The sequence below is a fragment of the Phytobacter massiliensis JC163 genome, assembly GCF_000321045.1.
GTDB classification, from domain to species: Bacteria; Pseudomonadota; Gammaproteobacteria; order Enterobacterales; family Enterobacteriaceae; genus Phytobacter_A; species Phytobacter_A massiliensis.
The window spans coordinates 264412-310550 of record NZ_HE578945.1 but is presented as its reverse complement, the minus strand read 5'-3'; the positions used below and the strand labels follow the sequence as shown (position 1 = coordinate 310550).

The window sequence follows — 46139 nt, the reverse complement described above, 5'->3', positions numbered from 1 at the left end:
CCTCTGATTATCTCTGCTGTCGATAGCCCGGATGCGCGTACGCTTATCCGGGCTACCTGAGATTCCCTTAAAAGGGAAAGAGCATGGGGATTAGCAGCACGCACACCACCATGACCAGCACGGTAAACGGCACGCCAACCTTCACGAAATCGCTAAAGGTATAGTTCCCCGGCCCTAATACCAGGGTGTTTACCGGCGAAGAGACCGGTGTCATAAAGGCTGCGGAAGCCGCCATTGCTACGACCATGGCAAAGGGGTATGGCGACACGCCCATTGTTTTCGCCGTCGCCAGCGCAATAGGCGCCATCAGTACCGCCGTCGCGGTATTGGAAATAAACAGGCCGATGGTCGCGCAGAGGACAAACAGGCAGACCAGCATCATGTAAGGCCCGTAGCCGCCGCCAAGCTCCATCAGCCCTTTCACCACCAGATCGACGCCGCCGGTTTTTTGCAGCGCCAGCGCAAAGGGCATCATCCCGACAATCAGAATGATGCTTGGCCAGTGAATGGCTTTGTAGGCGCTTTCGGCGTCCACGCAGCGAAACTTCGCCATTAGCAGACAGGCGATGATGGCGGCGACGGGGTTTGGGATCTCATCGGTAAGCATCAGCGCGACCATCAACACCAGGCAGAAGACCGCATGGGGCGCCTGGCTATGGGCGGGCGATGCCGCGCTCTCTTCAATGGGCATATTGAGCACCAGAAACTCCCGCCCCTTCTGGCCAAGCTGGCTTATCAGCTTCCAGTTCCCTACCACCAGCAGAATATCGCCAAGCTGGAGCGGCTCGTCGACCACCACCCCCGACATGGCTTCGCCGTCGCGTTTTAAGCCCACGACATTCAGCCCGTAACGGCTGCGAAAACCAATTTCACGCACGGTTTTGCCCAGCAGTTCCGTTTCCGGGATCGGCGACACCTCGGCCATGCCGACATCCAGCGCCTGGTCGGAAAAGTACTCGCCGCGCAGAATCATCGGCTCCAGCAGCTGTTCCGCGCAGAACTCGCGCAGATCGACATCCGCCGCGGACATATCAATCAGCAGCACATCCCGGGCGCGGAACTCAGAAACCCCGTTAACATTCACGATCACGCGGCGAAAGCGACGCCAGCGCTCCACGCCGATAACATTCGCGCCGTAGCGTTCACGCAGCTTGAGATCGTCAAGCCGCTGGCCTATCAGCGGCGAGCCGGGGCGAATAGCCAGCCGACGGGCGCGGCCGGTGAGGCGATACTCTTTAATCAGATCGCGAAAGGTGCGCCGCTTCCAGCCGTCGCGCGGGTCGAGCGCTTTCTCGCCCCTGAACATAAAGCGCATCAGCAGCATATAGACAATGCCCATCAGCAGGATCACCACCCCGAGCGGCGTGACGCTAAAAAAGCCGAACCCGGCAAGCCCTTCGCGCAGCAGCTCACTGTTGACCACCATGTTGGGAGGCGTGGCCACCAGCGTCATCATGCCGCTGATCAGACCGGCGAAACTGAGGGGCATCATCAGGCGAGAGGGAGAGATCTGCATGCGCATGGAGACGCTAAGCACGACGGGAATAAAGATAGCAACGACGCCGGTGGAGCTCATAAACGCCCCCAGGCTTGCCACGGTGAGCATCAGCAGGACCAGCATTTTTATTTCGCTGCTGCCCGCCATTTTTACCAGCCACGCGCCCATGCTGGTCGCCACGCCGGTACGCACCAGCCCGTCGCCGATAATAAACAGGGCGGCAATCAGCACCACGTTAGGATCGCTAAAGCCCGCCAGCGCCTCCGACAGGCTTAGCGTGCCGCTGAGCACAAAAGCGACGATGACGAGCAACGCCACGGCGTCCATACGGACTTTACCCGTCGCAAACAGAACCACGGCTATCGCCAGCAGGCATAACACCCAGATAAGCTCACCGTTCACAACTTTTCCTTGTTTGATAAATGATGGCCGATCTTGCCATAAAAAAACCCCGCCGGAGCGGGGCTAAATCATGTGTTCACGCTTTTCTGTGGATCACAGCATCGCCGTTGGGGCTTTTTTCAACGCTTATCTCATCAAGGCGTGAGAGGACAAAATCCACTTCATCGAGCCGGGGCGCGTCAGCGGGCACATTAACCGCGATGACATGGCAACCGGCGGCCAGCCCGGAGAGCACCCCCGCCGCGGCATCTTCAACCACCACGCACGCCTCAGGCGCCAGACCCAGCAGCTTCGCCCCCAGCAGGTAGGCGTCGGGCTCGGGTTTGCCGCGCTGCACCTGCTCAGCGGTGACAAACACTTCCGGAGAAGGCAGCCCCGCCGCGCGATGGCGGGCATGCGCCACCGGAATTGAGCCCGAGGTGACAATGGCCCAGGGGATGTTGAGCGCGTTGAGGTGGTTCAGCAGTTCGACAGCGCCCGGGAGCGCCTCAACGCCGTCGGTGTCCGTTGCTTCGATCTGTTCCAGGCGGGTAAACTCCGCCGCAATTTCCGCCTCAGAGCTGCCGGCCATAAAGTGGCGCAGCGAGGTGATAGCCTGTTTACCGTGGATAAAATTCAGCACGTCATCATGGGAGATGCCGAAGCGATCGGCCCAGCTACACCAGGAGCGCTCAACCACCGGCAGAGAGTTCACCAGGGTACCGTCAAGATCAAATAAGAAACCTTTGCACTGCACGCGAGGCTCCTTACGCATTGATGATCTGGTTGATTTCGTTGGCGCTGAGATGGTACTGGCGCGGGCATGAATGCCAGACGTTCAGCATACGCTGATACTTGTCCCACATCGGGGTCTGGGCATTAAAACCATGGGTGCCCGCGTCGAAATGGGTATAACGCCCTTCGGTGTTGACCATAAAGCGTACATAGCCCAGATAGCGCGCTTCAGTCGCGGCGTCAAAACCGAGGAAGGTCACCCGGCGCTCATCAATAGCCTGTGCATCTTTGAGGTTGGCCCAGGAGACATGAAGCGCATGGTACATCTCCATAATGTCGATGACGGTGCGGCAGGTTTCCTCTTTCAGCTCGCCGAATTCGCGGTCCAGTTCGCGCATTTGCAGACCATAGCCGCGCTCCACAATCGTCTGCAGCCGACGATAACGCTCCGCATTTTCCGGGTCCATCATGGTCATCATCTTGTACTGATTCGACAAAATCAGTCGTTGGGCATTGGTCATATCCATCATTCAGCTCCTGTGGCACGTCGGTGCAATAAAAAGAGGCACATAATTTATGTGCCTTCTTTTATATGCGTATTCGAGGGGCAATTACAAATCATCAAGGAAAGTTTTATCGAGTTGTTTGAAGGCGCGCTTAAGCGTGTCAGCCAGCGCCTGGTAATCCGGCTTGCCCTCTACGGGTGCCAGCGCCTGCCCTGCCTCCTGAAGTTTGCCGCGAACTTCATAAAACCAGTGAAGTATCGACGGCGGCAGCGGCGTGACCGAGCGTTTCCCCAGCCACCACAAGCCTTGCAGCGGCAGGCTCAGGGCAAACAGGGCGGTGGCGACCGCCGGGCCAAGCTGCCCGCCTAACGCCACCTGCCAGCAGAGGGTGAAGGCGGCCACGGGCGGCATAAAACGGATCGCATAGCGCGTGGCGCGAATAGTGCGGTTTTCAATAAACAGCGGAGCGAGGCGTTTTTCCATGGGCCAGGTGTTGGCGTAATGTTGCCCCCGGCGAAATAATCCAAAGAAACCTACGGGGCTTTTTTCGGGAGTGGACATGGGCTTACCTCAACTTCACATATAAAAATTAAAATAATTGTGCAAAACAACAACTGGACCTGGCAACGTTAAAATTTTTTGTCAAACCCACACGGTATCGGGTATCCTGTGCCTGCCTTAACAGGCCGTAGACGAAATCTGAACGCTCGTCAACTTTACAGCCCATTATGCCACTGACGGAAATTTGAGCAAAATGGCGTAAAATCTTATGTATTCTTTTCATGATGCCAGAAAATTGCGCTGGCATGATGTTAATCATAAATGTCAGCGTCATCATGCGTTACGCTCAACGACTCACTGACGTTTTTTTAGCCACGTATCAATAATAGGTACTTCCATGTCGAGTAAGTTAGTACTGGTTCTGAACTGCGGTAGCTCCTCACTGAAATTTGCCATCATCGATGCCGTAAACGGTGAAGAGTACCTCTCTGGTTTAGCCGAATGTTTCCATCTTCCCGAAGCACGCATCAAATGGAAAATGGACGGTGGTAAACAAGAAGCGGCTTTAGGTGCAGGCGCCGCTCACAGTGAAGCACTGAACTTTATCGTTAACACTATTCTGGCACAAAAACCAGAACTCTCCGCACAACTCACGGCGATCGGTCACCGTATCGTCCACGGCGGCGAAAAATACACCAGCTCCGTTGTTATCGACGAGTCCGTTATTCAGGGCATTAAAGATGCAGCCCCGTTTGCGCCGCTGCACAACCCTGCTCACCTGATCGGTATCGCAGAAGCGCTGAAATCCTTCCCGAATCTGAAAGACAAGAACGTCGCCGTGTTCGACACCGCGTTCCATCAGACCATGCCGGAAGAATCTTACCTCTATGCCCTGCCGTATAAACTGTACAAAGAACATGGCGTACGTCGCTACGGCGCGCACGGCACCAGCCACTTCTATGTCACTCAGGAAGCGGCGAAAGTTCTGAACAAACCGGTTGAAGAGCTGAACATCATTACCTGCCATCTGGGTAACGGCGGTTCTGTTTCCGCTATCCGCAACGGTAAATGCGTTGACACCTCTATGGGTCTGACCCCGCTGGAAGGTCTGGTCATGGGCACCCGTTCTGGCGATATCGACCCGGCCATCATTTTCCATCTGCACGACACGCTGGGCATGAGCGTTGAGTCTATCAACAAATTGCTGACCAAAGAGTCTGGTCTGCTGGGCCTGACCGAAGTCACCAGCGACTGCCGTTATGTAGAAGATAACTACAAAGACAAAGAAGACGCCAAACGCGCGATGGACGTTTACTGCCACCGTCTGGCGAAATACATCGGCTCTTACACTGCGCTGATGGAAGGCCGTCTGGATGCGGTTATCTTCACCGGCGGTATCGGCGAAAACGCCGCGATGGTGCGCGAGCTCTCCCTGGGCAAACTGGGCGTGCTGGGCTTCGAAGTTGATCACGAACGTAACCTGGCCGCCCGTTTCGGCAATTCAGGTTTCATCAACAAAGAAGGCACCCGTCCGGCTATCGTTATCCCAACTAACGAAGAGCTGGTCATCGCACAAGACGCGAGCCGTCTGACCGCCTGATAACACACCGCCAGCCTAGCTGGCGGTGCTGTTTTGTCACTCGCCAAACAAAGAGGATAAACCGTGTCCCGTATTATTATGCTGATCCCTACCGGAACCAGCGTCGGCCTGACCAGCGTCAGCCTCGGCGTGATCCGCGCTATGGAACGCAAAGGCGTTCGTCTGAGCGTCTTTAAACCTATCGCCCAGCCGCGCGCTGGCGGCGATGCGCCTGACCAGACCACCACCATCGTGCGCGCCAATTCCGGCCTGCCTGCGGCAGAACCGTTGAAGATGAGCCACGTTGAGTCGCTGCTCTCCAGCAACCAGAAAGACGTGCTGATGGAAGAGATCATCGCGCGCTATCACGAAAACAGCAAAGATGCTGAGGTCGTGCTGGTTGAAGGTCTGGTGCCGACCCGTAAACATCAGTTTGCACAGTCCCTGAACTTCGAAATCGCGAAAACGCTGAATGCGGAAATCGTGTTTGTGATGTCTCAGGGCACCGATACGCCGGAACAGCTGAAAGAGCGTATCGAACTGACCCGCAGCAGCTTCGGCGGCGCGAAAAACAGCAACGTCACCGGTGTTATCGTCAACAAGCTGAACGCCCCGGTAGATGAGCAGGGTCGTACTCGCCCTGACCTGTCTGAAATTTTCGATGACTCCACCAAAGCGAAAGTTATCCATGTCGATCCGGCGCAGCTGCAAGCCACCAGCCCGCTGCCTGTTCTGGGCGCGGTGCCGTGGAGCTTCGACCTGATCGCCACCCGCGCGATCGATATGGCGCGCCACCTGAACGCCACCGTTATCAACGAAGGCGATATCAACACCCGCCGCGTGAAATCAGTGACCTTCTGCGCGCGCAGCATTCCGCATATGCTGGAGCACTTCCGTGCCGGTTCTCTGCTGGTGACCTCCGCTGACCGTCCTGACGTACTGGTAGCCGCCTGCCTGGCCGCCATGAACGGTGTAGAGATCGGCGCTATCCTGCTGACCGGCGGCTATGAAATGGACGCCCGCGTCAGCAAGCTGTGCGAACGCGCGTTCGCCACCGGCCTGCCGGTGTTCATGGTCAACACCAACACCTGGCAGACCTCGCTGAGCCTGCAGAGCTTCAACCTGGAAGTGCCGGTTGACGACCACGAGCGTATCGAGAAAGTTCAGGAATATGTCGCAAGCTACATCAATGCTGACTGGATTGAGTCGCTGACCGCGACCTCCGAGCGCAGCCGTCGTCTCTCTCCGCCAGCGTTCCGTTACCAGCTGACCGAGCTGGCGCGCAAAGCGGGCAAACGCGTTGTGCTGCCGGAAGGCGACGAACCGCGTACCGTGAAAGCGGCCGCTATCTGTGCTCAACGTGGCATCGCCACCTGTGTGCTGCTGGGTAACCCGGATGAGATCAACCGCGTTGCCGCGGCGCAAGGCGTTGAGCTGGGCGCGGGTATCGAAATCGTTGACCCGGAAGTAGTACGCGAAAGCTATGTTGCGCGTCTGGTTGAACTGCGTAAAAACAAAGGCATGACCGAAGCCGTTGCCCGTGAGCAGCTGGAAGACAACGTCGTGCTGGGTACGCTGATGCTGGAGCAGGACGAAGTTGACGGTCTGGTTTCCGGTGCGGTTCACACCACCGCGAACACCATCCGTCCGCCGCTGCAGCTGATCAAAACTGCGCCGGGCAGCTCGCTGGTCTCCTCGGTGTTCTTCATGCTGCTGCCTGAACAGGTTTACGTTTACGGCGACTGCGCGATCAACCCGGATCCGACCGCTGAACAGCTGGCTGAAATCGCTATCCAGTCTGCGGATTCCGCTATCGCCTTCGGTATCGAACCGCGCGTAGCAATGCTCTCCTACTCCACCGGGACTTCCGGCGCGGGTAGCGACGTTGAGAAAGTGCGTGAAGCAACCCAGCTGGCACAGCAGAAACGCCCGGATCTGGTCATCGATGGCCCGCTGCAGTATGACGCCGCCGTTATGGCTGACGTGGCGAAATCCAAAGCGCCGAACTCGCCGGTTGCTGGCCGCGCCACCGTGTTCATCTTCCCGGATCTGAACACCGGTAACACCACGTACAAAGCGGTGCAGCGTTCTGCCGACCTGATCTCCATCGGGCCGATGCTGCAGGGCATGCGCAAGCCGGTTAACGACCTGTCCCGCGGCGCGCTGGTTGACGATATCGTCTACACCATCGCACTGACTGCGATTCAGGCCACCCAGCAGTAATTGCTGGCTGCCGTTTTTTCCCGGATGCGGCTTTGCCTTATCCGGGCTACCGAACCGCAGCACCCGGTTTTGACCTGACCGCTTAAAAGCCCCTGACGGGGCTTTTTTATTCGCTGAGTGAAAACACCTTTCCACGCGGCACAAAAGGCAGCCGGTGCCCCTGCGGCAACAGCCACGCGTGTTCCATAGCCACAGTGACATGCTCCTCACAGAAACCGTCGGTAATCACCAGCACCGGCCCACCACGCGGAAAATCGCCGCGCAGCGCCAGCGCATTCAGCAGCTCAACGCCAGGTTGTAACACCGTTCCGCCCCGGCCTTGTAATGTAAAATGGTGAACCAGATCTTCAGGCCGCACCCATCCGCGATCGTAGGCGCGAGCATCGCAGCAGATAAAACGTACAGCAAAAACATCGCGCGAAAGCGCGTAGCTGGCAATCGCGCCCAGCGCTTTCCCCAGCAGTTTCGGGTCCATGGAGCCAGACGTATCCAGCACGACGCCAAAGACCCGTGAACATAGCTCCTCATCGCTCGGCTTTTTTTATCGCCGCCCGGGGAATATCGGGCGTCGCACTCTGTCGCCGCGACGGGCGGGCATAAGATCGATGCCGTTCCGGCGGCGGAAAATGTTCATCAAACCACTCCGCAAGAGCCACATCCCAGGGAACAGGAGGCTGCGCCAGACTTCGGATCTCCTCAATCAGCCCTGCGGGCAGCGTGCCGCGCGTGGTACCGTAAAGGCAGCGATCCATCCCCTGCCACAGCGCCCGTCGGCAGTATGCCTCCGCATCGGTAAAACGGCGGTCGTGATCTTCACCGATGATATCGCCACCGGCGCGTCCGCGCAGGGTGATAAGCTTACGCGCCTTACGCATATCCTGTGCCAGATCGTCGTAAATCTCTTCGGCGGACATACCTGAAAACCGGGCGTCATAAAGCAGGCCAATAGCAGGCGGCGCGCCAATCTGCATCTCAATAAGCCAGTCGTTAATAATAAAATCACAGGCGACGTTCCATAGCTCAGCATCACGTCCCCGGCGGCGGGAAGCATGGTTAAGACCGGCATGCAGCAGCTCATGGGCAAAAACGAAAAGCATTTCCGCAGGCTTAAGATGCGCGGCGGGGTTAATCCAGATTTTCCCCACCCCGACATCAATAGCCGCGACGGCAATGTCATACTGGCTACACAGCTGCGCGTCCTCTTCAATATCAAAGCTGGCAGCGAGCGCCCCGAGCAGCGGGTAGAGCGTCATAATCTGTCGGCGCGTTTTTTGCGCCAGGGTCAGCCGCCGAGGGCTGTTGTCCGTTTTAAGACTGTACCCGCCCACCTTTTCCAGCGCATCGCTTACGCTGTTACTGAGCCCTTCTGCCAGTAATTCCTGCCATGTGACACCGTAAGGATGAGAGGGTTTGTCATAGATAAAGTAATTCCCGCCGCCGCCATAAAGTGCACGCCACTGTAACAGTTCGCGCGGCACGCCCTCCTCGGTTAACTGGCGAAACAGGACTTCGGGATCGGTGTTACTGCCCTCCGGGAAGGGAAAGGATTGCAGCTCGTCGGGCAGCGGGCCAATTTTTAACGCTTCGCAAAAACGCATGCAGGCAATTAATACCGCAAGCTCCCACTGCTCGCCCGGCTCACGTGGGGTTATATAACCAAACCCCAGCGCAACCAGCGACTGGGCTATCATCCTCGCCCACTGTTCCGGACGCGCGTGCCGTTTCGCATTCAGCCACAGGTGGCCCTGATTATTAACCGCCAGCCAGCCGCGCGATGAAACGTAGCTGTGGTCATTATCATGGCGGTAATAAATATGGTTAAACAGCGGCGAAAAAAGCGCATGCTTTTTGATTATCTCAAGCCCTGCCTGGCACGCCTCCAGGGCCGGGTTGCGTCCCGCTTTTCGCGTCATCGTTTACCCCCTGGTCGCCAGACGCGGAAGATCGCGTGCGACCTCCAGCAAAAACCAGGCCGGTAATTTTTTACCGTTTTCATCTTCGCTCATGACTGACTGGGCAATTTCAACGCTGATTCGCGCCAGCGATTTCAGCGCATCTTTGGCGCGTATCGCCAGCTGCTTATGCTCGCCGCGCAGCGATTTTTCGTTGTCCGGCAGCTCTTTATAGAGATGGGCACGGAAGGACTGAGCGAGAAAGTAAAGCACGTCGCGGTCAGCAGGATCTTCCGGCCAGCTGGCATCGCCTTTTAAGATGGCCGTAACGGTATGTTTCTGCCGTATCTGTTTGATAAAACCTTTGAAACTGCCCGCATGGGAAGGCGTCAACAGGCCGTAGATCAGTGCTTCAAGCATCTCGTCGCGGATCTCTTCACCAAAGGAGTGCAGCGCATCGGAAAGCATATGCCAGCTGCGTGGGGTTGAGAAAGGCTCCTCGTGTTTCGGCGGCTCGTTCCAGAGCTGATCGGGACGCAACTGGATATACTGTACGACCCAGGGGTGAATGCCTGCGGCGTTGATCGCCCAGTTCAGCCACTGGCGGTGATCCGCCCGCAGATGCACATGAACCATGCGGTTGATAAGCGCAGAGGGCATGGGTTTAACAATGGCGGCGTCTTTCGCGCGGTTCCCCGCGCCAATCACAATAGTCCCTTCCGGCAGGCGATACTCACCAATTCTTTGTTCAAGAATTAAGGAGTAGAAGGCTTTCTGGATTTCATGAGATGAGGCGTTGAGTTCATCAAGAAACAGCACGAAGGGCTGGTCGCGCACAATATTTGCGGGTGGGAAAAAACGAGAACAGGCGCCGTCAATTTGGGGTATCCCCAACAAATCCTCTGGCGCAAGCTGGCTTCCGAGCAATGAAACGCACTCCATTCCTACTTCATCAGCAAACCGTTTCACCAGCGCACTTTTACCGATACCCGGCGCACCCCATAAAAAACGGGGCGGGTAATGGCCACGTTAAGCAGAAAATCGAAGGTGTCGTCCGGCGTAAGCTGAATAGCTGAAAGCATAAAAATTCCTTTTTTACTGAATTTAGAGAAACCTTCCAAATTACTCGATAAAAAAATTCCTGCCAGAAATTTTTTTACAGACATAAAAAACCAGCCCCCTTGCGGCAGGCTGGTTTTTTGACGGCGGCGAACAGCGTTACTCGGTCTCTTCGGCCTTTTCCAGGTGGTTACTGGCGTTGCGGCTCATCCACAGCGCCAGCGCTTTTAACGAATCCGGGGTAAATTCATCGCAGCGGGCGGTTATCTCAACCGGGGTCATCCAGAACACCTCGCTCACCTCGTCTTCCTGCAGGGCAAACGGGCCGTGGGAAACGCAGCTGAACAGCCCGCCCCAGACGCGGCAGTGCTCATCTTCGAAATAGAACACGCCATGCTCGGCAAACGGCACGCCGGCAATGCCCAGCTCCTCTTCCGCTTCGCGGCGGGCGGAATCAAGCAGCACTTCGTCTGCCTGCACCACGCCCCCTGCGGTGGCATCCAGCATGCCCGGCATGAAGTCTTTATTTTCCGTGCGGCGCTGCACCAGAATTTTACCCATGCCGTCATGAACAACGATATAAGTCGCGCGATGACGCAGACACTGCGCGCGCATTTGCTGGCGGGTCGCCTGTGCTATGACCTCATTGTCTTCGCTGACAATATCCACCCACTCCGTGCCCGTTAATTGATTCTGTTCCACCATCAAAAATGTCTCGTCATGGCGCTCTTATGGCGCGTTTTTGGTGAAGGGTAAATTACGGATTAATCGCCACCTGCGCAATAACCCGATGATCATTCAGTGCCATTACGCGAAGCATGCCCTCTTCCAGCATGCCATAGCTTGCAGCGAAGCCCCCTTTCGGGATACTCACCGAGCCGGGATTGAAATGGAAAATATCGCCCTGCCGCTGCGCCACGGGCAGATGAGTATGACCATAGACCAGCACATCGTTCTGCGCCAGCGGCGGCAGATTATCCGGGCTGAACAGGTGACCGTGGGTCAAAAAGAGCCGCTGCCCCGGCAGCAGCACCTGCTGCCAGGGGGCGGAAAGAGGAAAAGTCAGCAGCATCTGATCCACTTCGCTGTCGCAGTTGCCGCGTACCGCGATGATACGCGCCGCCTGTTCATTTAGCCGCTGCGCCACCTCCGCCGGGGCGTAGCCTTCCGGCAGGGCATTGCGCGGCCCGTGGTTGAGAATATCGCCTAACAAAACCAGCCACTGCGCGCCGCTGCGGGCAAAATGCGCCAGCACCTGCTCCGTCGCAGGCAGCGAGCCGTGTATATCCGAGGCAAACATCAGTTTCATCACCGCACCTCACGTTAAACCAAACGGCGCATGATACCGCAAGCGGCGACGTAACTCAGCCCTCGCGCTTTGCCGAGAGTGCGACATAACGCTGTATTGAAGAGCGCTGCCACTGAAACGCGGCATATTCCGCCAGCTGCTCCGGCACCGGATCGCCATTCATTACCAACCTGTTGAGCATTAACGCCAGGTCGGCGTCGGCGATAGACCATTCGCCAAACAGGTTCTGATGGCCGTGGGCGAGCAGATGGCTGGCCTGGGCGAAGAGCTTTTCCGCGCTCTGCCTGGCTTTCTCTGACAACGGCGCGCCCTTCGCCGCCCCGAAGATAATATCGGTGGGGCGCTCTTCGCGGATGGGCATCAGGTCGCTGCGGATCCACGCCTGAATCTGCCTGGCGCGGGCGCGCTTCTGCCTGTCATGAGGGTAAATACGCTCATATTCCGGCGGCGCAAAACACTCTTCCAGATATTCGGTAATCGCGGATGATTCGCTCAGTTCGAAGCCGTCAATCTCCAGCACCGGTACACGGCGCGTCAGATGATACCCCTGCCAGCCCGCCTGTTGATGTTCACCCCGATCAAGGTCGATGGTTTTCAGGGTAAAGGGCAGCCCTTTCTCCTGGAGCGCCACGTAAACGGACATCACATAGGGGGAAAAATAGTTCGCGTCAGACCATAACGTTATTGCTGTTTCGCTCATAACACCCTCACATCGGTTTTTTTAACAAAATATAACGTCCCGCTTTTCCTGTCACTTGATGAAAACTCACGGCGTCGGGAGCACCTATACTATCAGGGACGTCATCGCGATGCGGGAGAGCCCATGATCGATCTCTTTTACGCCCCAACCCCTAACGGTCAAAAAATTATTCTGTTTCTGGAGGAAGCCGAGCTGGCCTGGCGGCTTATTCGGGTGGATATCAGTAAAGGCGAGCAGTTCCGCCCCGATTTTCTTGCCATTTCCCCTAATAATAAAATCCCGGCGATTATCGATCGCGCGCCGGTAGACGGCGGCGCGCCGATTAATCTGTTTGAATCAGGCGCCATTTTGCTCTACCTGGCGGAAAAAACGGGCAAGCTTCTGAGCGGCGAACTGCGCGAGCGCCACACAACGCTGCAGTGGCTGTTCTGGCAGGTGGGCGGCCTGGGCCCAATGCTTGGCCAGAATCACCATTTTAACCACTTTGCGCCGCAGCCTGTGCCCTATGCCATCGAGCGTTATCAGGTGGAGACGCAGCGTCTGTACAGCGTGCTCAATAAACGGCTTGAAACGTCGCCCTGGCTTGCCGGCGAACACTACAGTATTGCCGATATTGCCGCCTGGCCGTGGATTAACGCCCACCAGCGGCAACGCGTTACCCTGGAAAACTACCCGGCGGTAAACAACTGGTACGAGCGTATCCGCAACCGTCCGGCGACCGTGAGCGCCTTCGCTAAGACCCAGCAAATCTGAATTTCTCGCGGTGCTTCCTCGTGTATCATGAGGCGATTTTTACAGGGAGGAAGCCCGCGATGTCACAACCCGACGCCATAATTCGTATTAAAAATCTGCGCCTGCGCACGTTTATCGGCATAAAAGAAGAGGAGATAGCCAACCGCCAGGATATTGTCATTAATGTCGTGGTCCACTACCCGGCAGAAAAAGCCAGAGCCAGTGAAGATATTAACGACGCGCTAAACTACCGCACCCTGACTAAAAATATTATTCGTCATGTGGAAAGCAATCGCTTTTCATTACTGGAAAAATTGACGCAGGATGTGCTGGATATCGCGTGCGGCCATCACTGGGTGACCCGGGCCGAAGTGGAAATAGATAAACTTTATGCATTACGCTATGCCGACTCGGTATCGATGACCATGAGCTGGCAGCGTTAGCGCAACCCTGGAGAGTGCATGAATATTCTGATGACCGGTGGCACAGGCCTGATTGGCAGCTATCTTATTCCCCGTTTGCAGAAGCTGGGCCACGACGTCACCGTGGTAGCCCGCGATCTGGATAAGGCGCGCAAAAAGCTGAACGGTCACGTGGCGTTATTGGGCGGGCTGGACGGTATGCAAAACCTCAACGCTTGCGACGCGGTGATTAACCTTGCGGGTGAACCGATTGCAGACAAGCGCTGGAGCGATGAACAGAAGAAGCGGTTGTGCCATAGCCGCTGGGACATCACCCAGCGGCTGGTGGACCTTATCAAGTCCAGCGATAACCCGCCTGCCGTGCTTATTTCCGGTTCCGCCATCGGCTACTATGGCGATACCGGGGACGCGGTAGTAACCGAAGAGGAGACGCCGCACCGGGAGTTCACCCACGAAATCTGCGCCCGCTGGGAGCAGATCGCCTGCGAGGCGCAGAGCGACCGTACGCGGGTATGCCTGCTGCGCACCGGCATTGTGCTGGCGCCCACAGGCGGCGCGCTGGGCAAAATGCTGCCGCTGTTTCGCGTCGGCCTTGGCGGGCCGGTAGGCAGCGGGCATCAGTATCTTTCATGGATCCACATTGATGACATGGCGAACGCGGTCATCTGGCTGTTAAATAACGACCTGCGCGGGCCGTTTAATATGGTGTCGCCCTACCCGGCGCAAAACGAGCAGTTTGCGCACGCCCTTGGCCATGCCCTGCATCGCCCGGCGGTGATGCATGTCCCCGCCGCTACCGTGCGGCTGATGATGGGCGAATCCGCCACGCTGGTGCTCGGCGGGCAGCGGGCGCTGCCGAAACGGCTGGAGGCCTCCGGCTTTGCCTTTCGCTGGTTCGATTTAGAAGAGGCGTTAAAAGATGTGGTGGGGTAACCCACCCTTTTTAAGGTGTGTTCTCTCTGCGCTGCGCTGTTAAGCTATAACGCTGTTTTGCCTTTAGCGACATGATTGATGCTGACAACCGCACGCCTTACGCTTCGCCCGTTTATCGAATCTGACTGGCCGTTTTTTCTCTCGCTGCGTCAGAATCCGCAAATTATGCGATTTATGGCCGATATCGCCAGTGAAGCGCAGATCCGCGCGCTGTTTTCCGCGCGTCTGAATGACGCTAACGCGCTGGTGATCTGTGACAAACAGGGCACGCTACTGGGTGATATTGGGCTGCACATCAGCGCGCAACACCCGCAGGAGGCCGACGTGGGTTACGCTATCGCCCCTTTCGCGCAAGGCAAAGGGGTTGCCAGCGAAGCGCTGCGGGCGCTGTGCGAATACGCTTTTTCCTGCACGGCGGTCACGGCGCTCAACGCCTGGGTAGTGACGGAAAATAGCGGTTCAGCACGATTACTGGAGAAGCTCGGCTTTACCCTTACCCAAACGCTGGAAAAAGCCCTGCAGATAAAGGGCGTCGACTACGATGACCAGGCCTGGCGGCTGGAAAAAATGCGATAAGGCGCAGCGAGGCTGCGCCTTACGCAAGGTCTACACGCTCTGCTCCGCCTCTTTCGACGCTTGATTCTGGCGCACCCGCTTAGGCTGAGGCACTTTAATGATAAAGGTCAGCACACCGGCAAAGATATAAAGGCCGGTATAAGCCCACACCACCCCGACAATATCAAAGAACGGCAGCAGCGCCGAGGCGATCGCCGGGGCGACAAAATTACTCATCCCGGCTGACAGGTTATAGATAGAGACTGCGGCACCTTTATGATGCGGCTCCAGCGTCGGAAAGACCGCCGTCATCGGCACAAAGGCCGCGACAAAAATCCCCAGCATCACCGCAGGAATCAGCGCCATGGCAAAATTATGCCCGGCATACACCGGCAGGTAGTAAAACGTCAGGCTGGAGACGGCCATTCCCAGGCAGCCAAACCAGCGTACCTGGCGGATCCAGCCGATGTACTCGCCGGTGATGCCCCAGAAAATATTGGTGAAGATGGTAACAAAGAAGAATACCGCCCAGATTTGCAACCATTCAGAGATGGTAAAGCCCAGCCGGTCTACGAACAGCAGCGGCATAACGATGGCAAAACCAAACAGCGACAGCGTGTTGATGATACGAATCAGACAGGCGTAGAAAATGTCGCGGTTAGTAAACAGAATGGTTCCCGCTCTGGACAGCTCCGTCATTTTCTCCCGCAGCGGCAGGTTAACCCGGGAGCGATCCACCGGCACATGGCGCAGGCTGAAAAAGGCCAGCACGCCGCCGCAGCCTACCCAGACAATAGCGAACCACAGCGTGCCCGTCTCGCCGAATACCGGAATAGTCAGGCTCGGCAGGTAGCTACCCACCACGCCGATACCAACTGAATACATGGCCCAGAACCAGCCTGTTGCCGCCGCCAGGTTCGGCCTCGGCAGTACCTGTACCAGCATCAGCATAAAAGAGTAGATAAACATCGGGTAAGCCAGGCCGCGAATGCCATAGAACAGCAGCATCAGCGGATAATTACGCATCCCCAGGCCCATCGACATAAACAGGGCATGCATAATGATCCACATGATAAAACCGATGGTCATCGCCCGCTGGGGGGTAATCAGTTCCGCCACCACGCCTGAGGCCCACGCCGCCAGCGCCGCGGCCAGTCCGTAGAGGGTAAAGACCATAGCCGACTGCGCCGGCGAGAAGCCCATATCGGTTATGTGTTTCGATAAGAAAGCCATTTCAAAGCCATCGCCAGCCATAAAAATCGCGATGGCCACAAATCCCCAGAGCAGTTTTTTTGGTAAGCCAAACCAGTATTCATTAGATTGCATAACAATCTTCCTTATAAGCCGGAGACAGGCCCCGGCGAGGGTACAGAAGCCGGGGCAGAAGGATTAAGGGAGTAACGTGCGCGCTACCTGTTGCTGTTGATAAAGCAGACGGAACAGCGCCAGCCGCTTCGTCAGCCATTCACTGCGCCCGGGCTGCGGCGTAAAGCGCGTGACCACCGGCGGTTTCAGGCACACTTTCGCTTCGTCGCCGCCGTCTGCCAGCCAGGCCAGCCGCGCGGCGCCGAGCGCGCCGGAGGAGCTTGCGGGATGGGTGACCATCGGGATATGCAATACATCGGCAATCAGCTGCGCCCACAGCGGGCTTCTGGCCCCGCCGCCTGTCAGGCTGCACTGGGAAATTGCGGCTTTGCCCAGCACATCAAGACCATCCGCCAGACCAAAAGTGACGCCCTCAATCACCGCATAGCCCAGCAGCGCGCGGCTGGTTTCATGGCGCAGATTAAAGAAGCTTCCTGCCGCCAGCGGGTCGTTATGCGGCGTTCGCTCGCCCGACAGATAAGGCAGGAACACCGGCGCGCGCTTGAGTTCGTCATCCGTCAGCCGGGCAATTTCATCCATCAGTTGGCTTTCGGTTACCGAGAGCAAATTACAGATCCAGCGCAGGCAGCTGGCGGCGCTCAGCATCACGCTCATCTGGTGCCAGCGGCCGGGAAGCGCATGGCAGAAAGCGTGCACGCCGGAGTCAGGGTCTGCCTGCAGGGCATCGTTAACCACGAAAATGACCCCGGAGGTGCCAAGGGAAATAAACGCATCCCCCGGGGCTATCGCGCCAACGCCTACCGCCGACGTGGCGTTATCTCCCCCGCCCCCTGCGACCACCACAGAGGAGCTCAGGCCCCACTCGGTGGCCAGCGCGCTACATAGCGTGCCGCTGGATTCGCTGCCCTCGACCAGCGACGGCATATGGCTGCGGTTGAGATCGGTCATGGCGAGCAGTTCGTCAGACCAGTCGCGCTTCGCCACGTCCAGCCACAGCGTACCCGCAGCGTCGGAAGGATCGCTGACAAACTGGCCGGTTAAGCGCCAGCGCAGATAGTCCTTCGGCAGCAATACCTTCGCTATCCGGCTGAAAACTTCCGGTTCATGTCGCGCCACCCACACCAGCTTCGGCGCAGTGAAGCCGGGCATGATCATATTGCCGCTAATCGCCATCATTTCCGGATGCTGTTCACGCAGCATGGCGCACTCGGCCGCACTGCGGGTGTCATTCCACAGAATGCAGGGCCGCAGCACCTTACCTTCGCCGTCCAGCAGCACCGCGCCGTGCATCTGACCGGACAGGCCAATGGCGCGAATAGCCGCCCACTGCTGCGGATGCTGCTGTCGCAGTTCGGTGACCACCCGGCCGCAGGCCTGCCACCAGTCCTGCGGGTCCTGCTCCGCCCAGTGCGGATGCGGGCGCTGCACCGTCAACGCGGCGTGCGCCGAGGCGACAATTTCCCCCTCGCCGTCGATAAGCAGCGCTTTGAGTTCTGAGGTGCCAATATCAATGCCCAGATACATAACGCCTCCTTATACGGCCGCCAGCTGCGATTCAGGCTGCGTGATCCACTGCTCCAGTTCCGCAACCGTGCGGCGCAGCAGGGCGAGAAATTCCGGGGACTTCGCCAGCCCGGCGAACAGCGCCTCGTCTGCCGCCCATACTGACAGCGGGTCCGGCGTATTAAAGACCGCGCGCAGGGCATCTGGCTGCATTACGCCATCCTGATAGGTATAGGGCAGCGAGCCGTCGGCCCAGCGCTTGAGGAAAAGGAAAAACAGCGCTGGCAGCACGGCGGTGGCGGACGGGGTTTCGCCACGCGTGTAGCAGGCTGTCAGCGTCGGTGTGACCATCCCCGGTATTTTAGAAAGCCCATCGGCGGCGACGCGCTGGTTGGTGTCTTTGATGTAGGGGTTACTAAAGCGCGCCAGCACCACATCACGGTAGTTCGCAAGGTCGAGAGGGCTGGGCGTCAAAGAGGGGATCACATCGCGGGAGACATACTCCCAGGCCATCTGGCGAATCGCGCTCTGGCGGGTGCTCTCGTCAATATAGTTCAGGCCAATCAACGTTCCTGCCCACGCAATGCAGCTGTGGGTGGCGTTAAGGATGCGAATTTTTGCCTCCTCCCACGGCAGCACGGACTCCACCAGCTCTACCCCGACATTTTCCAGCGCCGGGCGGCCATTGATGAAATCATCTTCAATAACCCACTGAATAAAGGATTCGCCCATTACCGGCACCGCGTCTTTTTTGCCGGTCGCCGCCAGTACGCGCTCTGCCACATCCGCCGTCGGGCGCGGGGTAATACGGTCCACCATGGTGTTCGGCGACGTGGTATTTTTCTCGACCCACTGGCGCAGCTCGCTCTCGCCTTTCGCCTGCAGGAAAGAGAGGAAGCCATGGCGGAAGCGTTCGCCGTTGTGGCGAAGGTTATCGCAGTTGAGCAAGGTTACCGGTTCGCCATGCTGCGCAATACGCTGTTTCAGAATGCGGGTCAGCGCGCCATAGAGCGTACGAATTTCCCCGTTCAGGTCGGCCTGAATGTCTGCCTGCTGCGGGTCCAGTTCGTGCTCCGGCGTCAGGTAGTAGCCCCCTTCGGTCACCGTGAAGGCGATAACCCGCGTTTCGGCAGCGGCCCCCTGCTCCACCAGCGCGCTGATGTCGCGGTCCCACGGAAGCACTTTACGAATTGAGGTGATGGTTTCGTACTGGCGCTCCCCTTCCGGCGAGACGGTTTCCAGCACATATTCGCCCTGCTGAGCGGCGAGGTTATTCAGCAACGCGCTGGCATCATCCCGAATATTCCCCAGCGCGATGCTCCAGCGGTCATCGCCCTGCTCTCTCAGTTTGTGCAGATACCACGCCTGATGAGCACGATGAAACGACCCGGCACCAATATGCATCCATACCGCTTTTTTCTCAGACATCATCATCACCTCAATTTGAGCATTTGACATATCAATGGGCTTATGCCCGTTTGTTGTATGTATGTTAGTTGGGAGACGTCCGCGCTTTCTGCGAGGAAACTCACGAAAACAGCATTTGCCCATAAAAATGTCTTTTGCCCATTTTTACCGCCGTGCCGTTTGTGCGTACAATGACGGCAGAAAACGTTGGGGTGATGGAATGACTAAAGAACAGAAAAAACAGGAGCTCGCCGCCCGGGCTGCTTGGATGTATTACGTGGCGGGCCTTACGCAGCAGGACATTGCCTCGGCGCTGGGGCTGTCGCGTCAGGTCGCGCAGCGTCTGATATCAGGCGCGCGTGAAACCGGGATGGTCACCGTCAATATCCGTCATCCGGTTGCCCGCTGTCTGAAACTGGCGCAGGAGCTGGAGAAGAAATATTCCCTGACCCTGACGCGCGTGGTGCCCTCCGCCGGACTTGAGGATGAAGCGGTCCAGCAGATGCTGGCGGTAGAAGGGGCGCAGGTGATGACGCAGTTTATCAGCGAAGAGAAGCCCCAGGTCTTCGGCGTTGGGTCAGGGAAAACGCTGCGCGCGATTATCGACGCGCTGCCCTCGCTGGAGCGCCCCCAGCACCAGTGCGTCTCGATGATTGGCGCTATTGCACGGGATGATTCCGGTACGCGTTACGATGTGCCGCTGAAAATGGCGGAAAAGATGCAGGGCAAATATTTTTTCATTCCGGCCCCGCTGTATGCCGACAGTCCGGCAGATAAAAACAGCTGGTGCCAGCACCAGATTTACCAGCGCGTGGCCGCCAGGGCGTTAAACGCGGACGTGACCTTTCTTGGCATCGGCGAAGTGGGACTCGGCTGCCCGCTCAACGCCGAAGGCTTTATCACCGATGCGCAGGTAAAAGATCTGGAGGCGCAGCAGGTGGCGGGGGAGATGCTCGGCCATTTCTTTAACCACCAGGGGGTGCGGCTGAATTCCGAGCTTGACGCCATGCTGACCAGCGTGCCGCTCACCAGCCATACCGAACGTAACGTCGTAGGCTTCGCCGGCGGGCAGCATAAAATTGCGGCTATTCGCGCGGCGCTGGTTGGCGGATGGATAAACGGGCTGGTAACCGATGAAGATACCGCCCTGACATTACTGACGGACGAAACGGCTACCGGTGAAGACCGGTAGCCTGAGGGCTATTTCAGCGACCCTTTAAGGAACTGCTGCAAACGCGGGCTTTTGGGGTTGCCGAACAGTTCTTCCGGCGCGCCCTCTTCTTCAATTTTGCCCTGGTGAAGGAAAATAACATGGGAAGAGACATGGCGGGCAAAGCCCATCTCGTGGGTCACCACGACCATTGTTTTACCCTCTTCCGCCAGCTGCTGCATGATGCGCAGCACCTCCCCCACCAGTTCCGGGTCGAGCGCGGAGGTTGGCTCGTCAAACAGTAATACTTCCGGTTCCATGGCCAGCGCGCGGGCAATGGAGACACGCTGCTGCTGACCGCCGGAAAGATGCACCGGGTATTTGCCCTGCTGGCGCTCGTCGATACCCACTTTCGCCAGGTATCTTATCGCCCGTTCCCGCGCCTCTTGTTTGCTTAACCCCAGCACCTGAATGGGCGCTTCCATGACGTTTTCCAGCACCGTCATATGGCTCCACAGATTGAAATGCTGAAACACCATGGTCAGGCGGGTACGCAGCAGGCGCAGCTGGTTTTTATCGGCCACCTTAAGCTGGCCGTCCTTGTCCCGCACCAGGCCAATATTCTGTCCGCTCACCACGATCGTCCCTTCACTCGGCTTTTCAAGAAAGTTAATGCAGCGCAGGAAGGTACTCTTACCGGAGCCGGACGAGCCAATAATACTGATCACATCACCGGCGTTAGCCTGTAAAGATACCCCTTTCAGCACTTCGTGTTCGCCGTAGCGCTTATGCAAATCGATGACGTTAAGTTTGTTTTCAGACATTTTTTTCTCAGTGCGTCGAAGGCTTCACATGCTGTAGCCAGCGTTTCTCCGCTTTGCGGAACAGGCTTATCAGGACATAAGAAATTATTAAATAGAGCACCGCCGCAATGCCGAACGCGGTAAACGGCTGGTAAGTGGCGGAGTTAATATCACGGGCGATTTTAAGCAGATCCGGCACCGTGGCGGTAAAGGCCAGCGCGGTAGAGTGGAGCATTAAAATCACTTCGTTGCTGTAGGCTGGCAGCGCGATACGCAACGCCGACGGCAAAATAATGCAGCGGTACAGCTTCACGGACGAGAAGCCATAGGCGCGGGCGGCTTCTATTTCACCGTGGGGGACCGAACGAATAGCACCGGCAAAAATCTCGGTAGTGTAGGCGCAGGTATTCAGCGTCAGCGCCAGCACCGTACAGTTCAGGCCGCTACGGAAAAAGGCGTTGAGCAGTTCGGTGCCTTTGACTATCTCCAGGGTGTACATCCCGGAGTAAAAGACCAGCAGCTGCACATAGAGCGGCGTACCGCGGAAAATATAGGTAAACAGCCAGATGGGAAAGCGAATGAATCTGTTGCTGGAGACGCGGCCAATGGCGAGGAACAGCGCCAGAATCCCCCCCATGACCACCGAGGAGATCAACAGCCACAGCGTGATCGCCACGCCGGTAAAACGATAACCGTCGGTCCACAGCAGGGATTGCCAGTACTGCTGAATAATCTCAATCACAGGTCAGCCCTCTTCACACCCACGGAGTAGCGGCGTTCAAGAAGCAGCAGTACACCATTGGAGACAGTGGTAAATACCAGGTAAATCAGGCCGCAGACCACGGCGAAATAAAACGGCTCCCAGGTGCTTTTTCCGGCAAGCTGGGTGGCCTTGACCACATCTTCCAGCCCCAGCAGCGACACCAGCGCGGTTGCTTTCAGGATCACCTGCCAGTTATTGCCGATGCCCGGTAGCGCATAGCGCATCATAGCCGGAAAGAGAATGCGGCGAAAAGTTTGCGATGCGGTGAAACCAAAGGCGGTTGCGGCCTCAATATGCCCTTTTGGCACCGCCATGTATGCGCCGCGAAAGGTTTCGGTAAAGTAGGCGCCGTAAATAAAGCCGAGCGTGATAATGCCCGCTACCATCGGATCGATATCAAGCTGATCCATACCGATCATGTCGGTCAGGCCGTTCAGGGCAATTTGCAGTCCGTAAAAGATAAGCAGCATCAGCACCAGATCGGGCACGCCGCGGATCAGTGTGGTGTAGCCTTCAAAAATTAATGCCAGCGGGCGATTTCTGGAGAGCTTCGCCCCCGCACCGGCCAGGCCAATCAGCACCGCCAGTATCACCGAGCTGATAGCCAGCTCCAGCGTAACCAGCGCGCCCTGGAATATTACTTGAGAAAACCCGTACAGCATGCAGCCTGTCCTGTCTTAGAGTGCGTCTGCCGCGTCTCTTCCCCTCCCGCAGCGGGAGGGGTCGCGCGTTAAACACGTGGGGTGTTAACCACCATACACATCAAAATCAAAATACTTTTTCGCCAGCTTCTCGTAAGTTCCGTCAGCGCGCATGTCGGCGAAGGCTTTATTCAGCGCCTCGCGCAGCTCAACGTCATCTTTCCGCAGGCCCATACCGGTGCCGACGCCAAACAGCTTCTCGTCTTTGATGGACGGTCCGCCAAATTTGTAGTCTTTACCCATCGCCGTTTTCAGGAAGCCTTCGCTGGCGGCCACTTCATCCTGGAAGGCGGCATCGATGCGGCCAGCCGTCAGGTCAGAATAGATATTATCCTGCCCCTGATAGGAGACAATTTCGATACCCTGCGGCGCCCAGTGCTCGTTACCGTAGGTCTCCTGGGTGGTGCCCTGCAGCACGCCGATACGCTTGCCTTTCAGCTTCGCCAGGTCAGGGACGACATCAGAATCTTTTGCCACCACCAGGCGGGAATCCGCGGCGTAGAGCTTGTCGGTAAAGGCGATCTCCTGCTGACGTTTTTCAGTAATTGACAGGGATGACATGATGGCATCGATTTTTTTCGCTTTCAGCGAAGGGATCAGCGCATCCAGCGGGTTTTCAACGAATACGCACTGGGTTTTAATACGCTGGCACAGCTCTTTCGCCAGATCGATATCAAAACCCACCAGCTCACCCTGGGCATTTTTCGATTCAAAGGGAGCATAAGTGGGATCGGTGCCGATACGAAGTTTTTGCGGAATTGCTGCGAATGCGCTGGAAACGCTGGAGAAAGCGAGTACCAGAGAAAGTGATAAAACCAGTTTTTTCATCATTATCCTCAACAGTCTGTCTTTTCTAAGGGATTTATTAAGAATACGGTGTCGCTATCGTGCCATTAGATGCCCCGGCAAGGCAAAGCATTCTGCCCTGTCGACGCCTTTTTTTGCATATATTCTGCTTAATTATGCACCGTTGCGCCAGAATGGTGCATCGACCGCACCATTCTGGCACATCACCCCTGCCGCTGCACCATGATGAAAATCCCACGCTGGCGCACCGGTTACCCTTACAGACAGGCTGTCTTAATCACCGTAGACGTTAAAGTCGAAATATTTCTTCGCCATTTTGTCGTAGGTGCCATCTTTACGCAGTTCGTCAAAGGCCTTATCAAATGCCGCTTTCAGCTCGGTATCGTCCTTACGCAGGCCAATACCGGTACCGTCGCCAAAGTATTTTTTGTCTTTTACCGACGGGCCGGCAAAAGCAAACTCTTTCCCGGCAGGCTGTTTGAGGAAGCCTTCGCTGGCGGCAACTTCATCCTGGAAAGCCGCGTCCAGACGACCTGCCGCCAGATCAGAGTAGATCAGATCCTGGTTCTGATAGGCCACCACGTCCACGCCTTTGCTGCGCCAGTTATCGTTGGCATAGCCTTCCTGAGTGGAGCCCTGCAGAACGCCGACGTGTTTGCCTTTCAGGGAATCAATAGTCGGCTGAATCGGCGAGCCTTTCGTCGCAATCAGGCGTGAATCCGCAGCGTAGAGCTTCTCTGAGAAGGCGATCTCCTGCTGGCGTTTTTCGGTAATAGAGAGAGAAGAGATGATCGCGTCGATTTTCTTCGCTTTCAAAGAGGGGATCAGGGCGTCGAAATCGCTGCCTACCCAGGTGCATTTCACCTGCATGCGCTTGCACATTTCATTACCCAGATCGATATCAAAACCGACAAACTCCCCTTTCGCATCTTTAGAAGAGAAAGGCGCGTAGGTTGCGTCCGTGCCGATGCGCACAGTCTGCGGAAGCGCTGCGTAAACGCTGGATGCCGCAGACAGCCCCAACAGTAAAGACAGAGCAATAACCGTCTTCTTCATACAATACCCTCAAGTGTTCTGTTTTTTATGGTGTGCGTTGTGTGTTGCTACTTACTCTCTTGCATGTCTTACTTGCATGTCTTATGCCAGGTTGAAAATCCTGAGGCTTGCTCAATTTTGTTAACAAAACGTTGCAAGTTATTCCATTGAGTGAAAGATAGCACCCCGGCAGAACGAACCAGAGCGTTAAGGGGTGAAAAGGAAGATTAAATGTTGAGGATATGATCGCGGTTACAAAAATGCCCTAAAAAAGGGCATCAGACCAAATCGCGCACTATTTTGCGCCCTGCCAGCGGGTAAACAGATCGGTCGGCAGGTCGATAGCGAACTGATCGAGCACCCGGTTTACCGTCTGGTTGATAACATCATCAAGCGTTGACGGCTGGTGATAAAAGGCTGGCACCGGCGGCATAATGACCGCACCCAGCTCCGCCGCCTGGGCCATCAACCGCAGGTGACCGAGATGCAGGGGGGTTTCCCGCACGCAGAGCACCAGCGGGCGACGCTCTTTTAGCACCACGTCCGCCGCCCGCGTCAGCAGGCTATCGGTGTAGCTATTCACAATGCCTGACAGCGTTTTGATCGAGCAGGGCAGAATAACCATGCCGGCGGTTTTAAAGGAGCCGGAGGAGATGGTGGCGGCAATATCGCGCGAGTCGTGGGTGACATCGGCGAGCGCCTGCACTTCGCGCAGCGAAAAGGAGGTTTCAAGGGTCAGCGTCTGACGGGCGGCGGCGCTCATCACCAGATGCGTCTCAACCTCTGCCACGTCGCGCAATATCTGCAATAAACGCACGCCATAGATGGCGCCGCTGGCACCGCTAATCCCCACGATAAGTCGTTTCATTTCCGTCGCCTTTGTACAAACAGAGCCAGACTTTGCCGGAATATGGCGGGAGTTGCAACTGACATGCGCCCCCTCCATCCAGAGGGGGCGATAACGAATTACCCTTCGTTGTGCATCTCTAAGTTTTCCACTTCGTTCTGGCGCATTACCGCTTTCGCATCGTCATTACGCAGGGAATCGAGATAATCGAGGTACTGTTGGTTGACGTCTTTGGTGACGTAAACACCGTTGAACACCGAACATTCGAACTGCTGAATATCCGGGTTTTCGGCGCGCACGGCGTCAATGAGATCGTTGAGATCCTGGAAAATCAGCCCGTCGGCGCCAATAAGCTGGCGAATCTCGTCCACTTCACGACCGTGGGCGATAAGCTCATTGGCGGTCGGCATGTCGATACCGTAGACGTTCGGGAAACGAATTTCCGGCGCTGCGGAAGCCAGATAGACCTTCTTCGCGCCGGCTTCGCGCGCCATCTCAATGATCTGCTCAGAGGTAGTGCCGCGCACAATGGAGTCATCCACCAGCAGCACGTTTTTATCGCGGAACTCGGCGCGGTTAGCGTTCAGCTTGCGGCGCACCGACTTCCGGCGCAGCTGCTGGCCCGGCATGATAAAGGTGCGGCCAACATAGCGGTTTTTCACAAACCCCTGACGGTACGGCTTACCCAGAATGCGGGCGATTTCCAGCGCGATATCGCAGGAGGTTTCCGGGATCGGGATTACCACGTCGATATCCAAATCTTCCCACTCGCGGGCAATCTTCTCGCCGAGTTTGGTTCCCATATTCACCCGGGCGCTGTAGACGGAAATCTTGTCGATAAACGAGTCCGGACGAGCAAAGTAGACGTACTCAAACAAGCACGGATTGCTGACCGGGTTATCGGCGCACTGGCGGGTGAACAGCTGGCCTTTTTCCGTGATATAGACCGCTTCGCCAGGCGCGACATCCCGCAGGAACTCAAAGCCCAGCGTATCCAGCGCCACGCTTTCCGAAGCGACCATATACTCGGTGCGGCCATCGCCGATATCGCGCTTGCCGAGCACCAGAGGACGAATGCCGTTAGGGTCGCGGAACGCCACCATGCCGTGGCCGATAATCATCGCTACGCAGGCATACGCGCCGCGAATCAGACGATTGGTCGCCGCTACCGCCGCGAAAATGTTATCGGCTTCCAGCGGATAGTGACGGAAGTTATCCAGCTCGCTGGCGAAGATATTGAGCAGGATTTCAGAATCTGAGGTGGTATTGATATGGCGGCGCTTCTCTTCAAACAGCTTTTTGCGCAGCTCATGGGCGTTGGTCAGGTTGCCGTTATGGGCAAGGGTAATGCCGTAAGGCGAGTTGACATAAAAAGGCTGCGCCTCGGAGGCGCTGGAGCTGCCTGCGGTCGGGTAACGAACGTGGCCAATTCCCATGTTGCCCTGCAAACGCTGCATATGGCGGGCTTCGAAAACATCGTTCACCAGACCATTCGCTTTACGCAGACGGAAACAATTATTCGCATCAATCGTGATGATGCCTGCGGCATCCTGGCCACGGTGCTGGAGCACCGATAACGCGTCATAAATCGACTGGTTGACCGGCATAACACCGGCGATACCGACAATACCGCACATACGTCTTTCCTCGTTAAGAGCTAAACCCTGGGCAAGAAACTAGACGAACTTTGCAGATAGTCAAAAAACCATCTGATGATGAAGCTGAATTGCGGGATAAGCTGCGACTTTTGCCAGTCTTCGCTTTTTGACAGGCCAGTAAAGGTATCGAGAAAGAACAGAATGGCGGCGACGATCAGCACTCCGCGAAGGGCGCCAAAACAGATCCCCAACACCCTGTCAGTACCCGACAGGCCGGTTTTTTCCACAAGCTGGCCTACCACGAAATTCACGATAGCGCCAACGATCAGCGTCGCGATGAACAGTACGGCGATGGCTATCCCATTGCGCACCAGTTCGTCTTCAAAGCCCGTGAACCAGACTGACAGGTAAGTGTAGTAATGGCTGGCGACAAAGAAAGCACAACCCCATGTCACCAACGATAACGCTTCACGAACAAAGCCGCGGATAAGGCTAACCAGACAGGAAAAACCAATTACCGCGATAATAGCGTAATCAATCCAGACCATATGTGTCCCACGATTTACGCCCTGTCATCCAGTTCGGGGCGCATTCTAACAGAAAAAGAAAACGTTTGCGTAGGGATTTCCTTCCCGCGCGTAAATAAAAAATGGCGCTGAAAAAATATCCAACGCCACCGGTTCGTTAGCCTCTACGGGCGTTTTTTAGTCCTGACGCTGCGCTTTCCCCGCCCCGACTTCTCGCCTTAAGAGGGAAGTCAGGGTGAGGAGCGTAATCAGTTCGCGCTGTAGCCCATTACCACGCCGCTCAGCCCGGAAATCTGCTTGAGCTCGCCAAGAGAGCCTTTCAGCTTATCTTTCGAGGCGTCCGGCCCCACCAGGATGCGGGTGATTTTACCCTGTACCGGCGTGGTCGGCGATGTATAAACGCGGTAACCCGCGCCGCGGAGCTTGCCGACGATCTCGTTGACCTTATCGGCATTTTTAAGCGCGCCAAGCTGCACGACATAGGCTTTGCCTGTCGGCGCGGCCTTTTCAGCCGGCGACTCGGCAGGCGGCGTTGCCGCCTGGGCTACGGGTTTATCCCGCTGCGGCTGCGCTTTAGCTTTTTCGACCTGTTTTGGCGGTTCCGCCTGCGCGGACAGCGTAACGTCCGGCGTGGTCGCGCCGTTAACCGCCCGGCGGGATGCATCCAGCGATGGTGCGGCGGCGTCGCCGGCCCGCACCTCTTCCGCCGCCCCTTCCGGCGGCTGGGCAGGCAGCGCCTGGGTTGCCGCTGGCATCATATCCGGCTCATCGCGATCCCCCGGCTTCGGCACCAGCGGAATAGCGGCGAACTCATCCTGATAATGTTTTTTCTGCCCGTCCAGCAGCCCGGGAAGAATAATCACCCCGAGCGCAACCAGCACAATCGTGCCCATCAAACGGTTCTGAAACTTACTCGCCACCTGCTCTCCCCGCTTCCATCGCTTCCATGACATGCGCCACCGTATGGAACGATCCACACACCAGCACGGTATCTTCGGCTGCGGCCTGCGCCATCGCCGCCTGCCAGGCCTGCGCGACGTGCGGATACGCCGTCCCGTTGGACAGATGCGCCATCAGCGCTTCAGCGGTCGCGCCGCGCGGCCCTTCCAGACGGGGCACAATACCAGCTATCGACAACAGGCTCCAGACAGGCGAGCGTACCGGCGATATCTTTATCATGCAGCATGCCGACAACCGCCAGCACGCGCCCGCGTTTCGGCTCTGCCGCCAGCCGCCCGGCAAGGTAGGCCGCCGCATGGGGATTATGCGCCACATCCAGAATCAGGCGCGGATTAACGCTCACCGTCTGAAAACGCCCCGGCAGAATCGCCGACGCGATGCCGTCGCGTATCGCCTGCTCGCTGACCGGCAGCCTGCTTGCGCGCAGCGCGGCAAGCGCGGTGGCGGCATTGGGCTGCGGCACCTGCGGCAATGGCAGGCCGGTAAGCTCACCCTGCCCGTCACGAAAGCGCCACTGCCCCGGCTCCACATCATAACGCCAGTCAACGCCGCGACGCAGCAGATGCGCCCCTTTCTCTGCGGCGACATCGGCGATGGTCTGCGGCATATCGGCCTCGCCGACGACGGCTGGCTTGCCCGCGCGGAACACGCCGGCTTTTTCACGCCCGATGCTCTCCCGGTCCGGCCCCAGCCAGTCGGTATGATCGAGAGCGAAACTGGTGATGACCGCGACATCGGCATCGACAATATTGGTGGCGTCCAGTCGTCCGCCAAGGCCCACTTCCAGGATGACCACATCCAGCTGCGCCTGCTTAAATAGCCACAGCGCGGAGAGCGTGCCGTATTCAAAATAGGTTAACGAGGTGTCGCCGCGCGCCGCCTCAATTTCGGCGAAGGATTGGGTGTGAGCGCCCTCGCTAAGCTCAGCGCCCTGCACGCGCACGCGTTCGGTATAGCGCACCAGATGCGGCGAGCTGTAGACCCCCACGCGCAACCCGGCGGCCAGCAGAATGGACTCCAGCGTGCGGCAGGTCGTCCCCTTGCCGTTGGTGCCCGCCACGGTGAACACAAAAGGCGCCGGACGCAGCACGTCCAGACGCGCGGCGACCAGGCTTACGCGGTCAAGGCCGAGATCGATGGTTTTACTGTGCAGGTTTTCCAGATAAGAAAGCCACGCGGCCAGGGGCGACGTGGCTTGCAAAGCGCGTTTAGTTTCCATGATGCCCGTAGGTTTTGACGATGTGAAAAACAAAAGGGCAGCGCCGTGCTGGCCTGCCCTTCGTATTATCAGGCTTCGGTTTCCTGATCGGGCACCGGCGGCACCACCACGCTTTCACGCGGGGCATCCGGGTTCGGCGCGGGCTGATTGGTCAGCTTCGCCAGGATGCTCGCCAGTTTAAGGCGCATTTCCGGGCGGCGAACGATCATATCAATCGCCCCTTTCTCGATCAGAAACTCACTGCGCTGGAAGCCCGGCGGCAGCTTTTCACGGACGGTCTGCTCAATAACGCGCGGGCCGGCAAAGCCGATCAGCGCTTTCGGTTCTGCAATGTTCAGGTCGCCCAGCATGGCGAAACTGGCAGATACGCCGCCCATGGTCGGGTCGGTCAGCACAGAGATATACGGCAGACCGCGCTCCTGCATTTTCGCCAGCGCCGCAGAGGTTTTCGCCATCTGCATCAGGGACATCAGCGCTTCCTGCATACGCGCGCCGCCGGAGGCGGAGAAGCAGATAAGCGGGCAGTTGTCTTCCAGCGCCTGCTCTACCGCGCGAACGAAACGCGCGCCGACCACGGAGCCCATCGAGCCGCCCATGAAAGCGAACTCAAAGGCTGCCGCCACAACCGGCATCTCGTGCAGGGTGCCTTTCATCACCACCAGCGCGTCTTTTTCGCCGGTCTCTTTTTGCGCCGTCGCCAGACGGTCTTTGTATTTTTTGGAGTCACGGAACTTGAGGACATCTTTCGGCTCAAGCTCGCTGCCCAGCTCTACAAGCGACCCTTCATCCAGCAGGCTATGCAGGCGATTACGCGCTGACATACGCATGTGGTGGTCACATTTCGGGCAGACCTCAAGGTTACGCTCCAGCTCGGCGCGGTAGAGCACCTGGCCGCAGCTGTCGCATTTCGTCCACACCCCTTCAGGAATGCTTGCCTTACGGGTGGGGGTAATATTGCTTTTGATTCGTTCAATCCAGCTCATCGATAACCTTTATACATGAACCTGGTAGCCCATAAATGGGGCACATTAAAACATAACGGTTCGCAACATGGGATAAAAAAGTGGTCGAACCGCGGAAGACCTCTTATTTTACCTGCCGCGTCGCCGCACGGCGGTGGCGGATAATTTCAAACACACCGGGCAGTACCGACAGAATAATTATCGCTACGATGATGAGTTTCAAATATTCCTGCACGACCGGCAAATTGCCAAACGCGTAGCCAAAACCGGTGAATAAAAGCACCCAAACCAGCGCGCCAATCACGTTATACGCGGCAAAATGACGATAGGACATATGCCCCATTCCCGCCACAAAAGGCGCAAACGTGCGGACAATCGGCACGAAGCGCGCAAGAATGATGGTCTTACCGCCGTGCTTATCGTAAAACGCGTGCGTTTTATCCAGATAACTGCGGCGGAAAATTTTCGAGTCAGGATTACTGAACAGCTTTTCACCAAACAGCCGCCCGATAGTATAGTTCACCGCATCGCCTGCTATCGCGGCGATGATCATCAGCAGCGCCATAATGACAATGTTGAGATCGTTACTGGGCAGCGCCGCCAGCGCGCCTGCGACGAACAGCAGCGAATCCCCCGGTAAAAAGGGCGTCACCACCAGCCCGGTTTCGCAGAACAGAATCAGAAACAGGATCGCGTAGACCCAGATCCCGTACTGGGCGACCAGTTCAGTCAGGTGAATATCGATGTGCAGGATGAAATCAATAATAAAGCGTATTGCGTCCATATTATCTTTGCCAGGTTAAGTGCGACTAGTCCGCGAGAAACAGCGGACCCATTGGCGCATCGGGCAGGCCGAACCGGGCGGGATAATCCACCGCGACCAGATACAACCCTTCCGCTTTCGCCGTTGCTGCTGCAAGCGTCCTGTCCTTTGCCGCCAGTAGCTCTGCTATCCAGCTCTCCGGCTGGTTCCCGGCACCCACCTCCATCAGGCTACCGACGATATTCCTCACCATATGATGGACAAAGGCGTTCGCTTTGATATCTACCACCACATAGGCCCCGTAGCGCGACACCATGATATGCATGATATTGCGCCACGGCGTGCGAGACTGACACTGCACCGCCCGGAAGGAGGTGAAGTCATTCTCGCCCAGCAAACACTGCGCCGCGCGATGCATCCGCTCTGCATCCAGCGGCTGGTGATAATGGGTTACGCCCTGGCTTAACACCGCCGGGCGCAAACGATGATTGTAGATGACGTAGCGGTAACGGCGAGCCGTGGCGCTAAATCGGGCATGAAAATCATCGGCAACATTCTTCACCCAGCGCACCGCGATGTCTCCAGGTAAATTCGCATTTACCCCCAGCGTCCAGGCGGCGTCTTTACGCTGCGCGCTGGTTTCAAAGTGCACCACCTGCCCGGTCGCGTGTACGCCAGCGTCCGTACGCCCGGCGCAAAACACCGTGACCGGCTCGTTGGCCACCTGCGAAAGCGCCTTTTCGAGCTTTTCCTGCACGCTGCGCACTTCCTGCTGCCGCTGCCAGCCATAGTACTTACTGCCGTCGTACTCAATGCCGAGGGCGATTTTCAGACGCGGCTTTTCCTCAACATCCGACATCAGTACAGATACTCCTGCACCAGTTTTTCAGCGATTTTTACCGCCATCAGCGCGCCGCCGAAACGGACGTTATCCGCCACCGACCAGAACTGAACCTGCTCGGGCATACCGTAGTCGTTACGCACGCAGCCAACGGAAAGGTGCGCGCTACCGGAGGCGTCGCCCACCTGCGTTGGGAAGGCCTGCTCTTCGGAAAGGGCAATGTCCTCCGCGCGGGAGAATGCATCCCGGGCCTCTTCTGCCGCCAGCGGGCGCAGCGCCTCAAAGCTCACCATCTGCGCATGGCCATAAAAGACCGGCGCACGCACGCAGCTTGCAGAGATCATCAGCCCCTCGTCCTGGAGGATTTTACGCACCTGATCGACGATACGGCGCTCGTCCGGCACGCTCCCCTCCCGGTCGGCCAGCAGCGGCAGCATGTTGAACGCCAGCTGACGGCCAAAGAAGTCGTCTTCATCGATGGGAATGCCATTAAGCAGTTTGGCGCTCTGTCCGGCCAGCGCGTCCACCGCCTGTTTGCCCTGCGCGGAGACCGACATCAGGCTGGTGACGGTAATGCGTGACAGGCCGCCTTCGTCAATCAGCGGCTTAAGGGCGGTAAGCAGCTGGCTGGTGAGGCTGTCCGGCACGGCAATGACGTTGCGGTTGCGGTAGTCCGCCAGCACGAAGGGGTTTACATCCGGCACGACCAGCGGCACGTCCGGCTCCAGCGCAAACAGGCCGCTGGCGTCGATAACCAGGCATCCGGCGTTGGTCGCCTCTTCAATATAGTCAGCGGAGGCCTGCGCGCCGGCGACGAAAAACGCCAGCTGCGCCTGCGTCCAGTCAAATTCAGCCGCATCCTGCACGCGCACCGTTTTACCGGCAAAACGCAGGTTCTCGCCCGCGCTTTCGTTTCGCGCCAGGGCATACAGTTCGCCCACCGGGAACGCGCGTTCCGCAAGCGTTTCGAGCAAGGCTTCTCCGACAGCGCCCGTGGCGCCCAGTACGGCAATATTCCAGCCTTCAGACATGGTGGTTACTCCAGAAAAAAAGTGCCCGCCGGAACATCCGGCAGGCAGCAGCAAGATGGTATTAACGAGCCGGGTGATGCGTCGCGTTGAAGCCCAGTTTTTGCAGTAAATCCGCAGCCTGCGGGTCGTCGCACTGAACATACAATGACGACCACTCGCGACGTTCAAGATAGTGCTTACGCAGCTTATCAAACTCGCCCGGCACGCCTGCGACCTTACGCAGCAGCGCGTCATCGCGGCGCACATCATACACTAAATGCACCAGCCTTTTGAGGGTGGGCTCATCGAGCGCCCCATGCAGGGTGATGCGGCCAAACTCCGGCGCGGGAAGCAGCGTGTCGAGCGCCACCTGCTGCCGCTGGCCAAGAAATTCGCAGAAGGCTTCGAACACCTGAGTAGTGCCGCGCGCCTTGCCCTCAAGGGTATAGCCTGCGATGTGGGCAGTACCGATATCCACCCGCGAAAGCAGCGCCACGTTGAGATCCGGCTCCGGTTCCCAGACATCCAGCACCACGTTTAGCGCCTGCCCTGCCTCAAGGCGGCGCAGCAGCGCGGCGTTATCCACCACCGGCCCGCGGCAGGCGTTAATCAGAATCGCGCCCGGCTTAAGACGGCTTATCAGCGCCTCATCCGCCAGGTGCAGGGTTTTATAAGGCCCGTCTTTAAACAGCGGCGTGTGGAACGTCAGCACATCGCACTCAGCCACCAGTTCGTCCAGCGTGCGGAAATCGCCCTCATCGCCCCTGTCGGCGCGCGGCGGATCGCACAGCAGCGTACGCACGCCCCAGGCCGCTAACCGCGCCTGCAGGCGACCACCCACATTGCCCACGCCAACGATGCCCACCGTTCTGTCGCGCAGAGAAAAACCATCGCGTTCGGCCAGCATCAGCAGAGAAGAAAAAACATACTCCACCACCGCAATCGCATTACAGCCCGGCGCGGCGGAAAAACCGATGCCCGCCTGCCGCAACCACTGCTCATCAACATGATCGGTGCCGGCCGTCGCCGTTCCGACGAATTTCACGGGCGTACCGTTGAGCAGCGCTTCATTGACTTTCGTCACCGAACGCACCATCAGCGCGTCCGCGTCGGTTAATTCCCCTGCGGGAACCGGACGGCCAGGCACAGCCCTGACGTCCCCCAGGCGACGGAATAATTCGCCAGCGTAGGGCATATTTTCATCAACAAGGATTTTCACGTTACAGTACCGGTTTGAGAACGGGAGTTAAGCTTTTAAGTGTGCCATAATCTCGCGGCCAGGCATACCCGCAATGCCAGTTCACGACCCGCAAGACCCAGAGGATTTTGATGATGCAACCCATACAGGGCGCGCCTGCACGCCCTCCCGGCCAGGACTCCACGCCTGGTACTCAGGCTGCCGGAGAGCAGCCGTTATCCACCGTTCAGCGTACCGTTCTGGAGCGCCTGATTACCCGTCTGGTGGCGCTGACACAGCAGCAGAGCGCAGAAGTATGGGCTGGCGTAAAACACGACCTGGGCATCAAGAGCGACGCGCCGTTACAGTCGCGCCATTTTCCGGCCGCTGAGCAGAACCTTAACCAGCGTCTGGAAACGGCCAGCCAGAACCACACGACCCGGCAGGTTATCTCCCGGCTTACAGAGTTGCTCAACCACGGCAACAATCGTCAGGCGGTCAGCGACTATATCCGCCAGCAGTTCGGGCAGACGGCGCTAAGCCAGCTCACGCCCGAGCAGTTGAAAACGGTGCTGACGCTGCTGCAAAACAACCAGATAGCGATTCCGCAACCGCAGATACGCCCGGCGACAGAGCGCCCGTTATTGCCTGCGGAACATAACTCGCTTAACCAGGCCGTCACCCGGCTTGCCGCCGCTACCGGCGAGTCCGGCAAGCTTATCTGGCAGTCGATGATGGAGCTGTCGGGGGTGAAGACGGTAGAGCTTATCCCAGCTAAACATTTTGCCCATCTGATGACCTGGTTACAGGCGCGCCAGACGCTCAGCCTGCAAACCTCCCCCACCCTGCAGAGCGTGCAGGTTGCCCTTAAGCAGCCGCTGGACGAACGAGAGTGGCAGGATCTGAATAACTACGCGCAGCAGCAGTGGCAGGCCACGCCGCAAACCGTACTGACCACCGCCCAGGTGCAGGATATTCTTCATCAGGTATTTTTGCGGCGGGCCGAGCGGGCGCATGACGTGCTGGAGATCCGCAACATTCAGCCCATCTACAACCCGCTGTTCGCGCCGCTGGTCGAGAGCGTGAGGAGCCTCTCCGCGCGCCCCGGACTGATGTTGATTGCGCTGGTGGTCGCCTTCGCGCTGATCTGGCTGGTGATATAGGGCAGCTTCCCCGGGCTACGTTTGTCGTGTCGTAGCCCGGATAAGTCGCGTTTTGCGCCGCAGCCGGGAACGCGTGTTTACAGCTCTTCGCCGTTGGATTTAATCGTCTTCTGATACCACCAGAATGATTTTTTACGGCTGCGCTCAAGGGTGCCGTTGCCGTCGTTGTCCTTATCGACATAGATAAATCCGTAGCGTTTTTTCATCTCCCCGGTGCCAGCGGACACCAGATCGATGCAGCCCCACGGGGTATACCCCATCAGATCCACGCCATCCTCCACCACTGCCTTTTTCATTTCCCGGATGTGGCTTTGCAGGTACGCAATGCGGTAGTCATCGTTAACGCTGCCGTCGCTCTCTTTGCGGTCGATAGCGCCAAACCCGTTCTCCACGATAAACAGCGGCAGCTGGTAGCGATCGTAGAAATAATTAAGTGAATAGCGCAGCCCCACCGGGTCAATCTGCCAGCCCCAGTCGGAAGCCTTCACGTAGGGGTTTTTCACCAGGCTTTTGGTTTCGTCATAATCGAACTGCGGGTTGTCGGCGGTGGCTTTGGTGGCGAAAGACATATAGTAGCTAAAGCCGATATAGTCCACGCAGCCGCGCGTCAGGATCTGTTTATCCTCGTCGGTAATATCCAGGTTAAAACCTTTGCGGGCGAAATAGTTGAGGATATGGCGCGGGTAATAGCCGCGGACGTGGACGTCGGTAAACCAGTAACGGCGGTGCATGGCCGCCACCGACATCATCATGTCATCCGGGTCGCAGGTCAGCGGATAGATGGGGCACATGGCAATCATGCAGCCAATCTGAAAATCAGGATTGATAGCATGCCCCGCCTCAACCGCCAGGGCGCTGGCCACCAGCTCGTAGTGCGCCGCCTGGTACATCACGGGTTCACGATCTTCACCGGGTTTGTATTTCAGCCCGGAGTTGGTAAATGGCGCGAAATCTTCGTGGAAATTTGCCTGGTTATTGATTTCGTTAAAGGTCATCCAGTATTTCACCTTGCTTTTATAGCGGGTGAAAACGGCTTTGGCGAAGCGAACAAAAAAGTCGATAACCTGACGATTACGCCAGCCGCCATATTCGGTGACGAGATAATAGGGCATTTCGAAATGCGACAGGGTTATCACCGGCTCAATATTATATTTCAGACATTCATCGAACAGATCGTCGTAGAATTGCAGGCCAGCCTCGTTGGGTTCCGCTTCATCTCCCTTAGGAAATATTCGCGTCCAGGCAATTGAGGTGCGAAAACATTTAAAGCCCATTTCGGCAAAAAGTTTTATGTCCTCTTTGTAGCGATGGTAAAAGTCGATGGCGTCGTGATTCGGGTAGTTTTTACCGGGCAGTACGCCGTCGGTAATTTCTCGCGGCACGCCGTGCGCCCCGGCGGTCATCACGTCGGCGACGCTGACGCCTTTGCCGCCCTCCTGCCATCCTCCTTCCAGCTGATGCGCCGCAACCGCGCCGCCCCACAGAAAATCTGCTTTAAAACCTGGCATCCGTCTCTCCTTTATTATCAGGATAAAGAATCACGTCGGTAATAAAGTGACTATATCAGCACAATAACGGGTTGAGAATAATGCAAAAAGTTATATTGACGGAATAAGTTACAGCAATAAAACAGGCTGTTTTTTCTGTGGGCTGGAGTTTATTTTGCGATATTAAAAGTCGTAAAAAATGCTATTTCGTACTAGCGCAAAAGCGGCCTGCATAATACAGGCCGCTGACTTTTATTGCCGGAATGAAACCAGCGTGACCACAATACCCGCCAGCGCGCAGGCCGCGGCGGCGAGAAATACGCTGGGATAGCCGAAGGAGGTGGCAAGCAGGCCGGTCAGCGGCCCGGCAACGCCGTAGGAGATATCCTGAAACGCCGCGTAACCGCCAAGGGCGGTGCCACGCACCTGCGCAGGTACGCGTTTCACGACCTCCACCCCCAGCGCCGGAAAGATAAGCGAGCAGCCGCAGCCGGTTAACGCCGCGCCGAGCAACGCCACCCAGGCGACGGGCGCCTGCCAGAGCAGCAGCAGGCCGCCGGTTTCTACCACCAGAGAGGCGACGGCAACCTTAACGCCGCCAAAGCGGTCCGGCATCCAGCCAAACAGTACGCGCATCAGCACGAACGCGCCGCCAAAAGCGGTAAGCGTAAAGCCAGCCATCGCCCAGCCCCGGCTCATAAAATAGAGCGAGACAAAGGTGCCGATTACCGCAAACCCCACTCCCTGTAGCGCAAGGCCCAGCCCTGGCGGCCAGATTTGACCGACGACGCTCCACAGCGAGGGGCGCTCCCCTTTATGCGCGGGCACCTTACGCACCGTGCCGTTGAAGGCCCATGCGAACAACGGCAACGCAATGGTGATGGCGGCGAGCGGCGCGAAGCCAAAGCGGCTGTGGATCAGTAACCCCAGCGGCGCGCCTGCCGCCAGCGCGCCATAAATGGCCATCCCGTTCCATGACATCACCTTGCCGGAGCGCGCGGGGCCCACCAGCCCCATTCCCCAGGTGAGCGTGCCGGTCAGGAGCTGGCTTTCGCCGAAGCCCAGAATCAGACGGCCCACCACCAGCAGCGCAAATTTCACCGGCGCGGATACCGGCAGCAGCGCCGCCAGCAGCCATGCAACGCCAGCAAGCGCGCAGGCGAACATCCCCTGCAGGGCGGAACGCTTCGCGCCATACTGGTCGGCAAGCCTTCCTGCATAGCCGCGGGTTAACACGGTGGCGAGAAACTGAATGCCCACCGCCACGCCGACCAGGGTGTTGCCATACCCCAGCTCATGGTGCACGAACAGCGGAATCACCGGTAGCGGCAGACCAACGGTCAGGTAAGTGAGGAATACCGCAAACGCGATACGAAACAGCGACAGATTCGCCGTGCTCTTTTTGGGTGTTTGAGTGAGTTCTGCCATCTCTTATTCCAGTAGCAGAGTTGAAAGCGTAAAAAAGGAGCCTTTCGGCTCCTCGACTCTTAACGAAGCGATGTGACGATATATCCCGGATGCGGCGTTGCCTTATCCGGGCTACGAAAACCACATCGTCGCACATTTTGTAGCCCGGGTAAGCGTACGCGCACCCCGGACTCCCGGATGCGGCGCTGCCTTATCCAGGCTACGCAGGGTTAGCCCTGCAGCTTGCGCATCACCAGCGTCGCGTTGGTGCCGCCAAAGCCGAAGCTGTTGGACATCACGGTGGTCAGCGTCGCTTCCTGCGTTTTGGTGACGATGTTGAGGCCCGCCGCCTGCTCGTCCATCTCTTCAATGTTGATGCTCGGCGCGATAAAGCCGTTCTCCAGCATCAGCAGGGAGTAAATGGCTTCCTGCACGCCTGCGGCGCCCAGCGAGTGGCCGGTCATCGCTTTGGTCGCGGAGATAGCCGGGCTGTTATCGCCGAACACTTCACGGATCGCACCCAGCTCTTTCACGTCGCCAACCGGGGTAGAGGTGCCGTGGGAGTTGAGGTAGTCAATCGGCGTATCAATGCCGTGCATCGCCATCTTCATGCAGCGCACCGCGCCTTCGCCAGACGGCGCAACCATATCGGCGCCATCGGACGTCGCGCCGTAGCCGACGATTTCCGCATAGATATGCGCGCCGCGCGCCAGGGCATGTTCCAGCTCTTCAACCACGACCATACCGCCGCCGCCAGCGATCACGAAACCGTCGCGGTTCGCGTCATAGGTACGGGAGGCTTTGTCCGGGGTTTCGTTATATTTGGTGGAGAGCGCGCCCATGGCGTCGAACTCACAGGCCATTTCCCAGCCCAGCTCTTCGCCGCCGCCCGCAAACACGATGTCCTGTTTGCCCAGCTGGATCTGCTCTACCGCGTTACCGATGCAGTGTGCGGAGGTCGCGCAGGCGGAGCTGATGGAGTAGTTAACGCCGTGGATTTTGAACGGGGTCGCAAGGCAGGCAGAAACCGCCGAACCCATCGCTTTAGTTACCACATAAGGCCCCACCGCTTTCAGGCCGCGCGGGCTACGCATCGCGTCCGCGCCAAATACCTGCGCTTTAGAGGAGCCGCCGGAGCCAGCAATAAGGCCAACGCGCGGGTTGTTCTGATACATCTCTGCGCTCAGACCGGCATCTGCGATGGCTTCCTGCATAGAGAGAAAGGCGTAAATAGAGGCATCGTTCATGAAACGAACCACTTTACGGTCAATCAGACCCGTGGTGTCCAGTTTGACGTTCCCCCACACGTGGCTACGCATTCCTGAATCTTTAAACTCTTGAGAGAAAGTGATCCCGGAGCGCCCTTCACGCAGAGATGCCAGGACTTCCTGCTGGTTATTACCGATGCTGGAAACGATGCCCAGGCCAGTAATCACTGCACGTTTCATTCAATACCCCTGTAAGTCGCACTAATTTAAGTTTTCGTGTGGCAAGATAGCGTACAGTTGTACGCCGAACAAGTCCGATCAGCCAAAACGCGTGTAAATTTGCGCCGACAGGCACACATCGCTAAGATCGCGGCACAGCCTGTGCGACGAGTAACTTACGTGAAACATACCGCGATACAATCCGCCAACCTTGAATTCAACGCTGAGGGTACACCTGTTTCCCGAGATTTTGATGATGTCTATTTCTCTAACGACAACGGGCTGGAAGAGACCCGCTACGTTTTTCTTGGCGGCAACGGTATGCCGGAACGGTTTACCACCCACGGTCGCCCGCTACTGGTAGCTGCGGAGAGCGGCTTTGGTACCGGGCTTAATTTCCTGACCCTGTGGCAGGCGTTTGACGCCTTTCGCGCCGCTCACCCCCAAGCTACCCTGCAAAGGTTACATTTCTTCAGTTTTGAGAAATTCCCGTTAACCAGGGCCGACCTTATCCTGGCGCATCAGCACTGGCCGGAACTCGCCGCGTATGCCGGGCAGTTGCAGCAGCAGTGGCCAATAGCTATTGCCGGCTGCCACCGTATAGTGCTGGACGAAGGCCGCGTCACGCTGGATTTGTGGTTTGGCGATATCAATGACCTGACCGATACGCTGGACGACTCCCTCAACCAGCAGGTGGACGCCTGGTTTCTGGACGGTTTCGCCCCAGCTAAAAACCCCGATATGTGGACGCCGAAGCTGTTTGCCGCCATGGCAAGGCTGGCACGTCCAGGCGGCACGCTGGCGACCTTTACCTCCGCGGGTTTTGTCCGCCGGGGGTTGCAGGAAGCGGGCTTCACTATGCAAAAGCGGAAGGGGTTTGGCCGCAAGCGGGAGATGCTGACCGGCGTACTCGAAAAGGGCGAGCGCCCTGCCCCGCACGCCCCCTGGTTTGCGCGAACCGGCACAGCCGCGCGTGAAGCGGCCATTATCGGCGGCGGCGTCGCCAGCGCGCTGTTGTCGCTGGCGCTGCTGCGCCGGGGCTGGCAGGTCACGTTATATTGCGCTGACGATAAACCGGCTCAGGGCGCTTCCGGCAATCGTCAGGGGGCGCTCTATCCGCTTCTGAGCGCTCACGATCCGGCGCTGAGCCAGTTTTTCCCGGCGGCGTTTACCTTCGCGCGCCGTCTGTATGATTCTCTGCCCGTGCGCTTCGACCATGACTGGTGTGGCGTGACGCAGTTAGGTTACGACGAGAAAAGCGCCCGGAAGATTACGCAGATGCTTTCGCTCAGCTTGCCAGACAGCCTGGCGCAGCCGGTGGATGCCGGGCAGGTGTTAGCCCTTACAGGAGTGGAGACGCATTGCGCTGGCATTCACTACCCCGCAGGCGGCTGGCTCTGCCCCGCTGAGCTCACGGCAGCAGCGATAGATCTGGCCGTACAGCAGGGGCTGAAGGTGCATTATCAGCATAAAGCAGAACGTATTGTGCGCCGGGAAGAGAACTGGACGCTTGAATTTGCACAGGGCGCAAAGCAGCACCGTTGCGTGGTGCTGGCCAACGGGCACGCGGTTAACCAGTTTATGCAGACAGAAAACCTGCCGGTTTACCCGGTCGGCGGCCAGGTCAGCCATATTCCCACGACCCCCGTTCTTAGCGCGCTACGCCAGGTGCTCTGCTATGACGGCTACCTGACGCCGCAAAACCCCGCTAATCAGCACCACTGTATTGGCGCGAGTTATCATCGTGGGCAGGCAGATGTCACCTACAGCGAAGAGGATCAGCAGCAGAACCGGGAACGGCTGCTGAACTGTTTCCCGGATGCCGAATGGCCCAAAGAGGTCGATGTAAGCGCGGGGGATGCGCGCTGCGGCGTGCGTTGCGCCACGCGCGACCATCTGCCCGTAGTAGGTAATGTCGCCGATTATAGTGCCACCCTCACCGCATATGCCGATCTGGCCAACGCGCATGAAGAAGCAGCCAGCGCGCCGGTCTTCCCCGAGCTGTTTATCATTGGCGCACTCGGCTCCCGCGGCCTCTGTAGCGCCCCCCTGGCCGCAGAGATTCTGGCATCGCAAATGAGCGAAGAGCCAATACCGCTCGACGGCGCAACGCTTGCGGCAATGAGCCCGAACCGGCTATGGGTAAGGAAACTGTTGAAGGGGAAGAGGGTGAAGTGAAAGGTGGGCTTCGTTGTTTCTGATGGCGTCTTAATGATCGCTATACAAATTCGATTTCAGCCTGATACGAATTGCTTTCCCTTTGCTTTAGCTAAAAGGAAAGCCCGTACGAATGGCTACATTATACTCGTTCACCACCGCCAGCGGGCGGTGGGTGCCCGGCTCGTAAATAAACGTCTGCCAGTCGCGCTCGCCGTCACGCGTCTGCGCCTCCAGCCGGTTGCCCTGCCAGATGAACTCCGTCAGTACGCCATTGCGGGTTTTACGGGTCCGCCGGTTGAACGCGTCGTAGGTGTAGGTCGTCACCTCCCCGTACGGCGAGGTGAACCTTATCAGCCGGTGGCGGCAGTCATAGTCATAGCTGGCGGCAACGCCGTTGCCCTCCATCCACTCCCGGGTCAGGTTGCCGAACCGGTCATACTCAAAGCGGCGCCGGCCGTAACGCTGCAGGCGGTTGCCTTTTGCCGGGGGCAGCGGACCCTCTGCGCCCGGCGGCAGCATTTCCGCGTCCTCTGCGGTGATACGGTTGCCGCAGGGGTCGTAATGAAACGTCTCCGTTTTCTGCGCGGGGCGGGTGTCGTACGGCGAAATTACTAATAGGTATAATCTTTTAAAGATTTAACCATCGTCTCTGTTATCAATTTTTATTAGAACGCTTAAGCTCCTTTTCAATTTCCACCTTGGTTTTTTTCTGGATTTAATTAAAACAATTGAAATCAAACCACTACAGCAAACATCAAAATAAAATTCAGCATGATAACTATCGTCCCGAAATAAAGCCAATGTTATATTTTCAACATCCATCGCCTCTAATTTATTAATAGTATTTTGTAGACCATATCTTTCAAGACCACTTTTTTGCGCCAAAGCCTCATGAGCCTTCAATATAAACAAACTGCGCGATCGGTTACATACCTTTATTGCGATATTTTCACTTTTATTACAACTCCTATTTAAGTAAGACAACTTTGAAACAATAACTTTATCATCATAGCCATTTAAAAAAACCAATAGTTTCTCTAGATTCATCATGGTCTAAACACCTCTACATCTCCGTCCCTTGGTCCCTTCAAAAGAATTTCTCGCTCAAGCCAATCATCAATAGAATATTCCCAAGACCATAAATCCTTTTCTTTAGGAGCACCTGTTTTTACCCTTAAAATTATATCATCGGGCCCAGAAAAATTCCTTGCCACGTCAGGATCATCTGTCCAAGAAGTGTAAGAGCTATTACCAGAAACATTTCCAAAATTATGCTCTTCCGGAGAAATTTCGGAATTTACATCTCCAGGGTTCACTTGGCCTTTAATATTGTTATCAGCATCCGGATGCCCCCGGTGTACGCCTCGATAAACATATTCCCCAGGCGCTGCATCAGGTAATTCAGGGATGTCATTATAATTCTCCCAGTTAAATGAACCGTTTGCAGCCGTCGCTGGCTCAGGCGCTCTGTCCCCGGCAGGTGAATCAGTCTTCTGACCCGGCAGCCCTTTTAAGCCCAGAGGATCAATCCAGCTCACCGGATTAGGGCAATACTGATAGAAATTCAGCCCTCCGACCAGCTTAATCGGATCCTGCGTAATATACCGCCCCAGGGTCGGGTCGTAATACCGGTTCAGATTGTAAAAGAGCCCGACTTATCATCTTGAACAGCTGCGCGGAACAGTGCTACACTTTTTGCTACACCTTAAGGGAAAGGGATTAAGCGATTCTATCCGCTAAGTGGCACTAAATCAGACTTGCTATATATTGCTCTTTCGTAACTACCACATCTCAATAAATGACAAGTATAGCGGTATTAGGCGCAACTATTTAGTATTATCCCTGAAAATGCAGCGAATGGCGGGTGCTTATATTAACGCAACCTGCCATAATCATTCCGAGTATGCAGCTCGTCCTTGTTAGTCTGAGCTACTATTCTCAACAGTGCATCTATGAAAAAATAATATAAAATTAAACATCTTTTACTATTTTCATTCCTTTTTTCATCATTACGTCGATTAAAAGATGATAATCTTCATCTTCGATTTCTATTAATAGCACATGATTTGTTATTTCATTAAAAAATGAATACCGCGGATTCTCATCCGTGCCAAGATTAGAGATGACCCATCCTGGTTCTGAACCATCCCATAAAAAATCCCATTCTTTTAGTTCAATACTCATTCAAATCTCCGATTATTTTCATTAAATCGTATTACATCTTTACCTGACGGCACTATTTGGGAACTTCTTTGAGGTGAGCCTATTTTACGCAAACGGAGCAATACATCCATATCTGCACTACTGGCATAAGCAGTTCCACCGGGATGCGTGTGATAAATCAGCATCCTGTCTTTTTCCAGTGAAAACCCTACCTTAATTCGTTCCCTTGAATGCAGAAAATATTGCCCACCTGCACCGTTTGGACCCGGTCCGTATTTGTACGTTACCGCAAATTCTACCCCATGCTTTTCACTAAGAAGTTCCAGTTCTTGTGCTGTTGGTCTTCTGGGGAGAGCAATACCATCACGCCCCGGTAATCCTTCGCCAGATCTGAGACCATAGAGAAGATCATCCACAGGTGCTATCTCTTCCAGTACAGTTGGATGAGAATCGAATCCCGGAAGTCCTTTCAGGCTTGTAGGGTCAAGGTAACGGATGGGGTTATTCTCAACATAGAGATAAAGATTCAGTCCCCCCATTACTCATATCGGATCCTACGTAATATACAATCCCAAGGTGGATTCGTAATGGCGGTTCAGGTTGACGAAACGGCCACAATCAACCCACCGCTCACCATAGTTTTTATGCCAGTTGCCTCTGACAAACTCAGATCAGCGTTCCAATATTTCTAACTCACGTTCTTCCCGATATGGTGCATCCTATATCGTAATCCATTTTATATCCTATAAATCCCCGAGCGTTATCCCAGCGAATAGAGTTTTCTATATTGAGAACTAGTTCATTTTCATTATTTATTAATAAAAAATCATCAATACCATCTATAATATCTTCATCAAATGAAATGGCTAATCCCCATGATTCCATTTTTGGTAAGTAATCCAGTATGAATTTTTTAAACATGTTATTACATTTTGATTTCATGTTGATATTCGCCTCCCATTCATAGATGACATCATCATTTAGAGAATAGATATAATAGTTATCAATTGATATATAATCTGGAATTATTCTTTCATAAGGGGGATGTATATCTTCCATCACAAAAGAAAGCGAATTTTTCCACTTGAACTCACGAGGAGCACAAGGAAATTTTTCATCACCCCACATATGGTACTGCTCCTCTAATTCAAACAATTTGTCATTTCTTTTAGGCAGTAGTATGTCAACAAAGATATCCATAAACTATATCACCTTGGTTTAGCATTAAAGGGCAATGTTTGGTTGCTTTTTGCTCTCAACCAAATTTTTCCATTGAAGATAAAGGGATGTTGATGTGGATTATAGGGGTGATGATGAGGCGTGCCATGATCACCCCAATGAACTTCACTTAATGGTACAGGTTTACCATCAGCCAATGGCCATGTATCTGCTGGGAATTCAGCACTCTGGCGATATACTTCTCCAGTTTTTGTACTCACTTTCCCTCCTAAAGTAGTATGCGCTCGTCCTTCGGCATCAGGATGAGGTAACGGAATATCTTGCCCCTCGATTTTTTGTTTATCTAAAGGAATCGGGTTACCATCACTATCTCTTGGTATATAAACATTGTCTTTTGGCTTTTTGATTTCTGGTTCAGGAGTTCGATCTCCTTCTGGTTTTTTCTCAAAACCCGGCCCCCCTTTCAATCCAAGGGGATCTATCCAACCAATGGGATTACCGTCAACGTAAGCGTAGAGATTTAAGCCGCCTTCTAAACTTATCGGATCCTGCGTAATATACCGCCCCAGGGTCGGGTCGTAATACCGGTTCAGATTGTAAAAGAGCCCCGACTCCTCATCCTCGTACTGTCCCTGAAAACGCAGCGGGTTACGGAAGCTCAGCAGCCGTTCATTTGTATCATAATCCGTTAAAAACCACTCGTCACTCACCTGGCCGTAAGCATCGTAC

Annotated in this window: 46 protein-coding genes and 1 pseudogene; 9 read left to right on the top strand and 38 right to left on the bottom strand. The window is 56.3% G+C overall.

The annotated features are described in order from the left end of the window. Window positions 1-67 precede the first annotated feature (67 nt). The 4 genes from ENTHG_RS01730 to yfbV form a co-directional block, all read right to left on the bottom strand. Window positions 68-1900: an SLC13 family permease gene (locus ENTHG_RS01730; RefSeq protein ID WP_044172808.1), complete on the bottom strand. Its 1833-nt coding sequence runs from the start codon at window positions 1898-1900 to the stop codon at window positions 68-70. A 76-nt stretch (window positions 1901-1976) separates the two neighbouring features. Then, window positions 1977-2654, bottom strand: coding sequence for a sugar phosphatase (locus ENTHG_RS01725; RefSeq protein ID WP_106403174.1), 678 nt, complete (start codon window positions 2652-2654; stop codon window positions 1977-1979). Next, window positions 2647-3141 carry a YfbU family protein gene (locus ENTHG_RS01720; protein ID WP_044172803.1) on the bottom strand — a complete coding sequence of 165 codons (495 nt, stop codon included), beginning with the start codon at window positions 3139-3141 and terminating at the stop codon, window positions 2647-2649. Before ENTHG_RS01720 ends, ENTHG_RS01725 begins: the two co-directional genes overlap by 8 nt. A gap of 84 nt (window positions 3142-3225) precedes the next feature. Next, on the bottom strand, window positions 3226-3681 hold the full coding sequence (gene yfbV / locus ENTHG_RS01715) for a terminus macrodomain insulation protein YfbV (RefSeq protein ID WP_044172802.1): 456 nt from the start codon (window positions 3679-3681) through the stop codon (window positions 3226-3228). A 337-nt stretch (window positions 3682-4018) separates the two neighbouring features. Here yfbV and ackA point away from each other — a divergent pair, with 337 nt between their 5' ends. Together ackA and pta are read left to right on the top strand one after the other, a co-directional pair. Continuing rightward, on the top strand, window positions 4019-5221 hold the full coding sequence (gene ackA, locus ENTHG_RS01710) for an acetate kinase (RefSeq protein ID WP_044172799.1): 1203 nt from the start codon (window positions 4019-4021) through the stop codon (window positions 5219-5221). A 63-nt stretch (window positions 5222-5284) separates the two neighbouring features. Next, complete coding sequence (gene pta / locus ENTHG_RS01705) at window positions 5285-7423, top strand: phosphate acetyltransferase (RefSeq protein WP_044172797.1); 2139 nt, start codon at window positions 5285-5287, stop codon at window positions 7421-7423. A gap of 106 nt (window positions 7424-7529) precedes the next feature. Here pta and ENTHG_RS24670 read toward each other — a convergent pair whose 3' ends face one another. From ENTHG_RS24670 to yfcF, 6 genes are all read right to left on the bottom strand, one after another. Further along, a complete protein-coding gene (locus ENTHG_RS24670) occupies window positions 7530-7919 on the bottom strand; it encodes a VWA-like domain-containing protein (RefSeq protein WP_052332660.1) in 390 nt (129 codons plus the stop codon). 28 nt (window positions 7920-7947) lie between these two features. Next, on the bottom strand, window positions 7948-9336 hold the full coding sequence (locus ENTHG_RS01700) for a vWA domain-containing protein (RefSeq protein WP_052332659.1): 1389 nt from the start codon (window positions 9334-9336) through the stop codon (window positions 7948-7950). Between the two features lie 3 nt (window positions 9337-9339). Then, on the bottom strand, window positions 9340-10284 hold the full coding sequence (locus tag ENTHG_RS01695) for a P-loop NTPase family protein (RefSeq protein ID WP_202595290.1): 945 nt from the start codon (window positions 10282-10284) through the stop codon (window positions 9340-9342). 249 nt (window positions 10285-10533) lie between these two features. After that, window positions 10534-11079 carry an NUDIX hydrolase YfcD gene (gene yfcD, locus ENTHG_RS01690; protein WP_044172794.1) on the bottom strand — a complete coding sequence of 182 codons (546 nt, stop codon included), beginning with the start codon at window positions 11077-11079 and terminating at the stop codon, window positions 10534-10536. Between the two features lie 52 nt (window positions 11080-11131). After that, a complete protein-coding gene (gene yfcE, locus ENTHG_RS01685; protein ID WP_044172792.1) occupies window positions 11132-11683 on the bottom strand; it encodes a phosphodiesterase in 552 nt (183 codons plus the stop codon). A gap of 55 nt (window positions 11684-11738) precedes the next feature. Beyond that, on the bottom strand, window positions 11739-12383 hold the full coding sequence (gene yfcF / locus ENTHG_RS01680; protein WP_044172790.1) for a glutathione transferase: 645 nt from the start codon (window positions 12381-12383) through the stop codon (window positions 11739-11741). Window positions 12384-12506: 123 nt separating this feature from the next. Here yfcF and yfcG point away from each other — a divergent pair, with 123 nt between their 5' ends. The 4 genes from yfcG to ENTHG_RS01660 all read left to right on the top strand — a co-directional run bounded on the left by yfcG (window position 12507) and on the right by ENTHG_RS01660 (window position 15046). Continuing rightward, window positions 12507-13136: a GSH-dependent disulfide bond oxidoreductase gene (gene yfcG / locus ENTHG_RS01675; RefSeq protein ID WP_044172788.1), complete on the top strand. Its 630-nt coding sequence runs from the start codon at window positions 12507-12509 to the stop codon at window positions 13134-13136. A gap of 59 nt (window positions 13137-13195) precedes the next feature. Continuing rightward, the gene (gene folX / locus ENTHG_RS01670; protein ID WP_044172785.1) at window positions 13196-13558 is read left to right on the top strand and encodes a dihydroneopterin triphosphate 2'-epimerase; all 363 of its coding nucleotides are present in this window, start codon (window positions 13196-13198) and stop codon (window positions 13556-13558) included. Window positions 13559-13576: 18 nt separating this feature from the next. Next, complete coding sequence (locus ENTHG_RS01665) at window positions 13577-14470, top strand: TIGR01777 family oxidoreductase (RefSeq protein ID WP_044172783.1); 894 nt, start codon at window positions 13577-13579, stop codon at window positions 14468-14470. A gap of 78 nt (window positions 14471-14548) precedes the next feature. Continuing rightward, window positions 14549-15046 carry a GNAT family N-acetyltransferase gene (locus ENTHG_RS01660; RefSeq protein ID WP_044172781.1) on the top strand — a complete coding sequence of 166 codons (498 nt, stop codon included), beginning with the start codon at window positions 14549-14551 and terminating at the stop codon, window positions 15044-15046. Between the two features lie 30 nt (window positions 15047-15076). Here the strand turns inward: ENTHG_RS01660 and ENTHG_RS01655 are convergent, their stop codons facing one another. The 3 genes from ENTHG_RS01655 to dalD form a co-directional block, all read right to left on the bottom strand. Further along, on the bottom strand, window positions 15077-16351 hold the full coding sequence (locus ENTHG_RS01655; RefSeq protein ID WP_044172778.1) for an MFS transporter: 1275 nt from the start codon (window positions 16349-16351) through the stop codon (window positions 15077-15079). Between the two features lie 63 nt (window positions 16352-16414). Then, window positions 16415-17875, bottom strand: a complete 1461-nt coding sequence (gene xylB, locus ENTHG_RS01650; RefSeq protein ID WP_044172775.1) for a xylulokinase — start codon at window positions 17873-17875, stop codon at window positions 16415-16417. A 9-nt stretch (window positions 17876-17884) separates the two neighbouring features. Next, window positions 17885-19285, bottom strand: a complete 1401-nt coding sequence (dalD, locus tag ENTHG_RS01645; RefSeq protein WP_489884334.1) for a D-arabinitol 4-dehydrogenase — start codon at window positions 19283-19285, stop codon at window positions 17885-17887. Between the two features lie 196 nt (window positions 19286-19481). On the opposite strand from dalD, the gene ENTHG_RS01640 reads away from it, so the two are divergent. Continuing rightward, on the top strand, window positions 19482-20453 hold the full coding sequence (locus ENTHG_RS01640; RefSeq protein WP_044172772.1) for a sugar-binding transcriptional regulator: 972 nt from the start codon (window positions 19482-19484) through the stop codon (window positions 20451-20453). A gap of 8 nt (window positions 20454-20461) precedes the next feature. Here ENTHG_RS01640 and hisP read toward each other — a convergent pair whose 3' ends face one another. The 15 genes and pseudogenes from hisP to pdxB all read right to left on the bottom strand — a co-directional run bounded on the left by hisP (window position 20462) and on the right by pdxB (window position 34466). Continuing rightward, window positions 20462-21235 carry a histidine ABC transporter ATP-binding protein HisP gene (gene hisP / locus ENTHG_RS01635; RefSeq protein WP_044172770.1) on the bottom strand — a complete coding sequence of 258 codons (774 nt, stop codon included), beginning with the start codon at window positions 21233-21235 and terminating at the stop codon, window positions 20462-20464. A 7-nt stretch (window positions 21236-21242) separates the two neighbouring features. After that, window positions 21243-21956, bottom strand: coding sequence for a histidine ABC transporter permease HisM (hisM, locus tag ENTHG_RS01630; protein WP_044172768.1), 714 nt, complete (start codon window positions 21954-21956; stop codon window positions 21243-21245). Continuing rightward, complete coding sequence (locus ENTHG_RS01625; RefSeq protein ID WP_044172766.1) at window positions 21953-22639, bottom strand: histidine ABC transporter permease HisQ; 687 nt, start codon at window positions 22637-22639, stop codon at window positions 21953-21955. The genes hisM and ENTHG_RS01625 overlap by 4 nt, the downstream gene beginning before the upstream one ends. A gap of 84 nt (window positions 22640-22723) precedes the next feature. After that, window positions 22724-23506, bottom strand: coding sequence for a histidine ABC transporter substrate-binding protein HisJ (hisJ, locus tag ENTHG_RS01620; RefSeq protein ID WP_044172763.1), 783 nt, complete (start codon window positions 23504-23506; stop codon window positions 22724-22726). Between the two features lie 252 nt (window positions 23507-23758). Then, window positions 23759-24541: a lysine/arginine/ornithine ABC transporter substrate-binding protein ArgT gene (gene argT, locus ENTHG_RS01615; protein WP_044172760.1), complete on the bottom strand. Its 783-nt coding sequence runs from the start codon at window positions 24539-24541 to the stop codon at window positions 23759-23761. A gap of 274 nt (window positions 24542-24815) precedes the next feature. Next, a complete protein-coding gene (locus ENTHG_RS01610) occupies window positions 24816-25388 on the bottom strand; it encodes a UbiX family flavin prenyltransferase (RefSeq protein ID WP_044172757.1) in 573 nt (190 codons plus the stop codon). A 98-nt stretch (window positions 25389-25486) separates the two neighbouring features. After that, window positions 25487-27004: an amidophosphoribosyltransferase gene (gene purF, locus ENTHG_RS01605; protein ID WP_044172755.1), complete on the bottom strand. Its 1518-nt coding sequence runs from the start codon at window positions 27002-27004 to the stop codon at window positions 25487-25489. Window positions 27005-27024: 20 nt separating this feature from the next. Then, window positions 27025-27513 carry a colicin V production protein gene (gene cvpA, locus ENTHG_RS01600; protein ID WP_044172754.1) on the bottom strand — a complete coding sequence of 163 codons (489 nt, stop codon included), beginning with the start codon at window positions 27511-27513 and terminating at the stop codon, window positions 27025-27027. 227 nt (window positions 27514-27740) lie between these two features. Continuing rightward, the gene (gene dedD / locus ENTHG_RS01595; protein ID WP_044172752.1) at window positions 27741-28412 is read right to left on the bottom strand and encodes a cell division protein DedD; all 672 of its coding nucleotides are present in this window, start codon (window positions 28410-28412) and stop codon (window positions 27741-27743) included. Beyond that, window positions 28402-29671 (bottom strand): annotated as a pseudogene (gene folC, locus ENTHG_RS01590) (bifunctional tetrahydrofolate synthase/dihydrofolate synthase). Before folC ends, dedD begins: the two are co-directional and overlap by 11 nt. A gap of 68 nt (window positions 29672-29739) precedes the next feature. Next, window positions 29740-30654: an acetyl-CoA carboxylase, carboxyltransferase subunit beta gene (accD, locus tag ENTHG_RS01585; protein WP_044172750.1), complete on the bottom strand. Its 915-nt coding sequence runs from the start codon at window positions 30652-30654 to the stop codon at window positions 29740-29742. 103 nt (window positions 30655-30757) lie between these two features. Then, window positions 30758-31417, bottom strand: coding sequence for a DedA family protein (locus ENTHG_RS01580; protein ID WP_044172749.1), 660 nt, complete (start codon window positions 31415-31417; stop codon window positions 30758-30760). Between the two features lie 25 nt (window positions 31418-31442). After that, window positions 31443-32255: a tRNA pseudouridine(38-40) synthase TruA gene (gene truA / locus ENTHG_RS01575; protein ID WP_044172747.1), complete on the bottom strand. Its 813-nt coding sequence runs from the start codon at window positions 32253-32255 to the stop codon at window positions 31443-31445. After that, window positions 32255-33268: an aspartate-semialdehyde dehydrogenase gene (locus tag ENTHG_RS01570; RefSeq protein WP_044172744.1), complete on the bottom strand. Its 1014-nt coding sequence runs from the start codon at window positions 33266-33268 to the stop codon at window positions 32255-32257. Before ENTHG_RS01570 ends, truA begins: the two co-directional genes overlap by 1 nt. A gap of 61 nt (window positions 33269-33329) precedes the next feature. Continuing rightward, entirely contained in the window at window positions 33330-34466 is a 1137-nt protein-coding gene (pdxB, locus tag ENTHG_RS01565; protein WP_044172741.1) for a 4-phosphoerythronate dehydrogenase PdxB, read from the bottom strand. A gap of 113 nt (window positions 34467-34579) precedes the next feature. Here pdxB and flk point away from each other — a divergent pair, with 113 nt between their 5' ends. Next, window positions 34580-35587: a flagella biosynthesis regulator Flk gene (flk, locus tag ENTHG_RS01560; protein ID WP_044172740.1), complete on the top strand. Its 1008-nt coding sequence runs from the start codon at window positions 34580-34582 to the stop codon at window positions 35585-35587. Between the two features lie 77 nt (window positions 35588-35664). Here the strand turns inward: flk and ENTHG_RS01555 are convergent, their stop codons facing one another. From ENTHG_RS01555 to fabB, 3 genes are all read right to left on the bottom strand, one after another. Further along, a complete protein-coding gene (locus ENTHG_RS01555; RefSeq protein ID WP_044172739.1) occupies window positions 35665-37095 on the bottom strand; it encodes a 6-phospho-beta-glucosidase in 1431 nt (476 codons plus the stop codon). Window positions 37096-37326: 231 nt separating this feature from the next. Further along, window positions 37327-38502: an MFS transporter gene (locus ENTHG_RS01550; protein ID WP_044172738.1), complete on the bottom strand. Its 1176-nt coding sequence runs from the start codon at window positions 38500-38502 to the stop codon at window positions 37327-37329. A gap of 209 nt (window positions 38503-38711) precedes the next feature. Continuing rightward, window positions 38712-39929, bottom strand: a complete 1218-nt coding sequence (gene fabB / locus ENTHG_RS01545) for a beta-ketoacyl-ACP synthase I (protein ID WP_044172736.1) — start codon at window positions 39927-39929, stop codon at window positions 38712-38714. Between the two features lie 159 nt (window positions 39930-40088). On the opposite strand from fabB, the gene mnmC reads away from it, so the two are divergent. Then, a complete protein-coding gene (mnmC, locus tag ENTHG_RS01540; protein ID WP_044172734.1) occupies window positions 40089-42086 on the top strand; it encodes a bifunctional tRNA (5-methylaminomethyl-2-thiouridine)(34)-methyltransferase MnmC2/FAD-dependent 5-carboxymethylaminomethyl-2-thiouridine(34) oxidoreductase MnmC1 in 1998 nt (665 codons plus the stop codon). A gap of 87 nt (window positions 42087-42173) precedes the next feature. Here mnmC and ENTHG_RS01535 read toward each other — a convergent pair whose 3' ends face one another. From ENTHG_RS01535 to ENTHG_RS26270, 7 genes are all read right to left on the bottom strand, one after another. Further along, window positions 42174-42677 carry a hypothetical protein gene (locus ENTHG_RS01535; RefSeq protein ID WP_489884333.1) on the bottom strand — a complete coding sequence of 168 codons (504 nt, stop codon included), beginning with the start codon at window positions 42675-42677 and terminating at the stop codon, window positions 42174-42176. Window positions 42678-42704: 27 nt separating this feature from the next. Continuing rightward, window positions 42705-43118: a hypothetical protein gene (locus ENTHG_RS01530; protein WP_044172729.1), complete on the bottom strand. Its 414-nt coding sequence runs from the start codon at window positions 43116-43118 to the stop codon at window positions 42705-42707. After that, on the bottom strand, window positions 43115-43606 hold the full coding sequence (locus tag ENTHG_RS23920) for a hypothetical protein (protein ID WP_071825784.1): 492 nt from the start codon (window positions 43604-43606) through the stop codon (window positions 43115-43117). Before ENTHG_RS23920 ends, ENTHG_RS01530 begins: the two co-directional genes overlap by 4 nt. A 433-nt stretch (window positions 43607-44039) precedes the next feature. Then, the gene (locus ENTHG_RS01525; RefSeq protein WP_044172726.1) at window positions 44040-44252 is read right to left on the bottom strand and encodes a hypothetical protein; all 213 of its coding nucleotides are present in this window, start codon (window positions 44250-44252) and stop codon (window positions 44040-44042) included. Further along, complete coding sequence (locus ENTHG_RS25385; RefSeq protein WP_145973633.1) at window positions 44249-44770, bottom strand: RHS repeat-associated core domain-containing protein; 522 nt, start codon at window positions 44768-44770, stop codon at window positions 44249-44251. Before ENTHG_RS25385 ends, ENTHG_RS01525 begins: the two co-directional genes overlap by 4 nt. 154 nt (window positions 44771-44924) lie before the next feature. Next, the gene (locus ENTHG_RS01515; RefSeq protein ID WP_044172721.1) at window positions 44925-45431 is read right to left on the bottom strand and encodes a hypothetical protein; all 507 of its coding nucleotides are present in this window, start codon (window positions 45429-45431) and stop codon (window positions 44925-44927) included. An 8-nt stretch (window positions 45432-45439) separates the two neighbouring features. Next, window positions 45440-46139: RHS repeat-associated core domain-containing protein (locus ENTHG_RS26270; RefSeq protein WP_145973658.1), on the bottom strand; the 700-nt coding region annotated here is incomplete at its 5' end.

Bases quoted from the DNA above. Each gene is read 5' to 3' on its own strand.
- ENTHG_RS01725 (WP_106403174.1), bottom strand. From the start codon at position 2,654: ATGCGTAAGGAGCCTCGCGTGCAGTGCAAAGGTTTCTTATTTGATCTT.
- ENTHG_RS01720 (WP_044172803.1), bottom strand. From the start codon at position 3,141: ATGGATATGACCAATGCCCAACGACTGATTTTGTCGAATCAGTACAAG.
- yfbV (WP_044172802.1), bottom strand. From the start codon at position 3,681: ATGTCCACTCCCGAAAAAAGCCCCGTAGGTTTCTTTGGATTATTTCGC.
- ackA (WP_044172799.1), top strand. From the start codon at position 4,019: ATGTCGAGTAAGTTAGTACTGGTTCTGAACTGCGGTAGCTCCTCACTG.
- ENTHG_RS01700 (WP_052332659.1), bottom strand. From the start codon at position 9,336: ATGACGCGAAAAGCGGGACGCAACCCGGCCCTGGAGGCGTGCCAGGCA.
- yfcD (WP_044172794.1), bottom strand. From the start codon at position 11,079: ATGGTGGAACAGAATCAATTAACGGGCACGGAGTGGGTGGATATTGTC.
- yfcE (WP_044172792.1), bottom strand. From the start codon at position 11,683: ATGAAACTGATGTTTGCCTCGGATATACACGGCTCGCTGCCTGCGACG.
- yfcF (WP_044172790.1), bottom strand. From the start codon at position 12,383: ATGAGCGAAACAGCAATAACGTTATGGTCTGACGCGAACTATTTTTCC.
- yfcG (WP_044172788.1), top strand. From the start codon at position 12,507: ATGATCGATCTCTTTTACGCCCCAACCCCTAACGGTCAAAAAATTATT.
- folX (WP_044172785.1), top strand. From the start codon at position 13,196: ATGTCACAACCCGACGCCATAATTCGTATTAAAAATCTGCGCCTGCGC.
- ENTHG_RS01665 (WP_044172783.1), top strand. From the start codon at position 13,577: ATGAATATTCTGATGACCGGTGGCACAGGCCTGATTGGCAGCTATCTT.
- ENTHG_RS01660 (WP_044172781.1), top strand. From the start codon at position 14,549: ATGCTGACAACCGCACGCCTTACGCTTCGCCCGTTTATCGAATCTGAC.
- ENTHG_RS01655 (WP_044172778.1), bottom strand. From the start codon at position 16,351: ATGCAATCTAATGAATACTGGTTTGGCTTACCAAAAAAACTGCTCTGG.
- xylB (WP_044172775.1), bottom strand. From the start codon at position 17,875: ATGTATCTGGGCATTGATATTGGCACCTCAGAACTCAAAGCGCTGCTT.
- dalD (WP_489884334.1), bottom strand. From the start codon at position 19,285: ATGATGTCTGAGAAAAAAGCGGTATGGATGCATATTGGTGCCGGGTCG.
- ENTHG_RS01640 (WP_044172772.1), top strand. From the start codon at position 19,482: ATGACTAAAGAACAGAAAAAACAGGAGCTCGCCGCCCGGGCTGCTTGG.
- hisP (WP_044172770.1), bottom strand. From the start codon at position 21,235: ATGTCTGAAAACAAACTTAACGTCATCGATTTGCATAAGCGCTACGGC.
- ENTHG_RS01625 (WP_044172766.1), bottom strand. From the start codon at position 22,639: ATGCTGTACGGGTTTTCTCAAGTAATATTCCAGGGCGCGCTGGTTACG.
- hisJ (WP_044172763.1), bottom strand. From the start codon at position 23,506: ATGAAAAAACTGGTTTTATCACTTTCTCTGGTACTCGCTTTCTCCAGC.
- argT (WP_044172760.1), bottom strand. From the start codon at position 24,541: ATGAAGAAGACGGTTATTGCTCTGTCTTTACTGTTGGGGCTGTCTGCG.
- ENTHG_RS01610 (WP_044172757.1), bottom strand. From the start codon at position 25,388: ATGAAACGACTTATCGTGGGGATTAGCGGTGCCAGCGGCGCCATCTAT.
- purF (WP_044172755.1), bottom strand. From the start codon at position 27,004: ATGTGCGGTATTGTCGGTATCGCCGGTGTTATGCCGGTCAACCAGTCG.
- cvpA (WP_044172754.1), bottom strand. From the start codon at position 27,513: ATGGTCTGGATTGATTACGCTATTATCGCGGTAATTGGTTTTTCCTGT.
- accD (WP_044172750.1), bottom strand. From the start codon at position 30,654: ATGAGCTGGATTGAACGAATCAAAAGCAATATTACCCCCACCCGTAAG.
- ENTHG_RS01580 (WP_044172749.1), bottom strand. From the start codon at position 31,417: ATGGACGCAATACGCTTTATTATTGATTTCATCCTGCACATCGATATT.
- truA (WP_044172747.1), bottom strand. From the start codon at position 32,255: ATGTCGGATGTTGAGGAAAAGCCGCGTCTGAAAATCGCCCTCGGCATT.
- ENTHG_RS01570 (WP_044172744.1), bottom strand. From the start codon at position 33,268: ATGTCTGAAGGCTGGAATATTGCCGTACTGGGCGCCACGGGCGCTGTC.
- flk (WP_044172740.1), top strand. From the start codon at position 34,580: ATGCAACCCATACAGGGCGCGCCTGCACGCCCTCCCGGCCAGGACTCC.
- ENTHG_RS01555 (WP_044172739.1), bottom strand. From the start codon at position 37,095: ATGCCAGGTTTTAAAGCAGATTTTCTGTGGGGCGGCGCGGTTGCGGCG.
- ENTHG_RS01550 (WP_044172738.1), bottom strand. From the start codon at position 38,502: ATGGCAGAACTCACTCAAACACCCAAAAAGAGCACGGCGAATCTGTCG.
- fabB (WP_044172736.1), bottom strand. From the start codon at position 39,929: ATGAAACGTGCAGTGATTACTGGCCTGGGCATCGTTTCCAGCATCGGT.
- ENTHG_RS01530 (WP_044172729.1), bottom strand. From the start codon at position 43,118: ATGATGAATCTAGAGAAACTATTGGTTTTTTTAAATGGCTATGATGAT.
- ENTHG_RS01525 (WP_044172726.1), bottom strand. From the start codon at position 44,252: ATGAGTATTGAACTAAAAGAATGGGATTTTTTATGGGATGGTTCAGAA.
- ENTHG_RS25385 (WP_145973633.1), bottom strand. From the start codon at position 44,770: ATGGGGGGACTGAATCTTTATCTCTATGTTGAGAATAACCCCATCCGT.
- ENTHG_RS01515 (WP_044172721.1), bottom strand. From the start codon at position 45,431: ATGGATATCTTTGTTGACATACTACTGCCTAAAAGAAATGACAAATTG.